The 54,772-nt window shown below is 64.9% G+C and carries 57 protein-coding genes and 1 pseudogene (2 of these 58 cut by a window edge); 51 read left to right on the forward strand and 7 right to left on the reverse strand.

Going from position 1 to position 54,772, the window contains the following annotated elements; all coding sequences use genetic code 11:
- The 33 genes and pseudogenes from uvrB to flhB all read left to right on the forward strand — a co-directional run.
- Positions 1-1,891: the 3' portion of an excinuclease ABC subunit UvrB gene (uvrB, locus tag PVZ72_RS06220; protein WP_187979897.1), read on the forward strand. Its footprint begins 119 nt before the window's first position; the window shows 1,891 of its 2,010 coding nt (coding positions 120-2,010); the start codon falls outside the window, past its left edge; the stop codon is at positions 1,889-1,891.
- A 221-nt stretch (positions 1,892-2,112) separates the two neighbouring features.
- Entirely contained in the window at positions 2,113-3,594 is a 1,482-nt protein-coding gene (gene gltX, locus PVZ72_RS06225) for a glutamate--tRNA ligase (protein WP_273861462.1), read from the forward strand.
- 59 nt (positions 3,595-3,653) lie between these two features.
- Complete coding sequence (locus tag PVZ72_RS06230) at positions 3,654-4,265, forward strand: YitT family protein (RefSeq protein WP_273861463.1); 612 nt, start codon at positions 3,654-3,656, stop codon at positions 4,263-4,265.
- 113 nt (positions 4,266-4,378) lie between these two features.
- Positions 4,379-5,491, forward strand: coding sequence for a histidinol-phosphate transaminase (gene hisC, locus PVZ72_RS06235; RefSeq protein ID WP_273861464.1), 1,113 nt, complete (start codon positions 4,379-4,381; stop codon positions 5,489-5,491).
- Positions 5,484-6,407, forward strand: a pseudogene (locus tag PVZ72_RS06240) (prephenate dehydrogenase/arogenate dehydrogenase family protein); the annotation flags it as partial. The gene hisC and the pseudogene PVZ72_RS06240, both read left to right, overlap by 8 nt.
- A 20-nt stretch (positions 6,408-6,427) precedes the next feature.
- Positions 6,428-7,114: a (d)CMP kinase gene (gene cmk, locus PVZ72_RS06245; RefSeq protein ID WP_007160398.1), complete on the forward strand. Its 687-nt coding sequence runs from the start codon at positions 6,428-6,430 to the stop codon at positions 7,112-7,114.
- Positions 7,115-7,254: 140 nt separating this feature from the next.
- Positions 7,255-8,934, forward strand: a complete 1,680-nt coding sequence (gene rpsA / locus PVZ72_RS06250; RefSeq protein ID WP_007160397.1) for a 30S ribosomal protein S1 — start codon at positions 7,255-7,257, stop codon at positions 8,932-8,934.
- Positions 8,935-9,122: 188 nt separating this feature from the next.
- Positions 9,123-9,410, forward strand: a complete 288-nt coding sequence (gene ihfB / locus PVZ72_RS06255) for an integration host factor subunit beta (protein WP_133862410.1) — start codon at positions 9,123-9,125, stop codon at positions 9,408-9,410.
- A gap of 245 nt (positions 9,411-9,655) precedes the next feature.
- Positions 9,656-9,877, forward strand: coding sequence for a hypothetical protein (locus PVZ72_RS06260; protein WP_273861465.1), 222 nt, complete (start codon positions 9,656-9,658; stop codon positions 9,875-9,877).
- Between the two features lie 139 nt (positions 9,878-10,016).
- Positions 10,017-10,991, forward strand: a complete 975-nt coding sequence (locus PVZ72_RS06265; protein ID WP_273861466.1) for an NAD-dependent epimerase/dehydratase family protein — start codon at positions 10,017-10,019, stop codon at positions 10,989-10,991.
- Positions 10,991-12,037, forward strand: a complete 1,047-nt coding sequence (locus PVZ72_RS06270; RefSeq protein ID WP_443218236.1) for an MraY family glycosyltransferase — start codon at positions 10,991-10,993, stop codon at positions 12,035-12,037. Before PVZ72_RS06265 ends, PVZ72_RS06270 begins: the two co-directional genes overlap by 1 nt.
- 10 nt (positions 12,038-12,047) lie before the next feature.
- The gene (locus PVZ72_RS06275) at positions 12,048-14,030 is read left to right on the forward strand and encodes a polysaccharide biosynthesis protein (protein ID WP_187979891.1); all 1,983 of its coding nucleotides are present in this window, start codon (positions 12,048-12,050) and stop codon (positions 14,028-14,030) included.
- Positions 14,031-14,251: 221 nt separating this feature from the next.
- A complete protein-coding gene (gene rfbB / locus PVZ72_RS06280) occupies positions 14,252-15,316 on the forward strand; it encodes a dTDP-glucose 4,6-dehydratase (protein ID WP_273861468.1) in 1,065 nt (354 codons plus the stop codon).
- A 72-nt stretch (positions 15,317-15,388) separates the two neighbouring features.
- Complete coding sequence (rfbA, locus tag PVZ72_RS06285) at positions 15,389-16,270, forward strand: glucose-1-phosphate thymidylyltransferase RfbA (protein WP_133862404.1); 882 nt, start codon at positions 15,389-15,391, stop codon at positions 16,268-16,270.
- The gene (rfbC, locus tag PVZ72_RS06290) at positions 16,270-16,806 is read left to right on the forward strand and encodes a dTDP-4-dehydrorhamnose 3,5-epimerase (protein WP_133862403.1); all 537 of its coding nucleotides are present in this window, start codon (positions 16,270-16,272) and stop codon (positions 16,804-16,806) included. The genes rfbA and rfbC overlap by 1 nt, the downstream gene beginning before the upstream one ends.
- Positions 16,803-17,717, forward strand: a complete 915-nt coding sequence (gene rfbD / locus PVZ72_RS06295; RefSeq protein ID WP_187979889.1) for a dTDP-4-dehydrorhamnose reductase — start codon at positions 16,803-16,805, stop codon at positions 17,715-17,717. Before rfbC ends, rfbD begins: the two co-directional genes overlap by 4 nt.
- Positions 17,718-17,776: 59 nt before the next feature.
- Positions 17,777-18,079 carry a ComEA family DNA-binding protein gene (locus tag PVZ72_RS06300; RefSeq protein WP_133862401.1) on the forward strand — a complete coding sequence of 101 codons (303 nt, stop codon included), beginning with the start codon at positions 17,777-17,779 and terminating at the stop codon, positions 18,077-18,079.
- Positions 18,080-18,223: 144 nt separating this feature from the next.
- Positions 18,224-18,565: a flagellar hook-basal body complex protein FliE gene (fliE, locus tag PVZ72_RS06305; RefSeq protein ID WP_132832054.1), complete on the forward strand. Its 342-nt coding sequence runs from the start codon at positions 18,224-18,226 to the stop codon at positions 18,563-18,565.
- 14 nt (positions 18,566-18,579) lie between these two features.
- Positions 18,580-20,388 carry a flagellar basal-body MS-ring/collar protein FliF gene (gene fliF, locus PVZ72_RS06310; protein WP_187979888.1) on the forward strand — a complete coding sequence of 603 codons (1,809 nt, stop codon included), beginning with the start codon at positions 18,580-18,582 and terminating at the stop codon, positions 20,386-20,388.
- Positions 20,375-21,385, forward strand: a complete 1,011-nt coding sequence (gene fliG, locus PVZ72_RS06315) for a flagellar motor switch protein FliG (RefSeq protein ID WP_133862399.1) — start codon at positions 20,375-20,377, stop codon at positions 21,383-21,385. Before fliF ends, fliG begins: the two co-directional genes overlap by 14 nt.
- A gap of 67 nt (positions 21,386-21,452) precedes the next feature.
- Positions 21,453-22,232 (forward strand): flagellar assembly protein FliH, encoded by a 780-nt coding sequence (gene fliH / locus PVZ72_RS06320; protein WP_273861469.1) that lies wholly within the window; start codon positions 21,453-21,455, stop codon positions 22,230-22,232.
- A complete protein-coding gene (gene fliI, locus PVZ72_RS06325) occupies positions 22,222-23,568 on the forward strand; it encodes a flagellar protein export ATPase FliI (protein ID WP_017642072.1) in 1,347 nt (448 codons plus the stop codon). The genes fliH and fliI overlap by 11 nt, the downstream gene beginning before the upstream one ends.
- 6 nt (positions 23,569-23,574) lie before the next feature.
- Complete coding sequence (gene fliJ, locus PVZ72_RS06330) at positions 23,575-24,018, forward strand: flagellar export protein FliJ (protein ID WP_133862397.1); 444 nt, start codon at positions 23,575-23,577, stop codon at positions 24,016-24,018.
- A gap of 44 nt (positions 24,019-24,062) precedes the next feature.
- Complete coding sequence (locus PVZ72_RS06335; RefSeq protein ID WP_158889348.1) at positions 24,063-24,419, forward strand: Hpt domain-containing protein; 357 nt, start codon at positions 24,063-24,065, stop codon at positions 24,417-24,419.
- A gap of 76 nt (positions 24,420-24,495) precedes the next feature.
- Positions 24,496-25,896 (forward strand): flagellar hook-length control protein FliK, encoded by a 1,401-nt coding sequence (locus tag PVZ72_RS06340; RefSeq protein WP_273861470.1) that lies wholly within the window; start codon positions 24,496-24,498, stop codon positions 25,894-25,896.
- A gap of 119 nt (positions 25,897-26,015) precedes the next feature.
- Positions 26,016-26,537: a flagellar basal body-associated protein FliL gene (gene fliL, locus PVZ72_RS06345; protein ID WP_027597975.1), complete on the forward strand. Its 522-nt coding sequence runs from the start codon at positions 26,016-26,018 to the stop codon at positions 26,535-26,537.
- Positions 26,538-26,545: 8 nt separating this feature from the next.
- Positions 26,546-27,517, forward strand: coding sequence for a flagellar motor switch protein FliM (fliM, locus tag PVZ72_RS06350; RefSeq protein ID WP_017642077.1), 972 nt, complete (start codon positions 26,546-26,548; stop codon positions 27,515-27,517).
- A gap of 56 nt (positions 27,518-27,573) precedes the next feature.
- On the forward strand, positions 27,574-28,029 hold the full coding sequence (gene fliN, locus PVZ72_RS06355; RefSeq protein ID WP_133862393.1) for a flagellar motor switch protein FliN: 456 nt from the start codon (positions 27,574-27,576) through the stop codon (positions 28,027-28,029).
- A gap of 3 nt (positions 28,030-28,032) precedes the next feature.
- Positions 28,033-28,446 carry a flagellar biosynthetic protein FliO gene (fliO, locus tag PVZ72_RS06360; RefSeq protein WP_133862392.1) on the forward strand — a complete coding sequence of 138 codons (414 nt, stop codon included), beginning with the start codon at positions 28,033-28,035 and terminating at the stop codon, positions 28,444-28,446.
- A complete protein-coding gene (gene fliP, locus PVZ72_RS06365) occupies positions 28,443-29,240 on the forward strand; it encodes a flagellar type III secretion system pore protein FliP (RefSeq protein ID WP_273861471.1) in 798 nt (265 codons plus the stop codon). Before fliO ends, fliP begins: the two co-directional genes overlap by 4 nt.
- 28 nt (positions 29,241-29,268) lie before the next feature.
- The gene (gene fliQ, locus PVZ72_RS06370) at positions 29,269-29,538 is read left to right on the forward strand and encodes a flagellar biosynthesis protein FliQ (protein ID WP_027597972.1); all 270 of its coding nucleotides are present in this window, start codon (positions 29,269-29,271) and stop codon (positions 29,536-29,538) included.
- 3 nt (positions 29,539-29,541) lie between these two features.
- On the forward strand, positions 29,542-30,318 hold the full coding sequence (fliR, locus tag PVZ72_RS06375) for a flagellar biosynthetic protein FliR (RefSeq protein ID WP_273861472.1): 777 nt from the start codon (positions 29,542-29,544) through the stop codon (positions 30,316-30,318).
- Between the two features lie 12 nt (positions 30,319-30,330).
- Positions 30,331-31,479: a flagellar biosynthesis protein FlhB gene (gene flhB, locus PVZ72_RS06380; RefSeq protein WP_273861473.1), complete on the forward strand. Its 1,149-nt coding sequence runs from the start codon at positions 30,331-30,333 to the stop codon at positions 31,477-31,479.
- Here flhB and sodC read toward each other — a convergent pair.
- Entirely contained in the window at positions 31,472-31,999 is a 528-nt protein-coding gene (gene sodC / locus PVZ72_RS06385; protein ID WP_133862388.1) for a superoxide dismutase family protein, read from the reverse strand. The genes flhB and sodC overlap by 8 nt on opposite strands.
- Before the next feature lie 225 nt (positions 32,000-32,224).
- On the opposite strand from sodC, the gene flhA reads away from it, so the two are divergent.
- The 14 genes from flhA to PVZ72_RS06455 all read left to right on the forward strand — a co-directional run bounded on the left by flhA (position 32,225) and on the right by PVZ72_RS06455 (position 46,497).
- Positions 32,225-34,351 carry a flagellar biosynthesis protein FlhA gene (flhA, locus tag PVZ72_RS06390; protein ID WP_133862387.1) on the forward strand — a complete coding sequence of 709 codons (2,127 nt, stop codon included), beginning with the start codon at positions 32,225-32,227 and terminating at the stop codon, positions 34,349-34,351.
- Positions 34,352-34,361: 10 nt separating this feature from the next.
- Complete coding sequence (flhF, locus tag PVZ72_RS06395; protein WP_273861474.1) at positions 34,362-35,690, forward strand: flagellar biosynthesis protein FlhF; 1,329 nt, start codon at positions 34,362-34,364, stop codon at positions 35,688-35,690.
- Positions 35,691-35,782: 92 nt separating this feature from the next.
- The gene (gene fleN / locus PVZ72_RS06400) at positions 35,783-36,613 is read left to right on the forward strand and encodes a flagellar synthesis regulator FleN (protein WP_133862385.1); all 831 of its coding nucleotides are present in this window, start codon (positions 35,783-35,785) and stop codon (positions 36,611-36,613) included.
- The gene (gene fliA, locus PVZ72_RS06405) at positions 36,610-37,350 is read left to right on the forward strand and encodes an RNA polymerase sigma factor FliA (RefSeq protein WP_027597968.1); all 741 of its coding nucleotides are present in this window, start codon (positions 36,610-36,612) and stop codon (positions 37,348-37,350) included. Before fleN ends, fliA begins: the two co-directional genes overlap by 4 nt.
- An 87-nt stretch (positions 37,351-37,437) precedes the next feature.
- Positions 37,438-37,812, forward strand: a complete 375-nt coding sequence (locus tag PVZ72_RS06410) for a chemotaxis response regulator CheY (protein WP_169853335.1) — start codon at positions 37,438-37,440, stop codon at positions 37,810-37,812.
- 19 nt (positions 37,813-37,831) lie between these two features.
- Positions 37,832-38,620, forward strand: coding sequence for a protein phosphatase CheZ (locus PVZ72_RS06415; protein ID WP_133862384.1), 789 nt, complete (start codon positions 37,832-37,834; stop codon positions 38,618-38,620).
- Positions 38,621-38,646: 26 nt separating this feature from the next.
- Positions 38,647-40,890 carry a chemotaxis protein CheA gene (locus PVZ72_RS06420; protein ID WP_273861475.1) on the forward strand — a complete coding sequence of 748 codons (2,244 nt, stop codon included), beginning with the start codon at positions 38,647-38,649 and terminating at the stop codon, positions 40,888-40,890.
- An 82-nt stretch (positions 40,891-40,972) separates the two neighbouring features.
- Positions 40,973-42,091, forward strand: a complete 1,119-nt coding sequence (locus PVZ72_RS06425) for a protein-glutamate methylesterase/protein-glutamine glutaminase (RefSeq protein WP_273861476.1) — start codon at positions 40,973-40,975, stop codon at positions 42,089-42,091.
- Positions 42,092-42,125: 34 nt separating this feature from the next.
- Positions 42,126-42,866, forward strand: a complete 741-nt coding sequence (locus tag PVZ72_RS06430) for a flagellar motor protein (protein WP_133862381.1) — start codon at positions 42,126-42,128, stop codon at positions 42,864-42,866.
- A gap of 11 nt (positions 42,867-42,877) precedes the next feature.
- Positions 42,878-43,741 (forward strand): flagellar motor protein MotD, encoded by an 864-nt coding sequence (motD, locus tag PVZ72_RS06435; RefSeq protein ID WP_273861477.1) that lies wholly within the window; start codon positions 42,878-42,880, stop codon positions 43,739-43,741.
- A 35-nt stretch (positions 43,742-43,776) separates the two neighbouring features.
- Positions 43,777-44,565: a ParA family protein gene (locus tag PVZ72_RS06440; RefSeq protein ID WP_208691981.1), complete on the forward strand. Its 789-nt coding sequence runs from the start codon at positions 43,777-43,779 to the stop codon at positions 44,563-44,565.
- Between the two features lie 57 nt (positions 44,566-44,622).
- Positions 44,623-45,528 carry a chemotaxis protein CheW gene (locus PVZ72_RS06445; RefSeq protein ID WP_273861478.1) on the forward strand — a complete coding sequence of 302 codons (906 nt, stop codon included), beginning with the start codon at positions 44,623-44,625 and terminating at the stop codon, positions 45,526-45,528.
- 73 nt (positions 45,529-45,601) lie between these two features.
- On the forward strand, positions 45,602-46,081 hold the full coding sequence (locus tag PVZ72_RS06450; RefSeq protein ID WP_007160357.1) for a chemotaxis protein CheW: 480 nt from the start codon (positions 45,602-45,604) through the stop codon (positions 46,079-46,081).
- On the forward strand, positions 46,081-46,497 hold the full coding sequence (locus tag PVZ72_RS06455; protein WP_133862377.1) for a DUF2802 domain-containing protein: 417 nt from the start codon (positions 46,081-46,083) through the stop codon (positions 46,495-46,497). The genes PVZ72_RS06450 and PVZ72_RS06455 overlap by 1 nt, the downstream gene beginning before the upstream one ends.
- Before the next feature lie 27 nt (positions 46,498-46,524).
- Here PVZ72_RS06455 and PVZ72_RS06460 read toward each other — a convergent pair whose 3' ends face one another.
- Positions 46,525-47,448, reverse strand: a complete 924-nt coding sequence (locus PVZ72_RS06460; RefSeq protein ID WP_133862376.1) for an aspartyl/asparaginyl beta-hydroxylase domain-containing protein — start codon at positions 47,446-47,448, stop codon at positions 46,525-46,527.
- Positions 47,449-47,618: 170 nt separating this feature from the next.
- Here PVZ72_RS06460 and PVZ72_RS06465 point away from each other — a divergent pair, with 170 nt between their 5' ends.
- The gene (locus PVZ72_RS06465; RefSeq protein WP_133862375.1) at positions 47,619-48,158 is read left to right on the forward strand and encodes a DUF2058 domain-containing protein; all 540 of its coding nucleotides are present in this window, start codon (positions 47,619-47,621) and stop codon (positions 48,156-48,158) included.
- 9 nt (positions 48,159-48,167) lie between these two features.
- Here PVZ72_RS06465 and PVZ72_RS06470 read toward each other — a convergent pair whose 3' ends face one another.
- On the reverse strand, positions 48,168-48,812 hold the full coding sequence (locus PVZ72_RS06470; RefSeq protein WP_273861479.1) for a YciC family protein: 645 nt from the start codon (positions 48,810-48,812) through the stop codon (positions 48,168-48,170).
- A gap of 30 nt (positions 48,813-48,842) precedes the next feature.
- Positions 48,843-49,409 carry a cysteine hydrolase family protein gene (locus PVZ72_RS06475; protein ID WP_273861480.1) on the reverse strand — a complete coding sequence of 189 codons (567 nt, stop codon included), beginning with the start codon at positions 49,407-49,409 and terminating at the stop codon, positions 48,843-48,845.
- A 277-nt stretch (positions 49,410-49,686) separates the two neighbouring features.
- On the opposite strand from PVZ72_RS06475, the gene PVZ72_RS06480 reads away from it, so the two are divergent.
- On the forward strand, positions 49,687-50,472 hold the full coding sequence (locus PVZ72_RS06480) for a DUF2076 domain-containing protein (protein WP_273861481.1): 786 nt from the start codon (positions 49,687-49,689) through the stop codon (positions 50,470-50,472).
- A 59-nt stretch (positions 50,473-50,531) separates the two neighbouring features.
- Here PVZ72_RS06480 and PVZ72_RS06485 read toward each other — a convergent pair whose 3' ends face one another.
- Complete coding sequence (locus PVZ72_RS06485; RefSeq protein ID WP_273861482.1) at positions 50,532-50,969, reverse strand: Lrp/AsnC family transcriptional regulator; 438 nt, start codon at positions 50,967-50,969, stop codon at positions 50,532-50,534.
- 149 nt (positions 50,970-51,118) lie between these two features.
- On the opposite strand from PVZ72_RS06485, the gene yedA reads away from it, so the two are divergent.
- The gene (gene yedA, locus PVZ72_RS06490; protein WP_133862370.1) at positions 51,119-52,027 is read left to right on the forward strand and encodes a drug/metabolite exporter YedA; all 909 of its coding nucleotides are present in this window, start codon (positions 51,119-51,121) and stop codon (positions 52,025-52,027) included.
- A 40-nt stretch (positions 52,028-52,067) separates the two neighbouring features.
- The gene (locus tag PVZ72_RS06495; protein ID WP_273861483.1) at positions 52,068-52,733 is read left to right on the forward strand and encodes a YceH family protein; all 666 of its coding nucleotides are present in this window, start codon (positions 52,068-52,070) and stop codon (positions 52,731-52,733) included.
- Here the strand turns inward: PVZ72_RS06495 and PVZ72_RS06500 are convergent.
- Entirely contained in the window at positions 52,721-54,301 is a 1,581-nt protein-coding gene (locus PVZ72_RS06500; protein ID WP_273861484.1) for a BatD family protein, read from the reverse strand. The genes PVZ72_RS06495 and PVZ72_RS06500 overlap by 13 nt on opposite strands.
- Positions 54,298-54,772 carry the 3' portion of a tetratricopeptide repeat protein gene (locus tag PVZ72_RS06505; RefSeq protein ID WP_273861485.1) on the reverse strand. It continues 1,199 nt past the right edge of the window, so the window shows 475 of its 1,674 coding nt (coding positions 1,200-1,674); its start codon lies off the right edge, out of view; the stop codon is at positions 54,298-54,300. The genes PVZ72_RS06500 and PVZ72_RS06505 overlap by 4 nt, the downstream gene beginning before the upstream one ends.

The raw sequence follows: 54,772 nt of genomic DNA on the forward strand, positions 1-54,772 counted from the left end.
CGGCTCGGGCAAGACCTTCAGCATCGCCAACGTCATCGCTCAGGTGCAGCGCCCGACCATGGTGCTGGCGCCGAACAAGACCCTGGCCGCCCAGCTCTATGGTGAATTCAAGGCCTTCTTCCCGAACAACTCGGTGGAGTACTTCGTCTCCTACTACGACTACTACCAGCCGGAAGCCTATGTCCCCTCGTCGGACACCTTCATCGAGAAGGACTCGTCCATCAACGACCATATCGAGCAGATGCGTCTGTCCGCCACCAAGGCGCTGCTGGAGCGCAAGGACGCCATCATCGTCGCCTCGGTGTCCTCGATCTACGGCCTGGGCAGTCCCGAGGCCTACCTGAAGATGGTCCTGCACCTGGATCGCGGCGACCGCATCGACCAGCGCACCATCCTGCGTCGCCTGGCCGAGTTGCAGTACAGCCGCAACGACATGGAATTCGCCCGCGCGACCTTCCGGGTGCGCGGCGACGTCATCGACATCTTCCCTGCGGAATCCGACCTGGAAGCGGTACGCATCGAGCTGTTCGACGATGAGGTGGAAAGCCTGTCGGCCTTCGATCCGTTGACTGGCGAGGTGATCCGCAAGCTGCCGCGCTTCACCTTCTATCCCAAGACCCACTACGCCACGCCACGCGAGACCCTGCTGGGCGCCATCGAGAACATCAAGCGGGAGCTCGCCGAACGCCTGGAATGGCTGCGCAGCCAGAATCGCCTGCTCGAAGCCCAGCGGCTGGAGCAGCGCACTCGCTTCGACCTGGAAATGATCCTCGAACTGGGCTATTGCAACGGTATCGAGAACTACAGTCGCTACCTGTCCGGGCGGGGTCCGGGCGAGCCGCCCCCCACCCTCTATGACTATTTGCCGAGCAACGCCCTGCTGGTGATCGACGAATCCCACGTCACCGTTCCGCAGATTGGCGCCATGTTCAAGGGCGACCGCTCGCGCAAGGAAACCTTGGTGGAATACGGTTTCCGCCTGCCCTCGGCGCTGGACAACCGGCCCCTGAAATTCGAGGAGTGGGAGGCCGGTGCGCCCCAGACCATCTTCGTCTCGGCTACCCCCGGTCCCTATGAGGAAGAGCACGCCGGCCGCGTGGTCGAGCAGGTGGTGCGCCCCACCGGCCTGGTCGACCCCATCATTGAGATCCGTCCGGCCACCACCCAGGTGGACGATCTGCTCTCCGAGATCCGCTTGCGGGTGGCCCAGGAGGAGCGGGTGCTGTGCACCACCCTGACCAAGCGCATGGCCGAGGACCTCACCGACTACCTGGCTGACCACGACGTACGGGTGCGCTACCTGCACTCGGACATCGACACCGTGGAACGAGTGGAGATCATCCGCGACCTGCGCCTGGGTACCTTCGACGTCCTGGTAGGCATCAACCTGCTGCGCGAAGGCCTGGACATGCCGGAAGTCTCCCTGGTGGCGGTGCTCGACGCCGACAAGGAAGGCTTCCTGCGTTCCGAGCGTTCGCTGATCCAGACCATCGGCCGGGCGGCGCGCAACCTCAACGGCAAGGCCATCCTCTATGCCGACAACATGACCGGCTCCATGCAGCGCGCCATCGACGAGACCGAACGGCGGCGCAACAGGCAGCTGGCCTTCAACGAAGAACACGGCATCGTGCCCCAGGGCATCAAGAAGGACATCCGCGACATCATGGAAGGCGCCGCGGCCCCGGGTGCCAAGGGCAAGCGCCGAGTGGCCAAGGCCGCCGAGGACCAGGGCGAATACGCCGCCGAACTGCGCTCGCCGAGCGAGATCGGCAAGCGCATCCGTCAGCTCGAAGAGAAGATGCTGCAACTGGCGCGCGACCTGCAATTCGAATCCGCCGCCCAGCTGCGCGATGAGATCCAGGCACTGCGCGAGCGCCTGGTCCAAGTCTAGGAGCCTGTACCTGTTCTGCTGCGCGTCGGCCAAGCTGCGTTGAAAATAGCTTCGGAATGCTCATTTACCCTTCGTAAACTCCGCTTCCTCAGCTATTTTCGCCTTGCTTGGTTCTAGCTCGCGAGAACATGAACAGGCTCGGGCTTTCCGCCAACTGGCAGCGCCAGGGCTGGCGCTGCTACCATTCCGCCTTTGTCCCTTCGCGTTTTTCGAGAAAGCCGATGACCACCGTTCGCACGCGCATCGCGCCGTCGCCCACCGGCGACCCGCATGTCGGTACCGCCTATATCGCCCTGTTCAACCTCTGCTTCGCCCGTCAGCACGGCGGTCAGTTCATCCTGCGCATCGAGGATACCGACCAGGTCCGCTCGACCCGCGAATCCGAACAGCAGATCTACGACGCCCTGCGCTGGCTGGGCATCGAATGGGACGAAGGCCCCGACGTCGGCGGCCCCCATGGCCCCTATCGGCAGAGCGAGCGCGGCGAGATCTACTGGAAGTACGCCCGGGAGCTGGTGGAGAAAGGGCATGCCTTCCTCTGCTTCGCCACCCCGGAAGAACTCGACCAGATGCGCGCCGAACAGCAGGCACGGGGCGAGACCCCGCGCTACGACGGTCGCGGCCTGCGGCTGACCCCGGAAGAGGTGCAGCAGCGCCTGGATGCCGGCCAGCCCTATGTGATCCGCATGAAGGTCCCGGAGGAGGGCGTCTGCGTCGTCCCCGACCTGCTGCGTGGCGAGGTCGAGATCCCCTGGGATCGGATGGACATGCAGGTGCTGATGAAGGCTGACGGCCTGCCCACCTACTTCCTCGCCAACGTGGTCGATGACCACCTGATGGGTATCACCCACGTCCTGCGCGGTGAAGAGTGGCTGCCCTCGGCGCCCAAGCTGATCAAGCTCTACGAATACTTCGGCTGGGAGCAGCCGCAGCTCTGCTACATGCCGCTGCTGCGCAATCCCGACAAGAGCAAGCTCTCCAAGCGCAAGAATCCCACCTCGGTGACCTTCTATCAGCGCATGGGCTATCTGCCCGAGGCCATGCTCAACTACCTCGGCCGCATGGGCTGGTCCATGCCCGACGAGCGCGAGAAATTTACCCTGGACGAGATGGTCGAGCATTTCGACCTCCAGCGCGTCTCCCTGGGCGGTCCGATCTTCGACGTCGAGAAGCTCTCCTGGCTCAACGGCCAGTGGCTGCGCGAGCTGAGCCCCGAGCGCTTCGCCGCCGAGGTGCAGCAGTGGGCGCTCAATCCCGAGTACCTGCTCAAGATCGCCCCGCTGGTGCAACAGCGGGTCGAGACCTTCAGCCAGATCGCCCCGCTGGCTGGCTTCTTCTTCAGCGGCGCCCTGAATCTGGATCCGGCGCTGTTCCAGCACAAGAAGCTGTCCGCCGACCAGGTCCGCCTGGTCATGCAGCTGCTGCTGTGGAAGCTCGAAGCCCTGCGCCAGTGGGACAAGGAGCGCATCACCGCGGTGATCCAGGCGGTCGCCGAACACCAGCAGCTCAAGCTGCGCGACGTCATGCCGCTGCTGTTCGCCGCCATCACCGGTCAGGCCAGTTCGGTCTCGGTGCTGGACGCCATGGAAATCCTCGGGCCGGACCTCACCCGCTTCCGCCTTCGCCAGGCGGTCGAGTTGCTGGGTGCGCCCTCCAAGAAGGAAACCAAGGAGTGGGAGAAGCTGTTGGCCGAACTCGGCTGATCGCCTCCCGGCCGGCCCCGACGTCGGGGTCGGCTTCCGCCTCGCGCCAGGACGGCCCCATGACCTCCGTGACTCCCCAGCGGCACAATCTGCTCGAAGACGTGCTGGCCTTGCTCAGCGCGACCCTGATGATCGCCCTGGCGGTCAATCTCTATCGCCACGCGGGTCTGCTCACCGGCGGTACCGCGGGGCTGGCCTTTCTCGCCCAGTACGGCACGCGCCTCTCCTTCGGGCAGGCGTTCTTTCTCATCAACCTGCCGTTCTACTGGCTGGCCGTGCGGCGCATGGGCTGGGCCTTTACCCTGCGGACCCTGGCGGCCGTGACCCTGGTATCGCTGCTCACCGAGCTGACCCCGCATTTCGTGGCCTTCAGTGCCCTGCAACCCCTCTATGCCGCCGTGATGGGCGGCGTCCTAATGGGCGTGGGGCTGCTGATTCTCTTCCGTCACCAGGCCAGCCTCGGCGGCATCAATATCGCCGTGCTCTATCTGCAGCAGCGCTATGGCTGGCGGGCGGGCAAGGTGCAGATGGGCATCGACTGCCTGATCGTCCTGCTGGCGCTGTGGGTCGTCGAGCCCAGCGCCATCCTCGTCTCCATCCTGGGCGCCGTGATCCTCAATCTGACCCTGGCGATCAACCATCGGCCGGGGCGTTACAGCGCCATCAGCTAGTGGCTTTCCGTCGCGCAGGCGCAACTTCGATTGGTCCGCGACCCGCCTTGGCTTTAAGATGGCGCCCATTTTCGGCGGCCCAGCCGTCGTCATCGCAAGTTGAAGAGGTCTCCATGAGCTGCGATTTCCTGGCACAAGCCCTTCCCGGCGTACAGAAACTCTCGCCCTACGTGCCCGGCAAGCCCGTCGATGAACTGGCCCGCGAACTGGGCCTGGCGCCCGCCAGCATCGTCAAGCTCGCCAGCAACGAGAACCCGCTCGGCCCCAGTGCCAAGGCGCTCGAGGCCATCCGCGCCGAACTGGCCGAGCTGACCCGCTATCCCGATGGCGGCGGCTTCGACCTCAAGCAGGCTCTGAGCCAGAGGTTCGGCGTGGCCGCCAGCGGCATCACCCTGGGCAACGGCTCCAACGACATCCTCGAACTGGTCGCTCGGGCCTACCTGGCGCCCGGTTACAACGCCGTGTTCAGCGAGCATGCCTTCGCCGTCTATCCGCTGGTGACCCTGGCGATCGGCGCCGAAGGCCGCAGCGTCCCGGCCAAGGACTATGGGCATGACCTCGAGGCCATGCTCGCCGCCATTGATGCCGACACCCGGGTGGTCTTTGTCGCCAACCCCAACAACCCCACGGGTACCTGGTTCGACAGCGAGGCGCTGGCGCTCTTCCTCGCCCGCGTCCCCGAGCATGTCCTGGTGGTGCTGGACGAGGCCTACATCGAATACGCCGAAGGCGACGAGTTGCCGGACGGTCTGGCGTTCCTGGCTCAGTACCCCAACCTCATCGTCTCGCGGACCTTTTCCAAGGCCTATGGCCTGGCTGCCCTGCGCGTTGGCTATGCCTTCTCCTCGCCGACCGTAGCCGATGTCCTCAACCGGGTGCGCCAGCCGTTCAATGTCAACAGCCTGGCCCAGGCTGCGGCCTGTGCGGCCCTGGCCGACAGCGACTACCTGGCCCGCAGCCGCGCGCTCAACGATGCCGGCATGGCCCAGCTGGAAGCCGGTTTCCGCGAACTGGACCTCACGTGGATTCCTTCCCGTGGCAATTTCATCGCCGTGGACCTGGGGCGCGACGCCGCGCCGATCAATCAGGGGCTGCTGCAGGAGGGCGTCATCGTGCGGCCCGTCGCCGGCTATGGCATGCCCACCTTCCTGCGCGTCTCCATCGGCACCGAAGCGGAAAATGCCCGTTTCCTGGCGGCGCTGAGTAAGGTCCTGGGTCGTGGCTGAAGTGGCCACCCCCCTGATCGAACGTCTCGTCGTTGTCGGCCTGGGCCTGATCGGCGGCTCCTTCGCCAAGGGCGCCCGCGCCAGTGGCCTCTGCCGTGAGGTGGTCGGGATCGATCGCGATCCGGAGACCCGCCGGCTGGCGGTCGAGCTGGGCGTCGTCGACCGCTGCGTCGCCGAGTTGGCCGAGGCCTGCCCGGGTGCCGACGTCATCCAGCTCGCCGTGCCGATTCTCGCCATGGAGCGGGTGCTGGCCGAGCTTGCGGCCCTGCCGCTGCAGGGCGCCATCCTCACCGACGTCGGCAGCGCCAAGGGCAACGTGGTGCGCGCCGCGCGTCAGGCCTTCGCCGGCCAGTCCCTGCGCTTCGTGCCCGGTCATCCTATCGCCGGCTCCGAACGCAGCGGCGTGACGGCGGCCAACGCGGCGCTGTTCAATCGTCACAAGGTCATCCTCACACCGCTGGAAGAGACCCTGCCGGCCGATCTGGACAAGGTCGATCGACTCTGGCGCGCCATAGGGGCCGATGTCGAGCACATGACCGTCGAGCACCACGACCAGGTCCTCGCCGCCACCAGCCATTTGCCGCATCTGCTGGCCTTCAATCTGGTGGACTCCCTGGCCAAGCGCAGCGAGAACCGCGAGATCTTCCACTATGCCGCCGGCGGCTTCCGCGACTTCACCCGCATCGCCGGCAGCGATCCGACCATGTGGCACGACATCTTCATCGCCAATCGCGAAGCCGTGCTGCAGGCCCTGGACACCTATCGCGCCGATCTCGACGAACTGCGTGGCGCCATCCAGGCCGGCGATGGTCAGTTCCTCATGGAGGTGCTGACCCATGCGCGCGGCGCGCGCGAATATTTCGGGCGCATCCTCGCCAGTCGTACCCAGGCCGGCGCCCAGGTCGCCGCCCATCATTCTCTTACGGAGGGGCACTCATGAGCAGTACCGCACCCGTCATCACCCTCGATGGTCCCGGCGGTTCGGGGAAGGGTACCCTTGCGGCGCTGGTCGCCCGTCAGCTGGGCTGGAATCTGCTGGATTCCGGCGCGCTCTACCGCCTGCTGGCCTTCGCCGCCCGCAACCATGGCGTTGACTACACCAACGAGGAGTCGCTCAAGCTGCTGGCGGCCCATCTGGACGTCCAGTTCCTCGCCGGGCATGAGCACGGCCAGCGCATCATTCTCGAAGGCGAGGACGTCACCGACGTCATCCGGACCGAGGAAGTCGGCGCCGGTGCCTCCCAGGTCGCCACCCTGCCAGCCGTGCGCGATGCCCTGTTGCAGCGCCAGCAGGCCTTCCGCGAGGCGCCCGGTCTGGTCGCCGACGGTCGCGACATGGGCACCGTGGTGTTCCCGGACGCCGAGCTGAAGATCTTTCTGACCGCCGGTGCCGAGGAACGGGCACAGAGGCGTTATCTTCAGTTGAAGCAGAAGGGCGAAAATGTTAGCTTGCCTGCCCTCCTGGAAGAGATCCGTGAGCGGGACGCCCGCGATAGTCAGCGTAGCGTTGCTCCGCTCAAGCCGGCCGACGATGCCGTCGAGCTGGATTCCACGCATCTCTCCATACAACAGGTATTGGAACGCATCCTGACCCTGGCCGCCGAACGCGACCTGGCGGGATGAAGGCCGAGACTCATCCGAGTCGTCGGTGAAAGCTGCCGGGAACCAGTCGCATCCCGGCAGCCGGATGGTAACCACTCACCCCGCATGGGCTGGTCATGCGGTAGCCGGATACATCGGGTATCCATACAACAGGTATGAACATGAGCGAAAGCTTCGCAGAACTCTTTGAAGAAAGTCTGAAATCCCTCGACATGCAGCCGGGCGCCATCATCGTCGGCACCGTGGTGTCGATCGATGGCGACTGGGTTGTGGTCGATACCGGCCTGAAATCCGAAGGCCTGGTTCCGCTCGAGCAGTTCTACAACGAACAAGGCGAGCTGACCATCAACGTGGGTGACGAAGTCCACGTAGCCCTGGATGCCGTCGAAGACGGTTTCGGCGAAACCAAAGTGTCTCGCGAAAAGGCCAAGCGCGCCGAGTCCTGGCTGGTCCTGGAAGCCGCGTTCAGCGCCGACGAAGTGGTCAAGGGTGTCATCAACGGCAAGGTCAAGGGCGGTTTCACCGTCGACGTCAGCGGCATCCGCGCGTTCCTGCCGGGCTCCCTGGTCGATGTCCGTCCGGTGCGTGACACCACCCATCTGGAAGGCAAGGAACTCGAGTTCAAGGTCATCAAGCTGGACCAGAAGCGCAACAACGTTGTCGTTTCCCGTCGTAGCGTCCTGGAAGCCGAGAACAGCGCCGAGCGTGAAGCTCTGCTGGAATCCCTGCAGGAAGGCCAGCAAGTCAAGGGTATCGTCAAGAACCTCACCGACTACGGTGCGTTCGTCGACCTGGGCGGCGTAGACGGCCTGCTGCACATCACCGACATGGCCTGGAAGCGCATCAAGCATCCGTCGGAAATCGTCAACGTCGGCGACGAGATCGACGTCAAGGTGCTGAAGTTCGACCGCGAGCGCAACCGCGTCTCCCTGGGTCTGAAGCAGTTGGGCGAAGATCCGTGGGTCGCCATCAAGGCCCGTTACCCGGAAGGCACCCGCGTTCAGGCTCGCGTCACCAACCTCACCGACTACGGCTGCTTCGCCGAGCTGGAAGAGGGCGTGGAAGGCCTGGTGCACGTGTCCGAAATGGACTGGACCAACAAGAACATCCACCCGTCCAAGGTCGTTCAGGTCGGCGACGAAGTGGAAGTCATGGTCCTGGATATCGACGAAGAGCGTCGTCGTATCTCCCTGGGCATCAAGCAGTGCCGCGCCAACCCGTGGGAAGAGTTCTCGGGTCAGTTCAACAAGGGCGACCGCATCTCCGGCACCATCAAGTCGATCACCGATTTCGGTATCTTCATTGGTCTGGAAGGCGGCATCGACGGCCTGGTACACCTGTCCGACATTTCCTGGAACGAAACCGGCGAAGAAGCCGTGCGTCGCTTCAAGAAGGGTGACGAGCTGGACACCGTGATCCTGTCCGTTGACCCGGAGCGCGAGCGCATCTCCCTGGGTATCAAGCAGCTGGAAGACGATCCGTTCTCCAACTACGCCTCCCTGAACGAGAAAGGCACTATCGTGCGCGGTACCGTCAAGGAAGTCGATGCCAAGGGCGCTGTCATCACCCTGGCCAACGAGATCGAAGGCGTCCTGAAGGCGTCCGAAATCAGCCGTGACCGCGTCGAAGACGCCCGTAACGTGCTGAAGGAAGGCGACGAAGTCGAAGCCAAGATCATCAGCATCGATCGCAAGAGCCGCGTGATCAGCCTCTCCGTCAAGTCCAAGGACGTCGACGACGAGAAGGAGGCCATGAGCTCCCTGCGTAGCAAGCAAGAGCCTGCTGCTGGCCCCACCACCATCGGCGACCTGATCAAGGCGCAGATGGAAAGCCAGAACTAAGTTCGAGCTTGAATAAAAGGCGACCCTTCGGGGTCGCTTTTTTTTGGCTGGAGAAAAGTGGGCAGGGTGGTCATGACCCGTAAAAAGTTGCCGGGACCAAAGTCGTCCGCTTGACTTTTCAAAAATCCGTCGGCGTGCTAAAAGTCCTTGGAGGTGATCTAGCCGCTTGATAACGAAGGAAAAAATCCATGACCAAGTCGGAGTTGATCGAGCGCATCGTTTCCTATCAGGGGCAGTTGTCGTCCAGGGATGTCGAACTGGCGATCAAGACCATGCTGGAGCAGATGGCCCAGGCACTTTCCACTGGAGACCGTATCGAGATCCGCGGCTTCGGCAGCTTTTCGCTGCACTATCGCGAACCCCGTACGGGGCGCAATCCCAAGACCGGCGAGTCGGTGCTGCTGGACGGCAAGTTCGTTCCGCACTTCAAGCCAGGTAAGGAGCTGCGGGACAGGGTCAACGAGCTGGAGCCATAAAGCCGTCGCCCACTGCCGGTCTTTTCTCTGTCTGCCCGACAAGAGTTTGATTTTCCTTGTTTTTTTGGCTAGCTCGGAGCCGTCAAAAAAGCGTTATTCATAAGGCTGGTATCGGTATTTTGACGTTTACAAAAAAAGTCAAGCCGTTTTGATATTTTTGTAGACGGGTTCCGATTTTTGTATGAGACTTCCTTCACATAAGGTCTTGGGTGACCTCGTAGTCCACGCCGAGTGAGGAAGTTGTCATGCGCCACTATCTTTTCATCTGGATCGGTATCGCCGCCTGCTTCACCAGCATGCACCTCGGTCATCCCTTCCTCGCTGTAGTCGCTCTGGCCGGTAGCTGGATGGTTGCCCTGTTCCTGCAGCCCGTTCAGCGCGTCGAGAGCTTCTCGCGCCACTACGTTGGCCAGCCGAGCGCTCGCTTCCAGGCCGTCGAAGTCCAGGCTTCCGCCAAGACCTTCTAAGGTTCTCAAGTTTTTCGGCCCGCCGAGCTCAGGTTCGGCGGGCTTTTTTATGCCTGCGTTCTGCGTGGCTAGGCCCTCGCGGGGCAATGTCTTACCATAAGCGCCCTTTCCTGGCTGACTGGCACGGCGCAACGCATTGATGGAACGCAAGATTCTGGTGACTGGGGCGGGGGGCTTCGTCGGCGCAGCCCTGGTTCGGCAGCTACAGGCCAAGGGGTATCCGGTGGTCGCCGCGCAGCGCCAGCCGGCAGCTGCCTCGATCGCGGGCGAGGTGATTCCGGTGATCCGTGAGTTGTCCGCCGATACCGACTGGTCCGCGCCCCTGGCAGGGGTGGATGCCGTCATCCATCTCGCCGCCCGGGTCCATCAGCTGGGCGAGCAGCCAGGCGTGGTCAGCGAGGCTCGCTACGATGAGGTGAATCGGGCGGCAACCCTCAAGCTGGCCCGGGATGCCCAGGCTGCCGGCGTCCGTCGCTTCATCTTTGTCAGCAGCATCAAGGTCAATGGTGACTGGACCCTTCCCGGCAAGCCCTTTCGCGCTGACGATCCTCCCGCACCCACCGATGCCTACGCGCGTTCCAAGGCCGCTGCCGAACAGCAGCTGCTGGCGCTGATGGCCGAGACCGGGTTGGAAGTGGTCATCGTGCGTCCACCACTGATCTACGGGCCTGGGGTAAAGGCCAATGTGGCCCGTCTGCTGGACACCCTGGCGCGGGGCGTACCGCTGCCCCTGGGGGGCGTTCGGCACAACAGGCGCAGTCTGCTCGCGCTGGAGAATCTGCTCGATCTGTTGATCCTGTGCATCGCGGCGCCCAAGGCGGCCGGGGCCATCCTGCTGGTCAGCGACGATGAAGATCTTTCCACCGCCGAGCTGCTCGAATCGCTGGCCGAAGGCCTGGGTCAGAAACCCCGGCTGATCGCCGTTCCGTCCGCCTGGCTCGAATGGGGCGCCAGATTGCTGGGGCGGGGTGAGGTGGCGCAACGTCTCTGTGGGTCGCTGCAGGTCGACATCCAGCCCACCAAGACCTTGCTGGGCTGGCAGCCCCCGCTGTCGGCGCGGGCCGCCTTGCGTGCGCTGGGCGCGCAACGGGCCGGTGCGGAGGGTCGGAAATGATGCTGCTCCTGTTGCTCCTGGCTGGCGGCTGCAGCTGGCTCGGCACGGCGGCGCTGCGCCGCTATGCCCTGTCCGGAGGCCTGCTCGACGAACCCAACGCGCGCAGTTCGCACCAGGTGGCGACGCCTCGAGGCGGCGGCCTGGCGATCGTCGTGGTGTTCGTGCTCGGCTGTGTGGTGCTGGAGCTGCTGGGGCAGCTTGATCCGGCTTCCTGCGGCGTCCTGATAGGAGCGGGGCTGCTGGTGGCAGTGCTCGGCTTCGTCGACGATCATCGGCACGTGGGCGCCGGCTGGCGTCTGCTGGGTCACTTCCTGGCGGCGGTCGCTGCCCTGCTGTGGCTGGGCGGCTATGGCGCGCTTCCTGCGCAGCTGTCCGCTGTTCTGGTGCTGCCCGGCTGGCTGGTGATGACCCTTGGCGTCCTCTATCTGGTCTGGCTGCTGAATCTCTACAATTTCATGGATGGCATCGATGGGATCGCCGGCGTCGAGGCTCTCGTCGTCTGTCTGGGCATGGCGCTGATCTATGCCGTGACCGAGCATGGCGCCTTGCTGGGCGCACCCCTGCTCCTGGCGGCGGCCGTGGGTGGCTTCCTATGCTGGAATTTTCCGCCAGCGCGCATCTTCATGGGTGATGTCGGCAGTGGCTTTCTCGGTCTGATTCTCGGCATGCTGTCGTTGCAGGCGGCACTGGTGGAGCTGTCGCTGTTCTGGGCCTGGCTGATCCTGCTCGGCGTCTTCGTGGTCGATGCGACCTGGACCCTGTTGCGGCGGCTGAGCCGGGGCAAGAAGCCCTACGAGGCTCATCGCACCCACGCCTATCAGTGGGCCTCCCGTCAGCATGGCGCCCATCGCCCGGTGACCCTGACGGTACTCGCCATCAACCTGTTCTGGTTGCTGCCTATCGCTTTGCTGGTGGGGCTGGGGCTTTTAAGTGCCATACTGGGGCTCTTGCTTGCCTATGGGCCTTTGCTTTGCCTGGCCCTTCGATACCATGCTGGGACCGATGAGGTAGCCATGGCTGCGCAGTCCACCGGATTCAGGGATTAGGGACACTGACATGTTGCGTGACCATCTGGTCAAGCTGAACCGGCGTACCAAGAGAGTCATCCAGGTCGCGGTCGACCTGTTGCTGATCTGGCTCTCGCTATGGTTGGCCTTCTATCTGCGCCTGGGTTCCGTGCAGATGATCGAGCCCTTCAGCGGGCACGCCTGGCTGTTCATCACTGCGCCGGCCATCGCCATTCCCCTGTTCATCCGCTTCGGGATGTATCGCGCGGTCATGCGCTACCTGGGCAACGACGCCCTGATCGCCATCGCCAAGGCGGTGACGCTGTCGACGCTGCTGCTGTCGGTAGTCATCTACTGGTATCGCGACCTGCCGGAGATCGTTCCGCGTTCGATGATCTTCAACTACTGGATCGTCAGCCTGATCCTGATCGGCGGCCTGCGTCTCGCGCTGCGCCAGTATTTCCTGGGCGACTGGTATCGCGCCATTACCGTGCCCTTCATCAAACAGCCGGACGAACTGCCACGGGTCGCCATCTACGGCGCCGGCTCGGCGGGCAATCAGCTGGTCGCGGCGCTGCGCATGGGCCGGGCCATGCGTCCGGTGGCCTTCATCGACGATGACAAGAGCATCGCCAATCGCATCATTGCCGGTCTCAAGGTCTACACCCCCAAACACATCCAGCAGATGATCGATGAAACGGGCGCCGAGGAGATCCTTCTGGCGATCCCGTCCGCTACTCGCGCACGGCGGCGTGAGGTTCTCGGTCTGCTGGAACCCTATCCGCTGCACGTCAGAACCGTGCCGCGGATCAGCGACCTGGCCTGCGGCAAGGTACAGGTGGACGACCTCCAGGAGGTCGATATCGCGGATCTGCTAGGACGGGATCCGGTGACGCCCCGGCCCGAGCTGTTCGCCCGTTGCATCACCGCCCAGGTGGTGATGGTGACCGGGGCGGGGGGGTCCATCGGCGCCGAGCTGTGCCGGCAGATCATTGGCCAGAAACCGCGCACCCTGATCCTGCTCGACCACGCCGAATTCAACCTCTACAGCATCCACCGTGAGCTGGAGACCTATATCCAGCGCGAAGCCCTGCCGGTCACCCTGGTGCCGGTGCTGGGCTCCATTCGCAACGCGCCGCTGCTCCTGCAGGTGATGCGGCACTGGAAGGTGGCCACCCTCTACCATGCGGCAGCCTACAAGCACGTGCCCATGGTCGAGCACAACATTGCCGAGGGTTTCGGCAACAACGTTTTGGGCACCCTCAATGCCGCCCAGGCGGCCATCCAGGCTGGCGTGACCAGTTTCGTGCTGATCTCCACCGACAAGGCGGTACGGCCCACCAACATCATGGGCAGTACCAAGCGCCTGGCCGAGATGATCCTGCAGGCCCTGAGTCGCGAGGCGGCGCCCGTGCTGCATGGGCAAACGGATGGTATCCATCAGGTCAATCGCACCCGCTTCACCATGGTGAGATTCGGCAACGTGCTGGGCTCGTCCGGTTCGGTCATCCCGTTGTTCAGGACCCAGATCCGCAAGGGTGGGCCGGTCACCGTCACCCATCCCAAGATCACGCGTTTCTTCATGACCATCACCGAGGCCGCCCAACTGGTCATCCAGGCGGGCGCCATGGGCGAAGGCGGAGACGTCTTCGTGCTCGACATGGGCGAGCCGGTACGCATCGTCGAACTGGCCGAGCAGATGATCAAGCTATCGGGCCTGAGCGTCCGCTCGCCGGCCAATCCCCATGGCGATGTCGCCATCGAGTTCACCGGGCTGCGACCCGGTGAAAAACTCTATGAAGAGTTGCTCATCGGTGACGACGTGAGTCCGACTTCCCATCCGAAGATCATGCGTGCCAGCGAAGACTTCCTGGCCTGGGATGCCTTCCGGGCAGCCCTCGTCGAGCTGAGTCGCGCGATCGATGCGGGTGATTATCTCCGCGTCCGGCAACTGTTGCGCGACACCGTCGCCGGCTATTCGCCAGAGGGCGACATCGTCGACTGGCTGCACGGCAAGAGATCCATCGAGTGATCCCGTCCACGCTTTCTTTCAGCCTGGATTTGAAGCCGAGCACAGAAGCGGCAGCCGCCCAGCGCTAGGCTGAACTTTCTTTTCCTGCCACTGTTTAACTCAGGTCTTTGGGTACATAGCCGTGGCTGTGACCCAAGCCAGGGATGGCTGCGCCGTCCTCCGATGTCTCGTCCGCAGCGCCGGGCGCGATGATGTACAAATCGATATAGGCAGGATTCAGGATGAAGGTACTGGTAACAGGTGGCGCGGGTTTCATTGGTTCCGCCGTGGTACGTTTTCTTATCAACGAGACCCAATGCAAGGTTGCCAACGTCGACAAGCTGACGTACGCCGGTAACGTGGATTCCCTGGCCGAAGTCGCCGACTCCGACCGCTATGAATTCCACCAGGTGGACATCTGCGACTTCGCCGCCCTGCAGCAGGTCTTCGCGTCCTTCCAGCCCGACGTGGTCATGCACCTGGCTGCCGAGTCCCACGTGGACCGCTCCATCGAGGGCCCTGCCGCCTTCATCCAGACCAACGTGGTCGGCACCGGCGTCATCCTCGAGGTGACCCGTGCGTACTGGAACGACCTGGCGCCGGAGGCCAAGGTAGCCTTCCGTTTCCACCACATCTCCACCGACGAGGTCTACGGCGACCTGCACGGTACCGACGACCTCTTCACCGAGACCACGCCCTATTCCCCGAGCTCGCCCTATTCGGCTAGCAAGGCCGGCAGCGACCATCTGGTACGTGCCTGGGGTCGGACCTACGGGCTGCCGGTACTGGTGACCAACTGCTCGAACAACTATGGCCCCTATCACTTCCCCGAGAAGCTGATCCCCCACGTCATTCTCAATGCCATCCATGGCAAGCCGCTGCCGATCTATGGCGACGGCTCCCAGGTGCGTGACTGGCTGTTCGTCGAAGATCATGCCCGCGCCCTCTATACCGTGGTGACCCAGGGCGAGGTCGGCGAGACCTACAACATCGGTGGCCACAACGAGAAGCGCAACCTGCAGGTCGTCGAGACCATCTGTGACCTGCTCGAAGAACTGGCTCCGCAGAAGCCCGAGGGTGTCGAGCGCTATCGCGACCTGATCACCTTCGTCAAGGATCGTCCGGGTCACGACATGAGATACGCGATCGACGCCAGCAAGATCGGCCGCGAGCTGGGCTGGACGCCGGCAGAGACCTTCGAGACCGGCATGCGCAAGACCGTAACCTGGTACCTGAACAATCGTGAGTGGTGGCAGCGGGTACTGTCCGGCGCCTACCGCCTCGAGCGTCTCGGCGAAGCCGTTTAACGATCCTATCGCGGACACGCCCGCGGGCGTGTTCGACCGACAGCAACAGTCAATTTTCAGAGGACGATTGCCATGAGCAAATACAAGGGAATTCTGCTGGCCGGTGGCTCCGGTACCCGTTTGCACCCCATTACCCTGGGCGTGTCCAAGCAGTCGCTGCCGATCTACGACAAGCCCATGATCTACTATCCGCTGTCCGTGCTGATGCTGGCCGGTATCCAGGAAGTCCTGATCATCTCGACGCCGGCCGACCTGCCCGGCTTCCAGCGCATGCTCGGCGACGGCAGCCACTTCGGCATGCAGCTGAGCTACGCCGAGCAGCCGAGCCCGGACGGCCTGGCCCAGGCCTTCATCATCGGTCGCGAATTCGTCGGCGATGACAACGTCTGCCTGGTCCTCGGCGACAACATCTTCTACGGTCAGCACTTCAGCGAGACGCTGCTCAAGGCTGCCAGCGTGGACAAGGGCGCCACCGTCTTCGGCTACTACGTCGCCGACCCCGAGCGTTTCGGTGTGGTCGAGTTCGACGAGCAGGGCAAGGCCCTGAGCATCGAAGAAAAGCCCAAGAAGCCGAAGTCCAACTATGCCGTCACCGGTCTGTATTTCTACGACAACGACGTGCTGGACATCGCCGCCAACATCAAGCCGTCGCCCCGGGGCGAGCTGGAAATCACCGACGTCAACAACGAGTACCTGCGCCGTGGCTCGCTGAACGTTTCCCTGCTGGGCCGCGGTTTCGCCTGGCTGGACACCGGTACCCACGACGCCCTGCTGGAAGCCGGCCACTTCGTCCAGACCATCGAGAAGCGCCAGGGTCTGAAGGTCGCCTGCCTCGAAGAGATCGCCTTCCAGAAGGGCTGGATCACCTGCGAGCAGATGGCCATGCAGGCCGAAGCCCTGAGCAAGACCGGTTACGGCCAGTACCTGGCGCGGCTGTGCAAGGAGCAGGACTGATGCAGGTCTTCGACACCGCGATCCCGGACGTCAAGCTGATCGAACCCAAGGTCTTCGGTGACGACCGCGGCTTCTTCCTGGAGTCCTTCCAGGCGGAGCGCTATGCCCAGCAGGCGGGGATCACACTGCCGTTCGTGCAGGACAACCATTCGCGCTCCGCCCGGAACGTGCTGCGTGGCCTGCATTTCCAGCGCAGCAAGCCGCAAGGCAAGCTGGTGCGCGTGGTGCGCGGCGAGGTGCTGGACGTGGCCGTCGACATCCGTCGCGGTTCGCCCACCTTCGGCAACGTGGTCGCCGAGATCCTCTCGGAAGACAACAAGCGCCAGCTCTGGATACCGCCGGGCCTGGCCCACGGCTTCGTGGTGCTGTCGGAAACCGCTGATTTTGAATACAAGTGCACAGATTATTACGATCCCTCTGATGAAGGGTCTTTGATCTGGAATGATCCGGATCTGAATATCGATTGGCGGGTAACGGATCCCATCCTGTCCGCCAAAGATGCACAAGGCCTTCGATTGGCGGAGCTGTATAGATGAAGATACTGGTTACCGGAGCTAACGGTCAGGTCGGACGCTGTCTGACCGATCGTCTTCAGCGTTCAGAACTGGCATGGGAGGCCCATGGACGTGCCACTCTGGATATCGCTGACGAAGGCTCGGTAACCAGCCATCTCGAGCGGTTCGCTCCGGACGTCGTGATCAATGCGGCCGCCTATACGGCGGTCGACAAGGCCGAGCAGGAACCCGAGATCGCCGCCCGCGGCAATATCGAAGGTCCTGCGGTGCTTGCCCAGGCCTGCGGCGCCGCCGGCATCGCCCTGCTGCACCTGTCCACCGACTATGTGTTCGACGGTACCGCCACCGAACCCTATCAGGTCGAGGATCCGGTCAGTCCGTCCGGGGTCTACGGCATGACCAAGCTGGAAGGGGAGAACCGCGTGCTCTCCGCCTGCCCGCGCTCGGTGGTGCTGAGAACCGCCTGGGTGTTCAGCGAACATTGCAACAACTTCCTCAAGACCATGCTGCGGCTCGCTGCCGATCGTGACGAACTGCGGGTGGTGAGCGACCAGGTGGGTTGCCCGACCTACGCCGGCCACATCGCCGATGCGCTGTTGCAGATCGCCGTCCAGGCCGAAGCCCGGCCTGAGCAGACGGCCTATGGCCTCTATCACTTCGGCGGCGACAGCGGCCTGAGCTGGTGCGACTTCGCGCGCTACATCATCGATGCCGGCGAGGAGCTGGGCATGCTGGAACGGGCGCCGCTCATCACCGGCATCGCCACGTCCGAATTTCCCACCCTGGCCAAGCGCCCGGCCTATTCCATGCTGGATTCCAGCGCGCTGGAGCAGCACTTCGGCATCCCGCCGAGCGACTGGCGCCAGGGCGTTCGCCAGACCCTGCTGGCGCTCCAGACCGAGCGTGCCCAGGCAGGGTCTCTGGTGAGTTGACCGTCTGACCCTTTGCGTTAAGCTCTCCGGATCAAACAGCGGAACAGGGAGGTTCCTCTATGAGATTCGTCTGGATAGTGACGTTGCTGGCCCTGTTCGGTCCCTGGGCCAATGCCTGTGAGCCTGGCACGGGTGCTGCACCCAAACCTGCCGCGAATGCCAGCCTGGCACCCCTGAACATCAATGTCGCCGACGTCACCGCGCTGCAACGGCTGCGGGGAATAGGGGCCGTCAAGGCACAGGCGATCGTCGACCATCGCCAAGCCCATGGCGCCTTTGCCTCGGTGGACGAGCTGCTCGAGGTGAAGGGCATCGGCAAGGCCCTGCTGCAGCGCAACCGCGAACTGCTCAGCGTCGACTGATTTTCGGCAAACTTTAACCGTCTCTTTGCACCTTTTTTCCAAACCATTGTTTTGGCTGGATTTTTAGGATCTGGCACAGGCATTGCTCTATCTCTGACACGAGTGGGTACGGCGTCAATTTCCCGTGCCAGAGGAGCAGAGCAAATGGTTCAAGGTGTCGAGTTCAATCGGTTGATGCTGGAAATGCGCTCCATGCAGACCGAAGCCATGGCCCGGTCGAAAGCCGTGGTAGCTCCGGCTGCCGGCGCGGAACAGGTCCAGGGTCCGAGCTTCGCCGACATGCTCAGCAAGGCCGTGGGCTCCGTCAACGAGACCCAGCAGACCGCTGGCGAGATGGCCAAGGCCTTCGAGCTGGGGCAGGGCGGCGTCGACCTCACTCAAGTCATGATCGCTTCGCAGAAGGCCAGCGTCTCCGTGCAGGCCTTGACCCAGGTGCGCAACAAGTTTGTTCAGGCGTACCAAGACATCATGCAAATGTCGATTTGAGGACGGTCTAGAAAATGGCTGAAGCTCTCACCAACGCACCCGTCCCGACGACCAAGCCCGAGGCTGAAGACAAGCCCAAGAAGTCGCTGCTGGGGCTCAGCTTTCTCGACAACCTGTCCGACATGCCGCTGCTGCGGCAGATGGGGCTGCTGATCGGCCTGGCCGCCAGCGTCGCCCTGGGCTTTGCCGTGGTGCTCTGGACCCAGCAGCCGGACTATCGGCCGCTGTACACCAGCATGAATGGTCTCGACGCCAATCAGGTGCTGCAGGCCCTGGGCGCGGCCGACATCGGCTACAAGGTCGATCCGAATTCCGGCGCCCTGCTGGTCAAGTCCGACGACCTCGGCCGGGCGCGCATGAAGATGGCCGCAGCCGGCATCACCCCCTCCGATGGCAATGTTGGCTTCGAGCTGCTGGACAAGGAGCAGCCGCTGGGCACCAGCCAGTTCATGGAGGCGGCCAACTATCGGCGCAGCCTGGAAGGCGAACTGGCCCGGACCATCTCCAGCCTCAACGGCATCAAGGGCGCCCGGGTGCACCTGGCGATCCCGAAGAGTTCGGTGTTCGTCCGTGACGAGCGCAAGCCGAGCGCCTCGGTACTGGTCGAGATGTATCCCGGCCGTACCCTGGATGCCGGTCAGGTCATGGCCATCATCAATCTGGTCGCCACCAGCGTGCCGGAACTGGACAAGTCCCAGGTCACCATCGTCGACCAGAAGGGGCAGCTGCTGTCCGACCAGCAGAACATGTCCGAGCTGTCGATCGCCGGCAAGCAACTGGACTACACCCACAAGATGGAAAGCTCCCTGACCCAGCGTGTGCAGAACATCATGCAGCCGGTGGTGGGCAACGGTCGTTTCAAGGCCGAAGTGGCCGCGGATGTGGATTTCAACGCCGTGGAATCGACTGCCGAGCAATTCAATCCCGATCAACCGGCACTGCGCAGCGAGCAGCAGAACAGCGAGCAGCGCCAGACGTCCGGCGGCGGCGCCCAGGGCGTGCCCGGTGCCCTGTCCAACCAGCCGCCCGGTCCGTCTTCGACCCCGGAGAAGGCCGGTGCCCAGGGTGGCGGCGCCAACTACATCGCTCCCGGCCAGCCGCTGCGGGACGCCAACGACCAGTACATCTACGACAGCAAGACCAGCCTGCCGGCAACCCTGCCGTACCCGACCGACAAGCGTGAGCAGAACACCCGTAACTACGAGCTGGACCGCAGCATCAGCTACACCCGTCAGCAGCAGGGCCGTCTGCGTCGACTTTCCGTCGCGGTGGTGCTGGACGATCAGGTCAAGGTCGATGCGGCCGGCAAGGTCAGCCACCAGCCCTGGACCCCCGAAGACCTGGCTCGCTTCACCCGTCTGGTGCAGGATGCCGTGGGCTTCGACGCCAGCCGTGGCGACAGCGTGAGCGTGATCAACGCGCCCTTCGCCCCGGTGCAGCAGGAAGAGATCGAGAGCATTCCCTTCTACCAGCAGCCCTGGTTCTGGGGCGTGGTCAAGCAGGCCCTCGGCGTCCTCTTCATCCTGGTGCTAGTCTTTGGGGTGCTGCGTCCGGTGCTGAAGAATCTGTCCGGTGGCAACACCAAGGACGCCGCTGCCCTGGCCGCTGCCGGTGGTGCCGGTGCCCTGGGTGCCGGTGGTCTGGATGGCCTGTCGGACGATCTGGCCGACGACAAGGTGAGCCTGGCCGGTCCGGCGCCGCTGTTGCTGCCGAGCCCGAGCGAGGGCTATGACGCTCAACTGACCGCCATCAAGCAGCTGGTCAACGATGATCCGGGCCGTGTCGCCCAGGTAGTGAAGGATTGGATCAATGGCGACGAATGAAGCGCAACTTTCCAAGGTAGAGAAGGCCGCGATCTTCCTCCTGTCGCTGGGCGAAGCCGACGCCGCGCAGATCCTGCGCCACATGGGGCCCAAGGAGGTGCAGAAGGTCGGTACCGCCATGGCCCAGATGCGCAACGTCAACCGCGAACAGGTCGAGCGGGTGCTGGGCGACTTCATCGAGGTGGTGGGCGACCAGACCAGTCTGGGCGTGGGCGCCGACGGCTACATCCGCAAGATGCTCACCCAGGCCCTGGGCGAGGACAAGGCCAGCGGCCTGATCGACCGCATCCTGCTGGGTGGCAACACCAGCGGTCTGGACAGCCTGAAGTGGATGGAGCCGCGGGCGGTGGCGGATGTGATTCGCTACGAGCACCCGCAGATCCAGGCCATCGTGGTGGCCTACCTGGATCCCGACCAGGCGGCCGAAGTCCTTGGCCACTTCGATCACAAGGTGCGCCTGGACATCGTCCTGCGCGTCTCCTCGCTGAACACCGTGCAGCCGGCGGCGCTCAAGGAGCTGAACCTGATCCTCGAGAAGCAGTTCTCCGGCAGCGCCAGCACCACCCGTACCGCCCTGGGCGGCGTCAAACGTGCCGCCGACATCATGAACTACCTGGACAGTTCGGTCGAAGGCCCGCTGATGGACGCGATCCGCGACGCGGATCAGGATCTGTCGGGGCAGATCGAGGACCTGATGTTCGTCTTCGACAACCTGTCCGATGTCGACGATCGCGGCATCCAGGCGCTCCTGCGCGAGGTGTCCTCGGATGTGCTGGTGCTGGCGCTCAAGGGCGCCGACGATGGCATCAAGGAGAAATTCTTCCGCAATATGTCCAAGCGCGCGGCCGAGCTGCTGCGCGACGACTTGGAAGCCAAGGGGCCGGTGCGACTGTCCGAGGTGGAGGGGGCGCAGAAAGAGGTGCTCGCCGTGGCCCGCCGCATGGCCGACGCCGGCGAGATCGTCCTCGGCGGCAAGGGTGGCGAGGAAATGGTCTGACGGCTTGCCGGGATTGGCCTGTGCTTTGCTAAGGTCTGGTCAGTAGCGGTTTTCTGACGGACAGGTAATGAGCAAAGAAGCGGCGAGCGAACTGATCAGGGCGCGGGATCTGGAAGCCTTCGACGTCTGGCGACTGCCAGCCTTCGACAGCTTCGATGCGCCTGCAGAAATCCCTGTGCCCGCGGCAGCCGAGCCCGAGCCCCAGCCGGAGCCCCAGATCGAAGAGGTCCCGGTCGAAGAGGTCCAGCCGATCACTCTCGAAGAGCTGGAGGCGATCCGCCAGGAGGCTTACAACGAGGGCTTCGGCACCGGCGAGCGCGACGGCTACCACGCCGGCCAGCTCAAGGCGCGCCAGGAAGCCGAGGCGGCGCTGATCGCTCGCCTCGCCAGCCTGGAAACTCTGATGAGCCATCTGCTCGATCCCATCGGCGAGCAGGACCAGGCCCTGGAGGCCGGCATGGTGCAGCTGGTCCGGCATATCACCCGCGAAGTCATCCAGCGCGAACTCACGCTAGACTCCAGTCAGTTGGTTCAGGTGGTGCGCACGGCGCTGAAGCTGCTGCCCATGGGTGCCGAGAACATCCGCATCCAGGTCAGCCCCCAGGACTTCGAGCTGATGAAGGCCTTGCGTGACCGCCACGAAGAAAAATGGCGCATCCTCGAGGACGAGACCCTGATGCCTGGCGGTTGCCGGATCGAGACCGAGAGCAGCGTCATCGACGCCAGCATCGAGACCCGTCTGACCCAGGCGCTGACCCAGCTGGCCGAACAGCAGCGCCACCAGGCGACCCAGCCCCAGGAAGCCGATCTGCACATCGACATCGAGGATGCCTCCCATGCGTCTTGAGCGTCTGAGTTTCGAACGCCGCCTCAGCGGCTACGATGAAGCCATCCGGGTGGAGCAGCAGCCGGTGATCGAAGGCCGTCTGCTGCGCATGGTCGGTCTGACCCTGGAGGCCGAAGGCCTGCGCGCCGCCGTCGGCAGTCGCTGCCGGCTGATCAATGGCGGTGGCTATCAGCCGGTGGAGGTCGAGGCCGAGGTGATGGGCTTCAACGGCAACAAGACCTTTCTCATGCCGGTGGGTAGCCTGGCCGGCATCGCGCCCGGCGCCCGGGTGGTGCCGGTGCCGGATACCGGTCGCCTGCCGATGGGCATGTCGATGTTGGGGCGCGTCCTGGATGGCCTGGGCAATGCCCTGGACGGCAAGGGCCGCATGCGCGCCGAAGACTGGGTGCCGATGGACGGCCCCACCATCAACCCGCTCAAGCGCGAACCCATCAGCGAGCCCCTGGACGTTGGCATCCGCAGCATCAACGGTTTGTTGACGGTAGGTCGCGGCCAGCGTCTCGGCCTGTTCGCCGGTACCGGCGTGGGCAAGAGCGTGCTGCTCGGCATGATGACCCGGCTGACCAAGGCCGAGATCATCGTGGTCGGGCTGATCGGCGAGCGGGGCCGCGAGGTGAAGGAATTCATCGAGCACATCTTGGGCGAGGAGGGGATCAAGCGGGCGGTGGTCGTGGCCTCGCCGGCGGACGATGCGCCCCTGCTGCGCCTGCGCGCGGCCATGTACTGCACCCGCATCGCCGAATACTTTCGCGACAAGGGCAAGAACGTGCTCCTGCTGATGGATTCCCTGACCCGCTATGCCCAGGCGCAGCGGGAGATCGCCCTGGCCATCGGCGAGCCGCCGGCGACCAAGGGCTACCCGCCGTCGGTGTTCGCCAAGCTGCCGCGCCTGGTGGAACGGGCCGGCAACGCAGAAAAAGGTGGGGGTTCGATCACGGCGTTTTATACTGTGCTCTCGGAAGGCGACGACCAGCAGGATCCCATCGCCGACTCGGCGCGTGGCGTGCTGGATGGTCACTTCGTGCTGTCGCGGCGGCTGGCCGAGGAAGGGCACTATCCGGCGATCGACATCGAGGCGTCCATCAGCCGGGTCATGCCCCAGGTGGTCAGCCCGGAGCATCTGCGCAACGCCCAGCGCGTCAAGCAGCTCTGGTCGCTCTATCAGCAGGCCAAGGACCTGCTCAGCGTCGGTGCCTATGTGCCCGGCGGGAATGCCGAAACCGATCTGGCGATCGCCCGCTATGCGCCCATGCAGCAGTTCCTGCGCCAGGGCCTGCGCGAAAGCGAATCGCTGGAGCAGAGTTCCGCCAATCTCCAAGCCGTATTGGGAGGCTGATAGATCATGAAAGGCAGAGCCGAGCGTCTGGGTCCGGTGGTGGAGATGAGCGAGCGCGACGAGCGCGACGCCGCCCAGCGCCTGGGGCAATGCCAGCAGCAACTGGCCCAGGCCGAGTTCAAGCTGGGTGAATTGCAGCGCTATCGCGAGGATTACCAGCAGCGCCTGGTGGTCAACGGCAGCCGTGGGGTCACCGGGCAGTGGCTGATCGGCTATCAGCGCTTTCTCAGCCAGCTGGAAGAGGCGATCGGCCAGCAGGAGCGCAACGCCCAGTGGCACCGCGACGTGGTGGCCAAGGCGCGTACCCAGTGGCAGGAGCGCTATGCCCGCCTCGAAGGCCTGCGCAAACTGGTCGAGCGCTATCGCCAGGAGCAGCGCCAGGTCGAGGACAAGCGCGAACAGAAACAGATGGACGAATACGCCCAGCGGGCGCGCTCGACCTATATCTAGGCCGGGCCCCGCCTTCGTTCCTTTTCTTGTCAGTGAGAATGCCGATGTTTTCCTCCCATCTCGATCCGGAAACGCTCGCCGCCCTGCGCGACTGCATGGAGGAGGAGTACGTCGATCTCATCGAAACCTTTCTGCTCGATTGCGAAGAACGCATCGCCGAACTCAAGCGCAGCGTGATCGGTGGCGATGCCGAACAGGTCCGCCAGCTGGCGCACAGCTTCAAGGGTAGCGCCGGCAACATGGGCGCCGCGCCCCTGGCGCAGCTGTGTCGGGACGTGGAGGAGGGCGCGCGGCGCCGGGCGACCACCGCCGAACTGGCCATGGGCGTTTCCGCCATGGAGCGCGAATTCGCCATCGTCCGCATCCTGTTCAAGGTCGAGCGGCAACGCTACGCGGGCTGACCTCGTCAAAGCGCTGGCGTTTCCAGCTGGCGCGCAACTTGCTAGATACCCGGAAACCCGTCGTTCGGAGCTCTCCATGGCCGTCGTGCCCGATTTCCTTTTGAATACTGCCACCTCTCCAGCCGGCACCGGCCGGGCGGCGGCCAAGACCCCTTCCCAGGATCGCCCGGCAGCCCAGGAGCGGTTCGCCGATGTCTTCGCCCAGGAGCAGCCGCGTGAGCCGGTGCGCAGCGAAAAGCCGCGCGACACCAGCGACAGCAAGGCCCCGACCCAGGCGCGCAAGAACGAACCCGGGCGAGCCCGGGATGGCGATGACCGGGTGAAGCGCTCCAGCGATGACGACCGCACGGCGGACGCCAAGCCCGAGGTCGACAGCACCGCCAAGAGCGACGCGCCGTCGGCAGCCGCTACCGACGACAGCGGCAAGACCTTGCCGGTGGCCCAGGGCGAAGACGCCAAGGCGCCGGTGGACGCGGTCTTGGATCCGCTGTTCATGTTCGGCATGACCGGTCAGTTCCCGCAGCCGGTAGCTACACCTGTGGCAACGCCTCAGCTTCCGACCGGGACGGCCGCGGACGCCGCAGCCACCGCCACTGCCCAGGCCCTGGATCCGGCGGCGCTGCTGGGCGCTGCCGTGGCAACCGTAGCCCAGACGACCACCCTGGGTGTCGGCACGGGCACGACGGCCACTCCGGCCAAGCCCGGCGAGCAGCAGGCCGCGGACGATGGTCTGGCGCAACTGCTGGGCCAGGTACCCCAGACCCAGGGTGACGTCGCCAAGGCCGCCACCAACGCCAACAACCTGGCGGCCACTCAGCTGCAAGGCTTGCTGCCGGCTGATGGCGCTCCCGCTCAGGTGGCGGATCAGGCGGCCAGCGCGGCCCTGGCTGCGACCCTGGACAAGGGCGATGGGCAGGACGCGGCGGTACCGAGCAAGAGCGATGCCTTCGCCGACAAACTCACCGCCCTGTCCCAAGCCCTCAGCACGCCCGCTGCGACAGCTCGCCCGGTCACGGCCACGGTGCCTGGCCAGCCGCTCAGCCCGCAGGCAGGCAACTTCAGCGAGGCGGTGGTCGACAAGGTCATGTGGATGTCCAGCCAGAATCTCAAGACCGCCGACATCCAGATGGAGCCGGCGCAACTAGGCAAGCTGGAGGTGCACATCGACATGACCCAGGACCAGACCCAGGTCACCTTCGCCAGTCCCCACGCCGACGTGCGCGAAGCGCTGGATAACGGCAGCCAGCGCCTGCGCGAACTCTTCGCCCAACAGGGCATGAACCTCGCCAACGTCAACGTTTCCGATCAGTCGTCCGGTCAGGCCTGGCAGCAGTCGCAGCAGGGTGGCCAGAGCGATAATTCGCGTCGCGGCAGCCGCGGCGCGGGCGGGGGCGAGGACGAAGCGGTGGCGAATGTCGCCGAAACCCGTGGCGCGGCGACGCTCGCGGCGCGCAGTCTGGTCGACTACTACGCGTGACGGGCCGCCGGCTGCCAGGTGACAGCTTCGGCCGCACCTGCTATATCCCCTTCGTATCAATAGGTTAGCTGCGTCACCCAGCAGGGGTGACGCGCAGCACAGGATTCGGTCGAGCACTTATGGCGAAGAAGCAGGCCCCTGCGGCAGAGGGTGCAGCCGCGGAAGGCAAGGGCAAGGGCAAGCTCAAACTCATCATCATCATCGTCGTGGCCCTGCTGCTGGTCATTGGCGCCTCGGTGGGCGCGACCTGGTTCCTGCTCGGCAAGAAGAGCGCCGAGCCCGAGCACGCCGCGCCGGCCGCTCCGGCGGCACCCGTGCACCTGGCGGCGGTCTACCAGGCGCTGGTGCCGGCCTTCGTGGTCAACTACAACGCCGACGGTCGCCAGCGCTACATGCAGGTCACGGTGACCCTGATGGGGCGTGACCAGGCGCAGATGGATGCGCTCAAGGCGCAATTGCCGCAGGTCCGCAACCAGCTGGTGATGCTGTTTTCCGGCCAGGACTTCAACAGCCTCCTGACGCCGGTGGGCAAGGAGATGCTGCGCCAGCAGGCCACCAGCAAGGTTCAGGAGCTGGCGAAGAAACTGACCGGCCAGACTGCCATCGAACAGGTATTGTTCACCAATCTCGTCCTGCAATAGGTAACGCCATGGCCGTGCAAGATCTGCTCTCTCAGGATGAAATCGATGCCCTGCTGCACGGGGTCGACGATGGCATCGTCGAGACCGAGACCGATGCCGAGCCGGGTACCATCAAGGGCTATGACCTCACCAGCCAGGATCGCATCGTCCGCGGACGCATGCCGACCCTGGAGATGATCAACGAACGCTTCGCCCGCTATACCCGGGTCAGCATGTTCAACCTGCTGCGGCGTTCGGCTGACGTCTCCGTGGGCGGGGTGCAGGTCACCAAGTTCGGTGAATACATCCATTCGTTGTACGTCCCCACCAGCCTCAACATGGTCAAGATGAAGCCGCTGCGTGGTACCGCGCTGTTCATCCTCGATGCCCGGCTGGTGTTCAAGCTGGTGGACAACTTCTTTGGCGGTGACGGCCGCCACGCCAAGATCGAGGGCCGGGAATTCACCCCCACCGAACTGCGCGTGGTGCGCATGGTGCTCGACCAGTGCTTCGTCGATCTCAAGGAAGCCTGGGGCGCCATGCTCGACTGCCAGTTCGAATACATGAACTCCGAGGTCAACCCGGCGCTGGCCAATATCGTCAGTCCCAGCGAAGTGGTGGTGGTGAGCACCTTCAACATCGAGCTGGATGGCGGTGGCGGCGAACTGCACGTGACCATGCCCTATTCGATGATCGAGCCGATCCGCGAAATGCTCGATGCCGGTTTCCAGTCGGACGTGGATGACCAGGATGAACGCTGGGTCAAGGCCCTGCGCGAGGACCTGCTCGATGTGCGCGTGCCGCTGGAGGCGACGGTTGTCCGGCGCCAACTCAAACTCCGCGATATCCTCAACATGCAGCCAGGCGACGTGATTCCGGTGGAAATGCCGGAGGAGATGCTCATGCGAGCCAACGGCATGCCCACCTTCAAGGTCAAGATGGGCGCACGCAAGGGTAACCTGGCCCTGCAGATTCTCGAACCGGTCAGCCGCGGCCGCTGAGCGAAAACCGTTTTTTCCGTCCGGGCCGCGGCCCGGCGTAGCACGAGACCCACACGATGGCAGACAACCCCGAAGAACAAGCCCTGGCGGACGAGTGGGCCGCAGCCCTGGCCGAAGCCGGCGATGCCAGTCAGGACGATATCGATGCCCTGATGGCTCAGGGTACCCAGGTCGAAGCCCCCAAGCCGCCCAAGGCGCCGGTGGAAGAATTTGGTCAGAGCAGTGGGGGTTTGGCAGTGACTGGCATGGAAGGGCCCAACCTGGATGTGATCCTGGACATCCCGGTGACCATCTCCATGGAGGTCGGCCACACCGACATCTCCATTCGCAACCTGCTGCAACTCAACCAGGGCTCGGTCATCGAGCTCGACCGTCTGGCTGGCGAGCCGCTGGACGTGCTGGTGAATGGTACGCTGATCGCCCACGGTGAAGTGGTGGTGGTGAACGAGAAGTTCGGGATCCGCCTGACCGACGTCATCAGCCCCACGGAACGTATCAAGAAGCTGCGGTGATCCATGAAGAGTCTGCTCCTGCCGCTGGGTCTCCTGCCCCTGACCGCGCGTGCCGCCGAAGCCACCTCGCCGGGGCTGGATGTGGGGGCGCAGGTCGGTCAGCTGCTGCTCGGCCTGCTGCTGGTGATCGCGCTGATCCTCGGTCTGGCCTGGCTGGTGCGTCGGGTGCAGCAGCAGGGGCCGCGTGGCCAGCAGGTGATCAAGGTGATCTCCACCCAGCACCTGGGGCCGCGCGAGCGGCTGGTGCTGGTGCAGGTCGGCCAGGAGCAGCTGCTGATCGGCGTCGCTGGCGGACGGATCACGCCGCTGCACAGCCTGCGCGAGCCGGTGCGACTCGGCGAGACCGAGGCGCCGGCGCCGGAATTCGCCCAGCGCCTGCTGGAACTTATCAGCCGCGATCCCAAGGCGAAACCATGATTCCTTCGCGTCTACCGGCCGGTCTGGGGCGCACCCTGGGCTGGCTGCTGGGCCTGGCCGTGCTGCTGTTCGCGCCCCTGGCGCTGGCGCAGCAGGCCGGGCAGGCCAATCCACTGTCGATTCCGGCCATTACCCTGAGTACCAACGGCCAGGGTCAGCAGGAGTACTCGGTCAGCCTGCAGATCCTGCTGATCATGACGGCGCTGAGCTTCATTCCAGCATTCGTCATGTTGATGACCAGCTTCACCCGCATCGTCATCGTCTTCGCCATTCTGCGTCAGGCGCTGGGTCTGCAGACCACGCCGTCCAACCAGGTACTGGTGGGCATGGCGCTGTTTCTCTCGCTGTTCATCATGGCGCCGGTGTTCGACCGCATCAACACCACCGCCGTGCAGCCCTACCTGAACGAACAACTCAGTGCCCAGGACGCCATCGCCCGCGCCCAGGTGCCGATGAAGGACTTCATGCTGGGGCAGACCCGGCAATCGGACCTGGACCTGTTCATGCGGCTGTCCAAGCGCACCGACATTGCCAGTGCCGATCAGGCGCCCTTGTCGATCCTGGTGCCGGCCTTCGTCACCTCCGAACTCAAGACCGCCTTCCAGATCGGCTTCATGATCTTCATTCCCTTCCTGGTCATCGACCTGGTGATCGCCAGCGTGCTCATGGCCATGGGCATGATGATGCTGTCGCCGATGATCATCTCGCTGCCGTTCAAGCTGATGCTGTTCGTGCTGGTGGATGGCTGGGCGCTGATCATGGGTACCCTGGCCAGCAGCTTCGGTACCGTCTAGCGGTGCCCCCTTTGCGTGGAGAAGCGAAATGACCCCTGAAGTCGCCGTCGATCTGTTTCGCCAGGGCCTCTGGCTAACCGCGCTGCTGGTGGCCGTGCTCGTGGTACCCAGCCTGATCGTTGGCCTGATCGTGGCGGTGTTCCAGGCGGCGACCCAGATCAACGAACAGACCCTGAGCTTTCTGCCGCGGCTGATCGTCACCCTGTTGACGCTGATCGTGCTGGGACCCTGGATGGTCAGACAGCTGATGGAGTTCATCCAGACCTCGGTCGCCAACATCCCGCGGCTGATCGGCTAGCCCATGCTCGCCCTCAGCGACGCCCAGATCGGCGGCTGGGTCGGCAGCTTCCTGTTTCCGCTGTTTCGCATCGCCGCGCTGCTGATGACCATGCCGATCATCGGCACCACGCTGGTCCCGGTGCGGGTGCGCATGTATCTGGCCCTGGCCTTGAGTCTGGTGCTGGTACCGACCCTGCCGCCGATGCCGCAGGTGGATACCATCAGCCCCCAGGCTCTGCCGCTGATCGTCGAGCAGATCCTCATCGGCGCGGTGATGGGCTTCAGCCTGCAGCTGTTCTTCCACGTCTTCGTGGTGGCGGGGCAGATCATCTCGACCCAGGCGGGCCTGAGCTTCGCGTCCATGATCGACCCGGTCAACGGCGCCTCGGCGCCGGTGATGGGCCAGTTCTTCACCATGCTGGTGACGCTGCTGTTCCTGGCCATGAACGGCCACCTGGTGGTGTTCGAGATCCTTGCCGAAAGCTTCGTCACCCTGCCGGTGGGGGATACCCTGAGCGTCGAGCACTTCTGGCAGGTCGCCGGGCGGCTGGGCTGGGTATTGGGCGCCGGTATCCTGCTGGTGCTGCCGGCCATCACCGCGCTGCTGGTGGTCAACATCGCCTTCGGCATCATGACCCGCGCAGCACCGCAGCTGAACATCTTTTCCGTCGGCATGCCGCTGATCGTGGTGCTGGGCATGGTCATCGTCTGGCTCGGCACCGCCGACATCCTCTCCCACTATGAAAGTCTCGCCAGCGAGGCGCTGCAATGGCTGCGCGAACTCGCCCGAGCCCGCTAGGAGATATGCCACATGGCTGAATCCGATGGCGAAGACCGCACAGAAGACCCCACAGAGAAACGCAAGCGTGATTCCCGGGAGGAGGGGCAGCTCCCGCGATCACGCGAACTCGGTACGGTGGCGGTCATGCTCTCGGGGGTCGGCGGCCTGCTGATGTATGGCGCCTTTCTCGGCGGCAAGCTGCTGGAGGTGATGCGCAGCAACTTCTCCCTGCGTCGGGAAGAGGTCATGGACGAGCGCTTCATGGGCACCTTTCTGCTGGCCTCGGGCAAGGCGGCGATGATCGGCATGCTGCCGATGATCGCCCTGGTGGTGATCGCCGCCATCATTGGTCATATCGCCCTGGGTGGCTTCCTGTTTTCCGGCAAGGTACTGGCGCCCAAGCCGAGCCGGATGAATCCGCTGTCCGGCATCACACGCATGTTCTCCAAGAACTCTCTGGTGGAGCTGCTCAAAGCGCTGGGCAAGTTCTTCATCATCCTGGGCGTGTCGGTGATGGTGCTGATGAGCGAACGCACGGCGCTGCTGCAGATCGCCAAGCTGCCGACCGAGCAGGCGCTGCTGCACAGCATGCAGGTGGTGGGGCATGCCACCCTGCTGCTGGCCCTGGGGCTGCTGATCATCGCTGCGGTGGACGTGCCCTTCCAGATCCTCAGCAATCGCAAGAAGCTGATGATGACCAAGCAGGAGATCAAGGACGAGTACAAGGACAGCGAGGGCAAGCCCGAGGTCAAGGGCAAGATTCGCCAGATGCAGCGGCAGATGGCGCAGCGGCGGATGATGGCCGAGGTGCCCAACGCCGATGTGGTCATCACCAACCCGACCCACTTCGCCGTGGCGCTCAAGTATGATGCGGCCAAGGGAGGGGCGCCGGTGCTGGTGGCCAAGGGCAGCGATTTCACCGCGTTGAAGATCCGCGAGATCGCCCAGCAGCATCAGGTCTCGCTGCTGGAGTCGCCGGGGCTGGCGCGGGCGGTGTACTTCTCCACCGAAGTGGACCAGGAGATTCCGGCCGGTCTCTACGTCGCCGTGGCCCAGGTCCTGGCCTATGTCTATCAGCTCAGGCAATTCCGCGCCGGACGCGGGCGCAAGCCCAAGCTGTCCGATCTGCCCATCCCGCCGGATCTGCGGCGGGATGAGGAGGGGAAGGCGCCTACTTGATGACGCCGCAGGCGACACGCGCGCCGCCACCGCCCAGCGGCTTGGGCTGGTCGGCATAGTTGTCGCCACCGGCATGCACCATCAGTGCATGGCCCTTGAGCTCTTCGAGGCGCTTCAGGCGCGGTGCCAGCACCGGCTGGGTGGCCTGGCCGTCGGCGGTCACATAGAGCGCCGGCAATTCGCCCAGGTGGCCGTCGTCCGACCAGGGCGCGCTGTGCTTGCCGGTGTTGCGCGGATCCAGATGGCCGCCCGCAGCGCCACCCGCGGTCAGGGTGCCATTCACCTCGGCCGCGCCGCAGTTGGGCTTGGTATGGACATGGAAGCCATGGATGCCAGGCTCCAGGCCCTTGAGATCCGGCGTGAAGACCAGACCGTACTTGGAGCGGGTCACCTGCACGCTGCCGACGCTTTCGCCCACACCGTCGGTCGTGACCTTGTTCAGCGGGATCGTCAGGGATTCGGCCGCCTGGGCGGTTCCGACCAGGCAGGTAGCCAACAGCGTCGCGGTCCAGATTCTCATGATGATGTTCCTCGGATAGGCGCGCTAGCGCGGGTCCCTAGACAGACTCATGGCCACCGCCCGCGGTTCAGCCGACCATTCCGGCGATCCGTAACCAGTCCTGTATCACCCCCGGAAAAACCTCGCTGATTCAAGGTCTTGTGCAGTTGGCCCGGAGCTTGCTCAAGCCCCTGCGAACAGTGCGCTGCGTCAACTTTCCGTGACGCCGGCACCGGCAAGCGAGGAATGGGTGTGAAAGTCGACAAATCCATGATGATGGGCAACATGCGCGGTCTGGCTCGCGGCAACCTGGGCGTGCCGCTGGCCGTCCTGGCGATGCTCGCCATGATGACGCTGCCGATGCCGCCGTTCCTGCTGGACGTGCTGTTCACCTTCAACATCGCCCTGTCGATCGTGGTCCTGCTGGTCAGCGTCTACGCCCTGCGGCCGCTGGACTTCGCGGTCTTCCCGACCATCCTGCTGGTGTCGACCCTGCTGCGCCTGGCGCTGAACGTGGCCTCGAGCCGCGTCGTGCTGCTGCACGGCCAGGACGGCCACGACGCTGCGGGCAAGGTCATCCAGGCCTTCGGCGAGGTGGTGGTCGGCGGCAACTACGTGGTCGGTGCGGTGGTGTTCGCCATCCTCATGATCATCAACTTCGTGGTGGTGACCAAGGGTGCCGGCCGTATCTCCGAGGTGTCGGCGCGTTTCACCCTGGACGCCATGCCCGGCAAGCAGATGGCCATCGACGCCGACCTCAATGCCGGCATCATCGACCAGGTCGAAGCCAAGAAGCGTCGGACCGAAGTGGGCCAGGAAGCCGACTTCTACGGTTCGATGGACGGTGCCAGCAAATTCGTCCGCGGTGACGCCGTCGCCGGTCTGCTGATCCTCTTCATCAACCTCATCGGCGGCATGGCCATCGGCATGGCCCAGCACGGTCTGCCGTTCGGCGAAGCGGCGCGCATCTACGCCCTGCTGACCATCGGTGACGGCCTGGTCGCCCAGGTCCCTTCGCTGCTGCTGTCGGTCGCCGCTGCCATCATGGTGACCCGGGTGTCCTCGGCCGAAGACATGGGCCAGCAGGTCAATCGTCAGATGTTCGCCTCGCCCAAGGCGCTGGCAGTCTCGGCCTTCATCATCATCGCCATGGGCCTGGTCCCGGGCATGCCGCACCTGCCGTTCCTCGGCCTGGGCGGTGGCGCCGCCGCCGGTGCCTGGCTGATCTACAAGCGCCAGCGCCAGGCCAAGCAGACCGCCGAGGTGGAAGCCAAGAAGCAGCAGGACCTGGCCCCCGTACAGCGTCCGGCCGAGGCCAAGGAGCTGGGCTGGGATGACGTGACCCCGGTGGACATGGTCGGTCTGGAAGTCGGCTACCGGCTGATCCCCATGGTCGATCGCAACCAGGGTGGCCAGCTGCTGGCGCGGATCAAGGGCGTGCGCAAGAAGCTGTCCCAGGACCTCGGCTTCCTCATGCCGTCGGTGCACATCCGCGATAACCTTGATCTGCTGCCCAACGCCTATCGTCTGACTTTGATGGGCGTCAGTGTGGCCGAGGCCGAGATCTATCCGGATCGCGAACTGGCCATCAACCCCGGTCAGGTCTACGGCTCCCTCAACGGCGTCGCCGCCAAGGATCCGGCATTCGGTCTGGAGGCCGTCTGGATCGACGTCACCCAGCGCGACCAGGCCCAATCCCTCGGCTACACCGTGGTCGATGCCAGCACGGTGGTCGCCACGCACCTCAACCAGGTGCTCTTCAAGCACGCCCACGAGCTGATCGGTCACGAGGAAGTCCAGCAATTGCTGCAGGTGCTGGCCAAGAGTTCGCCCAAGCTGGCCGAGGAACTGGTGCCCGGCATCGTCTCCCTCTCGACCCTGCTCAAGATCCTCCAGCAGTTGCTGCAGGAGCAGGTGCCGGTCCGTGACATCCGTACCATTGCCGAAGCCATCGCCAACGTCGGGCCGCGGAGTCAAGATCCCGCCGCCATCGCGGGTGCCGTGCGGGTCGCCCTGTCCCGCGCGATCGTCCAGAACATCGTGGGAATGGAGCCTGAGCTGCCTGTTATCACCCTTGAGCCAAGGTTGGAACAGATGTTGCTAAGTAGTATGCAGAAGGCCGGTCAAGGCGCCGAGGACGGCATGTTCCTCGAGCCTGGCATGGCTGAAAAACTGCAGCGTTCCCTTATCGAGGCAGCGCAGCGTCAGGAAATGATGGGTAAGCCAGTGGTGCTGCTGGTGGCCGGTGCGATCCGCGGGATGATGTCCCGCTTCGCCCGGATGGCGGCACCGAACATGAGTGTACTGGCCTACCAGGAAATTCCGGACAACAAGCAGGTCACCATCGTCGCTACCGTTGGCCAGAATGGCTGAGGTCTAGATCATGCAAGTCAAACGTTTCTTCGCTGCCGATATGCGTCAAGCCATGAAGCTGGTACGCGACGAGCTGGGCCCGGATGCCGCCATCCTCAGCAACCGCCGGGTCGCCGGCGGGGTCGAGCTGACCGCGGCGCTGGACTACCAGGCTCCGGCACCGGCCGCGCCCAACGCGGAGCTGCAGGCGGAGTTGCGCAAGACCCATGCGAAGATCGCCCAGGCCCATGCCGACCTCAGCATCCGCGCGCCGGGCGTGCCCTCGGCCGCGCCGAAGGACAAGCAGCTGCTGGGCGCCATCAGCGCCGCCGACAGCCGTCGCGAGCCGGTAATCGCCCCGCCACGTGCCCCTCAGCCGGCCGCCGCCGCCCCTGCCGCCAGCGCCGCGCCGGAAGACCGCCGCGCCCTGGAAGCCATGCGCAGCGAACTCAGCGGCCTGCGTGAACTGCTGGAAGTCCAGCTCGGCTCCATGGCCTGGACCCAGGTGCAGTCCACCCGTCCGCAACAGGCTGGCCTCTGGCGCCGTCTGCAGCGCATGGGCCTGCCCGCCGATCTGGCTCGCCACCTGCTCGACAGCGTCGCCAAGATCCAGGACCCGCGGCATGCCTGGCGCATGCTGCTGGCCAATTTCGCCCAGCTGGCCAAGACCACCGACGCCAAGATCCTGGAGGAGGGCGGTGTCGTCGCCTTCGTCGGTCCGGCCGGCATGGGCAAGACCACCACCCTGGCCAAGCTCGCCGCCAACTACGTGCTCAAGTACGGCCCCCAGAGTCTGGCGCTGGTCAGCATGGACAGCTTCCGCATCGGTGCCCAGGAGCAGATCAAGACCCTCGGCCGCATCCTCGACGTGCCGGTCACCCTGGTCGATCCCGGCCAGTCCCTGGCCCAGGCGCTGGCACCCCTGGCGCGCAAGCGCCTGGTACTGATCGACACCGCGGGCATGCCCGCCAATGATCCGGCGCTCAAGGTGCAGCTCGAAGCCCTGGCCAACCGCCAGTTGAAGATTCGCAATTATCTGGTACTGGGTGTCACCAGCCAGAGCCAGGTGCTCAAGGCGGCCTACCACAGCTATCGGCGCTGCGGCCTGAGTGGCTGCGTGCTGACCAAGCTGGACGAAGCCGCCAGCCTCGGCGAAGCCCTGGGCCTGGCCATCAGCCAGCGTCTGCCGGTGGCCTATATCGCCGACGGCCCGCGTATCCCGGACGACCTGCATCCGGCCCGCAGCCACCAGCTGGTGAGCCGTGCGGTGAGCCTGCAGGCCTCCGAGGAGCCGAGCGAAGAAACCATGGCCGGCATGCTTGCCGGCCTGTATCAAGGCAATGCCCGCCGCGCCGGTTAGCGCAGACGAACGGTAGTGGTGCATTGCATGCCTGGGCACGCCAAATGCACTTAGTCTAAAGTGTGACGGATTTCAATCAAAGGTATCAGGCAATGGGTAGCATGCATCCCGTCCAAGTCATAGCGGTCACGGGCGGTAAAGGCGGTGTCGGCAAGACCAATGTGTCGGTCAACCTGGCCTTGGCCCTGGCCGATATCGGGCGGCGCGTCATGCTGCTCGACGCCGACCTGGGCCTCGCCAACATCGACGTTCTGCTCGGCCTGTCGCCCAAGCGCACCCTGGCCGACGTCATCTCCGGCGAGTGCGAGCTGCGCGACGTGCTGCTGCACGGCCCGGGCGGCATCCGCATCGTTCCGGCGGCCTCGGGCACCCAGGCGATGGTCAATCTGACGCCGGCCCAGCACGCCGGTCTGATCCAGGCCTTCAGCGACATCAGCGAGAACCTCGATGTGCTCATCGTCGATACCGCTGCCGGCATCGGCGACCAGGTGGTCAGCTTCGTTCGCGCCGCCCAGGAAGTCCTGGTGGTGGTGTGCGACGAGCCCACCTCCATCACCGATGCCTACGCCCTGATCAAGCTGCTCAATCGCGACCATGGCGTCACCCGTTTCCGGGTTCTGGCGAACATGGCGCTGACGCCCCAGGAAGGTCGCAATCTCTTTGCTAAGCTGACCAAGGTGACCGACAGATTCCTGGATGTCGCCCTGCAGTATGTGGGCGCCATTCCGTTTGACGAGGCGGTGCGCAAAGCCGTACAGAAACAGCGCCCCGTGTTCGAAGCCTTTCCGCGTGCCAAGGCCTCGCTGGCCTTCCGTGCGGTAGCTCAGAGAGTCGATGGCTGGCCGTTGCCCGCCAATCCGCGCGGCCATCTCGAGTTCTTTGTCGAGCGCCTTGTGCAACCAGCCATCGGTACCCACGCATGACAGCATCCAGCGGGCTTCGCATGTACAGCAAAACCTCGGAACGTACCCAGCAGGAGCAACTCATCAACCGCTACGCGCCGTTGGTGAAACGCATCGCCTACCACCTCTTGGCGCGTCTGCCGGCCAGCGTGCAGGTCGAGGACCTGATGCAGGCCGGCATGATCGGTCTGCTGGAGGCCTCGCGCAAATATGACGCCGGCAAGGGCGCCAGCTTCGAGACCTACGCCGGCATTCGCATCCGCGGCGCCATGCTCGACGAGGTCCGCAAGGGCGACTGGGCGCCGCGCTCGGTGCACCGCAACACGCGCATGGTCACCGACGCCATTCGCGCCGTGGAAGCGCGCACGGGTCGCGACGCTAAAGATTCCGAAGTCGCGGCCGAACTTAAATTGAGTCTGGATGAGTACTACGGCATCCTTGGCGACACCATGGGGAGTCGCCTGTTCAGTTTCGACGACCTCATGGAGGGTGGTGAGCATGGGCTCGAGGAGAGCGGTTCGCATGAACTCGAACCCGGTCGCGGTCTGGAAGACGAGCGCTTCCGCAAGGCCCTGGCCGACGCCATCGCCAATCTTCCGGAGCGTGAACGTCTGGTGCTCTCGCTGTATTACGACGAGGAACTCAACCTCAAGGAAATCGGCGAGGTGCTGGGCGTGAGCGAGTCACGCGTCTGCCAACTTCACAGTCAATGCGCGGCACGCCTGCGGGCGCGGCTGGCGGAATGGCGTTCGCGTTAACCGGCTGGTACTCAGGCTACTACGATTGCTTAGGCGCGCCTCGCGGCGTGTGTGCGGATTAGGACGGAGGTCGACTTGGACAAGAACATGAAAATCCTCATCGTGGATGATTTTTCCACGATGAGACGCATCATCAAGAATTTGCTGCGCGATCTGGGATTCACCAATACCGCCGAAGCAGACGACGGCAACACCGCCCTGCCAATGTTGCAGAGCGGCAACTTCGATTTTCTCGTCACCGACTGGAACATGCCCGGCATGACCGGCATCGACCTGCTGCGCCAGGTACGCGCCGACGCGCGCCTGAAGACCCTGCCGGTGCTGATGGTGACCGCCGAGGCCAAGCGTGAGCAGATCATCGAAGCCGCTCAGGCCGGCGTGAACGGCTATGTGGTCAAGCCTTTCACCGCCCAGGTGCTGAAAGAAAAGATCGACAAGATCTTCGAGCGGGTGAACGGCTGAAGAAAGCCGCGGGGACGTTATGGATCAGCTTGGCACCAACAGCTTCAGCGACTTCGAGTCGAATCTAAAACAGCACGCCCAGGAGCTGGTGAAATGCCTGGAAAGTGGCGACTTCACCCAGGCGGTGCATGTCATCAATGAACTCAACCAGTTGCGTGACCGGGGGCTCTACCAGGAAGTCGGCAAGCTGACCCGCGAGTTGCACAACGCCATCGTCAACTTCGAGATCGATCCGCGCGGCATGGCCGGCGAAGAGGTCTCCCAGATCAGCGATGCCACCGATCGTCTCTCCTACGTGGTGAAGATGACCGAGAACGCCGCCAATCGGACCATGGATCTGGTGGAGGAGAGCGCGCCCCTGGTGGGCAACTTCGGCGACGAAGCCCGTGCCGTGCATGCCGACTGGAAGAAGTTCATGCGCCGGGAAATGGGTGCGGACGAATTCCGCGAGCTGGCCAAGCGCGTCGATGCCTTCCTCAGCCACAGCGAGAGCAGCGCCGAACAACTGTCGGCCAAGCTCAACGACATCCTCCTGGCGCAGGACTACCAGGACCTTACCGGTCAGGTGATCAAGCGCGTGGTCAATCTCGTCGGGCAGATCGAGAAAGACCTCGTCAAGCTGGTGATGATGGCCAGCCAGGTCGATCGCTATACCGGCTTCAGTCACGATCACAGCGCGCTGATCGAACAGAATCGAAAAGAAAAGACGATGAAGGGTGAAGGTCCGCAGATTCATGCCGATAAGCGTGAAGACGTCGTGGCCGCTCAGGTCGACGTCGACGATCTTCTATCCAGTCTGGGCTTCTGACCCAGACCCTCTTGGGGAGTGCAGGAATGAGCTTCGACGCCGATGAAGAGATCCTCCAGGATTTCCTGGTAGAGGCCGGCGAGATTCTCGAACAGTTGTCGGAACAATTGGTCGAGCTGGAAAGCCGTCCGGATGACATGGATCTGCTGAACGCCATTTTTCGTGGCTTCCATACCGTAAAGGGCGGTGCCGGTTTCCTGCAGCTCCATACCCTGGTCGAGTGCTGTCATATCGCGGAAAACGTTTTCGACATCCTGCGCAAGGGCGAACGCCGCGTGGATGCCGAACTGATGGATGTGGTGCTGCAGGCACTGGATTCGGTCAACGAGATGTTTGGTCAGGTTCGGGAACGCGAAGAGCCGACCCCGGCCTCGCCCGAGTTGCTGGCAGCGTTGGCCCGCCTGGCCGATCCGGCCGGCAGCGAACCGGCGCCGGTAGCGGCTGCGCCCGTAGCTGCCACTCCGGTGGTCGCGGCACCGGCGCCCGCCGCTGCTGCTGCAGCTGCCGAGCCGGAATTGAGCGATGCCGATTTCCAGAATCTGCTCGATGCCCTGGGTACCGAGCCGAGTGCGGCAGGGGAAGCGCCTGCGACCGCCGGTGGTGACGACATCACCGATGACGAATTCGAAGCCCTGCTTGATCAGTTGCATGGCAAGGGCAAGTTCCATGACGCGCCGGCCGCTGCGCCGGTTGCTGCCGCAGCGCCTGCTGCCGTTGCCGCAAGCGGTGATGACATCACCGACGACGAATTCGAGGCCCTGCTGGACGAATTGCACGGCAAGGGCAAGTTCGTCGCGAACGAGGCCGCGGCCCCGGCCGCAGCAGCCCCGGCTGCAGCGGCTCCGGCGGCGGCGGGTGGTGACGAGATCACCGACGACGAATTCGAATCCCTGCTCGACGAATTGCACGGCAAGGGCAGATTCAGTGGTCCCGCGGCAGCTGCCGACACTGTAGCCGCACCTGCTGCTGCTGCTGCTGCGCCGGCACCGGTAGCGGCGCCTCAGCCTGCACCTGCACCCGCGCCGAAATCGGCTCCGGTTGCCGAGGCCGCGTTGCCCAAGCCGGCAGCGGCAGCGCCCGCCGAACGTCCCACCAGCGAGGCGGAGACCACCGTGCGGGTCGATACCGCACGGCTGGACGAGATCATGAATATGGTCGGCGAGCTGGTACTGGTGCGTAACCGCCTGGTGCGTCTGGGCCTGAACAGCGGCGACGAGGCCATGGCCAAGGCCGTGTCCAATCTCGACGTAGTCACCGCCGATCTGCAGACCTCGGTCATGAAGACGCGGATGCAGCCGATCAAGAAGGTCTTCGGCCGCTTCCCGCGCCTGGTCCGCGATCTGGCGCGCAGCCTGAAGAAAGAGATCAATCTGGAGCTGGTCGGCGAAGAAACCGACCTGGACAAGAACCTGGTCGAGGCCCTGGCCGATCCGCTGGTGCACTTGGTGCGCAACGCGGTCGACCACGGCATCGAAGGGCCAGCCGAGCGTGAAGAGAACGGCAAGTCCCGCGCGGGGCGTGTAGTGCTCTCCGCCGAACAGGAAGGCGACCATATCCTCCTGTCGATCTCTGATGACGGCAAGGGCATGGACGCGGATCTGCTGCGCAACAAGGCCGTGGAAAAAGGCCTGCTCGACCGCGACGCGGCCGATCGCCTGACCGAGACCGAGTGCTTCAACCTGATCTTCGCCCCGGGTTTCTCCACCAAGGCCGAGATCTCCGACATCTCCGGTCGTGGCGTGGGCATGGACGTGGTCAAGACCAAGATCAGCCAGCTCAACGGTACCCTGAACGTCTACTCGACCAAGGGCCAGGGCTCCAAGATCGTCATCAAGGTGCCCCTGACCCTGGCGATCATGCCGACGTTGATGGTGATGCTGGGCAACCAGGCCTTCGCCTTCCCGCTGGTCAACGTCAACGAGATCTTCCACCTCGACCTGTCCCGCACCAACGTGGTGGACGGCCAGGAAGTGGTGGTGGTGCGCGACAAGGCGCTGCCGCTGTTCTACCTCAAGCGCTGGCTGGTGCCCAATGCGGCCCATGTGGAGCAGGGGGAAGGGCATGTGGTGATCCTCTCGGTGGGCACCCAGCGCATCGGCTTCGTGGTCGATCAACTGGTGGGCCAGGAAGAGGTGGTCATCAAGCCACTCGGCAAGATGCTGCAGGGAACGCCCGGCATGTCCGGAGCGACCATCACCGGCGACGGGCGCATCGCGCTCATCCTCGATGTGCCCAGCATGCTCAAGCGCTACGCCCGTCGCGGACTCTGAGTCGGCCCGATACGAGCGGCGTCGGGCCCTGGGCCTGGCGCCATCGGGCGGCCTGCGCCGCCCCAGTTAGGAGTTTCAACGTATGCCGGTAAAAGTACTGGTGGTGGACGATTCCGGCTTCTTCCGGCGTCGGCTCAAGGAAATCCTGGCGGCCGATCCCAACATCTCGGTGGTGGGCACGGCCAGCAACGGGCGCGAAGGGGTCGACCAGGCCCTGGCGCTGCGACCCGATGTCATCACCATGGACTACGAGATGCCGATGATGGACGGCATTACCGCGGTCCGCCACATCATGCAGAAGTGCCCGACTCCGGTGCTGATGTTCTCCTCGCTCACCCATGAAGGCGCCCGGGTCACCCTGGATGCCCTGGATGCTGGCGCGGTCGACTTCCTGCCGAAGAATTTTGAGGACATCTCGCGCAATCCCGCCAGTGTGCAAAAGCTGCTGTGCGAGAAGATCCACCATATCGCTCGTTCCAACCGGCGCTTCGCCGTGGCCCCCAGCGTCGCGCCGGCTACGCCCGCGAGTGCCGCGACCGCGCCGGCCACCGTTCGCCCGGCGGCGCGTCCGGTGGCGCCCAGCAGCGCTCCTGCCAGTCATGTAGCCACGGCTCCGGCTTCGCCGCCGCCCAAGCGCAAGCACTATCGCCTGGTGGCCATCGGCACCTCCACCGGCGGCCCGGTCGCTCTGCAGCGGGTGCTTACCCAGCTGCCAGCCAATTTCCCGGCACCATTGGTGCTGATCCAGCACATGCCGGCGGCCTTCACCAAGGCCTTCGCCGAGCGCCTGGACAAGCTCTGTCGCATCAGCGTCAAGGAAGCCGAGGACGGCGACCAGTTGCGTCCGGGACTGGCTCTGCTGGCACCCGGTGGCAAGCAAATGATGGTGGACGGCCGCGGCACAGTAAAGATCCTGCCCGGCGACGAGCGCCTCAACTACAAACCCTGCGTCGACGTGACCTTTGGCTCCGCGGCCAAGGCCTATGCCGACAAGGTGCTGGCGGTGGTCCTGACCGGCATGGGCGCCGACGGCCGCGAAGGCGCGCGGATGCTCAAGCAGGTCGGCAGCCAGGTGTGGGCCCAGGACGAAGCCAGCTGCGTCATCTACGGCATGCCCATGGCCATCGCCAAGGCCAATCTGGCCGACGCCATCTATGGCCTGGACGACATCGGCAGACACCTGACCGAGGCCTGTTCGTGACGGCAGGCGTTCTCTGGCCAGAAGGGCATTGAGCGTGGACGTTCTCAGTCTCATCGGCATCCTGCTGGCCTTTACCGCCATCATGGGTGGCAACCTGCTGGAGGGCGGTTCCTTTACCGCCCTGGCCAACGCTCCGGCGGCGCTGATCGTGGTCGGCGGCACTCTCGGTGCCGTCCTGTTGCAGACCCGCCTGCCGGTACTGCGCCGGGCCCTCACCATGCTGGCCTGGGTGTTCGTACCGCCACGGCTGGACCTCGTTGGCGGCATCCGCAAGGTGGTCAACTGGAGCAACGTTGCGCGCAAGGAAGGCTTGCTGGGTCTCGAACCCCTGGTCGCCCGCGAAGCCGATCCCTATGCCGCCAAGGGCCTGCAGCTGCTGGTGGACGGCACCGAGCCCGAGGCCCTGCGCAGCATCCTCGAGGTGGATCTCTACGGCCAGGAAGATCGCGACATCGCCGCTGCCAAGGTCTATGAAGCCATGGGTGGCTATGCACCCACGGTCGGGATCATCGGCGCGGTGATGGGCCTGATCCATGTCATGCAGAATCTCGCCGATCCCTCCCAGCTGGGCAGCGGCATCGCCGTGGCCTTCGTCGCCACCATCTATGGTGTCGGCTTCGCCAACCTGCTGTTGCTGCCGGTCGGCAACAAGCTCAAGGCGCTGGCCCAGCAACAGTCCCGCTACCGGGAAATGCTGCTGGAAGGGCTGATGTCCATCGGCGAGGGTGAGAATCCCCGCTCCATCGAAATGAAGCTGCAAGGTTTTCTGGACTAGGAGGACGCCGCATGCCTCGTCGCCGCCGCCGTCCCGAAGAACACGAGAACCACGAACGCTGGCTGGTCTCCTACGCGGACTTCATCACCCTGCTGTTCGCCTTCTTCGTGGTGATGTATTCCATCTCTTCCTTGAACGAAAGCAAGTACAAGGTGCTTTCGGACAGCCTGTCGGGCATCTTCAGTCAGCCGGAGCGCTCGCTCAAACCCATTCCCCTCGGCGATCAGCGTCCCGCGGGCGTGACACCCACGGTGATGGACGCCAGTGCCGCTCAGCCGGCCAGGGGCACCCCCAGCGACCCGCTGCAGCAGATCGCCGACAGCGTGCGCGCCACCTTCGGCGATCTCATCGCCGGCGACCAGTTGAACATCAAGGCCAGTGAGATGTGGCTGGAGATCGAACTCAGCTCCAATCTGCTGTTCGCCAGCGGCGACTCCCTGCCGAGCAATCCCGCCTTCGGCCTCATGGAGAAGGTGGCCAAGATTCTGGCGCCGTTCAAGAATCCGATCCAGGTACAGGGCTATACGGACGACCGCCCCATCAGCACGGCGCTGTATCCCACCAACTGGGAACTGTCCGCGGCGCGGGCGGCCAGTATCGTGCGGCTGCTGATCGGTAACGGCATCGCGCCGCAGCGCCTGGCTGTAGTGGGCTATGGCGCCTATCAGCCGGTGGTCGACAACACCAGCGACGTCAATCGCGCCCGCAATCGGCGCGTGGTTCTGCTGATCTCGCGCAATCTCGACCTGTTTCGGCCACAGAGCACCTTGCAAAATTCGTCGACTGGCACACAATCTGCAGCATCGCCTGGAGAACCGGCGCCCGGGGTGGCGCCTGTCAAATCTTCGTCGCCGGCCACCAAGCCGGCACCTTGACCCGGCTGGTCGTGTCGTCGGGAGGAAGTCTGCACATGAGAGTCTGGGCTGTCGCCAATCAGAAGGGTGGGGTGGGCAAGACCACCACCACCGTTGCCCTCGCCGGGTTGCTCGGCGATGAAGGCAAGCGCGTCCTGCTGGTGGACCTTGATCCCCACGGCTCCCTGACGAGCTATTTCGGTCAGGATCCGGACAGCCTCGAACACAGCGCGTTCGACCTGTTCCAGCACGGTGGTCAGGTTCCGGAGGGCCTGCCGAAGCGGCTGCTGCTGCCCACCAGTCATCCGCAGCTGTCGATGCTGCCGTCCAGCACGGCGCTGGCTACCCTGGAACGTCAGTCGCCCGGCCAGAGCGGCCTGGGCCTGGTGATCTCCAAAAGCCTGGCACAGCTGTGGAACGACTTCGATCATGTGCTGATCGACAGTCCGCCGTTGCTCGGCGTGCTGATGGTCAATGCCCTGGCGGCCAGTCAGCATCTGGTGATTCCGACCCAGACCGAGTTCCTCGCGCTCAAGGGGCTCGAGCGCATGGTCAACACCCTGACCATGATCAACCGCTCGCGCAAGCAGGCGCTGCCCTACACCATAGTGCCGACCCTGTTCGACCGCCGTACCCAGGCCTCCATCGGTACGCTCAAGGTGCTGCGCAGCACCTATCCGGCGCAGCTGTGGCAGGCCTTCATTCCCATCGATACGCGGCTGCGCGACGCCAGTCGTTCCGGGCAGGTGCCGTCGCGCCACGAGGTGAACAGCCGCGGCGTCATTGCCTACCGGGCGCTGCTGCGGCATCTGCTCGACGGCGCGCCCAGCAGCCAGGTCGCCTGATTCAAGTTTTCCACCCTGCCGGCCGATAGGCTGGACAACTCACCCACGTAGATCGCCATGAGCCAACCGACGTCTCTCGACAATCGTCCTCAGCGTGTCCTCCAGGGCTATCTCGATGCCCTGTTGCTGGACGCGTTCCTGGAACTGCCGACCGCCGAATCCACGCCGGTCGTGGCTTCCGTGGTGGCACCGGCGGCGCCGATCGCCAGCGTGAGCGAAGACGAATTCGCCGCCGCGGTGCGCGAGGAGCTCGAACGGGATGCCGCGTGGCAACCCCAGGTCGTGCCGCTGGCAGCCCGCCGTGCCGGCGTCGCCCTGCCCGAGGTGCTGCAGCCTGCAACCCAGGTGCCGTTGCCGCCGGAAACCGACATCGAGCTGGACTGGCGTGTCCCCGAACTGGCCCCCGCCGCCGAGCCGGCGCGTCCGATGGTGGAGGGCATTGCTCTCGGTACCCCGGCGGTGCAGCCCGCCGCCGCGGCTGGCGTACCGCCCGGCGCCGTGCACCTGGAAGGTCGCCCCGAGTGGGGCGAAGAACCCTTCGAATGCCTGCTGTTCGACGTGGCCGGCCTGACCCTGGCCGCGCCCCTGGTGTGCCTGGGCTCCATCTACCCGCTGACCGACGAAGAGTTGACGCCGCTGTTTGGTCAGCCAGACTGGTTCCTGGGCCTGCTACCCTGCCAGGCAGGCAACCTGCGCGTGCTCGACGCGGCGCGTTGGGTAATGCCCGAGCGCTACCGCGACGACTATCGCGAAGGCCTGAAATTCGTTATATCGCTGCAAGGCCTGGACTGGGGCCTGGCCGTGCATGGCGTCAGCCATTCGGTACGGCTGGATCCCGCCGAGGTCAAATGGCGGAATCAGCGCGCTACCCGGCCGTGGCTGGCCGGTACGGTGATCGATCAGATGTGTGCGCTGCTGGATGTGGCGGCGCTCGCTGAACAGGTGGTGGGTGGCCGTCGCTAGGGCTGCCCGCTGCAACTAACCGGCGGGTTCGCCCGCTTCGCCGCACGTGCGGTATTTGACGAGGCTAGGGAACATGAAAAAAACGTCCGCACAGGGTTCCGAAGATCCGGTCCTGCAATGGGTCACCTTCCGCCTGGATAACGAGACCTACGGCATCAACGTGATGCAGGTCCAGGAAGTCCTGCGCTACACCGAAATCGCTCCGGTCCCGGGTGCGCCGAGCTACGTGCTGGGCATCATCAACCTGCGCGGCAACGTGGTGACGGTGATCGACACCCGTCAACGCTTCGGTCTGCTGCCCACCGAGGTCACCGACAACACCCGTATCGTCATCATCGAGGCCGACAAGCAGGTCGTCGGCATCCTGGTCGACAGCGTGGCCGAGGTGGTCTATCTGCGGCAGTCGGAGATCGAAACCGCACCGAACGTCGGCAATGACGAGTCCGCCAAGTTCATCCAGGGCGTGTGCAACAAGAACGGCGAGCTGCTGATCCTGGTCGAGCTTGACAAGCTGATGACCGAAGAAGAGTGGTCGGAGCTGGAAAGCATCTGATGCTCGTCGGGCTGATCCTGCTCAGCGTTGCCCTAGGGCTGGCCTGTGCCGGCCTCGGTGGTTGCTGCTGGTTGCTCTGGCAGCGCCAGCAGCAACAGGCGGCCAAGCTGGCCGAGCGGGAGGCCCTGGTCGACAAGCGCATGCAGATCCTGCTCAAACGCCTGGAAACCTACCAGGCCGGGCAGGTACGCATGGGCGAACAGGTGCAGGGGCTGGCCCAGGTGGTGGCACCCTTGCCCGATCGCCTGACCCAGATCGAGCAGAGCGATCCTACCAGTCTGTCGTTTTCCCAGGCAGCGCGCCTGGTGGGGCTGGGCGCCAGCGCCGACGATCTCACTCAGGCCTGTGGTCTGTCCCAGGCCGAAGCCGAGCTGGTGGCGCGGCTGCATCGGCAGCGCCAGCAGCGTTCCGGCTGATCAGGCCGGTGGCGCAGGATCGCTGCCTCAGCTGACGATCCAGTGGTAGAGCGCAATCACTACCAGTACCGCCAGCACTGGCTTGGCGATGCGGTAGGCCTTGGGATGGCGCCGCTTGAACTTCTTCACGCCACCCCCGATGCGATCCCCAAACCTCTTGCTGAAGGCATAGGCCTGGTTGATGCCGCCGACGCGCTCCCCTTCGACGTTCTGCGGCGCCGTGGCGCTGCCGAGGAAACGGCTGACCGCCTGATTGACGCGGGTCAGCAGACGGTTGCGCAGCGGACGCTCGACGTCGCAGAAGAGGATGACCCGGGTCTGATCGGTCTCGTTCTTGACCCAGTGCACGTAGGTTTCGTCGAACATCACGTCTTCGCCGTCACGCCAGGCATAGGGCTGGCCGTCGACATAGATGCGACAGGCGTCCGAGTTCGGCGTGGCCAGGCCCAGGTGGTAGCGCAGCGAGCCGCCGAAGGGATCGCGATGGGGATTCAGATGGCTTCCACCCGGCAGCAGGGCGAACATGGCGCCCTTGACGTTGGGGATCTGCCGCACCAGTTCGACGGTCCGCGGGCAGAGCGTCTGGGCGGAAGGTAGCGGCTCGCCGTACCAGGTCAGGTAAAAACGCTTCCAGCCCTTCTTGAAGAAGGAACCGAAGCCGGCGTCATTGTCCTTTTCCGCGGCGCGGATATAGCCCTCGTCGAACAGCCGCAGGGCTTCGACGCGAATCTCCTGCCAGTTGTCCTTGAGCACGTCCAGCTCGGGAAAGCGGCTGCGATCCAGATAGGGCTTGGACGGCACGCTGGAGAACAGGTACATCAGGGCGTTGTAGGGGGCGAACACCGCGGAGTGGTTGACAAGCTGGCGCAGGAAAGGCAGCCGAGCGCGTCCGCGAAGGTGGACGAAGAGCACGCTGGCGACGAAGAGCAGGACGATCGCGAAGGTAATCATGGGCGAATTGTGATCGGCAGCGCCCGAACCAGGGGCGGATAGGTAATGACCGCATTATTTCACCCCAGAGAAAGGCTTGCACTCGCTTCGTCGGCTGCGCAGGATGGACACCCTGGCGCGCGGCCGCTTTCGAGTCGCGCCCCCTTGGATGATCTAGACGAGTCGTATCGATGAGCATGTCCCTACGCGACCAGCTGCTGAAAGCCGGATTGGTCAATGAAAAGCAGGCCAAGCAGGCCGTCAAGCAGAAGCAGAAGCAGACCCGCATGGAGCATCGCGGGCAGACGGAAAAGGACCGCTCCCAGGAGCTGGCTGTCCAGCAGGCCCAGGCGGAGAAGCTGGCCAAGGACCAGGAGCTCAATCGCGCTCAGGAAGACAAGAAGAAGCGCAAGGCCGAGCAGGCACAGATCAAGCAGTTGATCGAGACCAGCCGCCTGCCCAAGCTGAGCACCGAGGACTACTACAACTTCGTCGACGACAAGAAGGTCAAGCGCCTGTCGGTCAACGTCATGATGAGAGACAAGCTCAGCAAGGGCAGTCTGGCCATCGTGCGCTACGAAGGCCGCTACGAGGTGGTGCCCCGGGCTACCGCCGAGCGCATCCAGGAGCGCGATCCCAAGCGGGTGGTGCTGCTCAACGTGCAGAGCGGCGAGCCGGATCCGGACGATCCCTATGCCGCCTATCAGGTTCCGGATGACCTGATGTGGTAAGTGGCCAGGTCAGGCGTTCTGCCTGACCAGCATGTAGATGCGGTAGACGGCGATGCTGGGGATCAGCTGCAGGAAGCCCGAGAAGGTCTGCAGTGCGATCTCCGTTACCGCGGCCTCGGCGAAATGCCGGGTGATCCAGGCGTCGAGCAGCCAGGCCGGCAGGACCGTGGCCAGGATGCACGCCAGCAGGGTGAAGAAGTGCCCGCGGCTCAGCCGGAAGCTGCCACGCAGGGCGTCCAGCGGCGCCCGTCCCTCCAGCACCAGCAGATTCTCGGCGAAAGCCAGCTTGGCCATGATCAGAAAGCCCGGCACGATCAACAGCGAGAAGCCCAGCATCACCAGCCCCGAGGTCAAGGCCGCGAGGAGGGCGAAGCGTGGCCAGAGCAGCAGGGCGGCGCCCCAGACGCCGCTCAGGCGCGGGGTATTACCCTGGGTGCGTGCCTCCAGAAAGATCAGCAGGGCGGCGGTGTACAGCGGATAGCAGAGCAGGCTCACCAGCATGTCCCACAGGCCGCCACTGGCGCCGAAGCGTTCCAGCACCTGATAGCGCAGCAGGGCTTCGAGCAGCAGCGAGGGCAGGGTGAGGACGGCCAGGGGCCGCAGATTGCGGGCAAAGAAAGACAGCGAGTCGCGCAGAATATCGACAGGGTTCATGCAGCTCTTCCAGACGGGCAGGCGGGCAGTCTAGCAGGGCGACCCGTTCGTCCGCAGACGTTCGAGCATGGCCGCGCTGGAGGTGACGGTGGCGTATTCGCCGTGCAGATTGGCCATGGCCATCGCATGGACCTCCTCGGCGCTGCGCGTCCGACCGGCGAAGTCGGTCTTGGCGAAGGTGTAGCAGGCGTCTTCGGCGACCCAGGTGGTGAAATCGAGATTGCCGGCGCTGCGCGCGGTGGCCTCCACCGAGTTCTCGCTAGCCACGCCGCAGATCAGCAGTGAGCCTATGCCGCGCTGGTGCAGCCAGTGCTCCAGGCCACTGTTGGCGAAGGCGTCGGGGACCTGCTTGTCGAACACCGTCTCGCCGGGCAGCGGCGCCAGCGCCGGCTGGAATTGCACGCCGGGCTGTCCCGGCCAGAACACCGAAGTCGGACTGCGCGACAGGTGCCGGACGTGCAGCAAGGGCGCTCCGGCCTGGCGCCAGGCCGCCAGCAGGTCGCCCATGCGCAGCTCGGCGTCCGGGTGGTTGCGTGGGCCCAGATGGGGCGCGCGGATCCCCTGTTGCTGGTCGATGAGGATAAGCAGCGGCTGCATGGGCGAGTCTCGCGGGCAAAGCGGCAGACTCCCCCAGCACAGGCCGGTTGTCCAGTCACCGGCGCGGCGCTGGAACTCGTCACCCCGCTGTCCCTTCAGAAGAGTGATGCCAAGGCGGGGAGGGCTGGCTGAATCCGCGCTGAACATAGCGCGTGTCCTGCTTGAAAAGCTGCTACAACGCCTCTATCTGGCATAGCAGCGCAGGCTGCTGCGCCTTTCGATATCCAGGCCGTTCCCAGGGGAAGGCCGCCAGTAGACCGTCTGCGGGAGGGTCATCATGCAACGCGAAGAAAGCCAGCTGATCGAAGGTCTGTTCGACCGTCTCAAGACCACGGAAGCCCAGACCGCACCCCGTGACCGGGAAGCCGAGGCGCTGATCCAGCAGCGCCTGCGCGAGCAGCCCGCGGCTCCCTATTACATGGCCCAGGCGATGCTGATCCAGGAGGCCGCCATCAAGCGGCTGGATCAGCGCGTCAAGGAGCTGGAAAGCCAGATGGCCCAGGTCCAGCAGAATCGTCCAAGCAGCGGTGGCTTCCTCTCCAGCCTGTTCGGCGGTGGCAGCAGCCAGGCAACGGGCGGTCAGGCACCGGCCAACGCCGCGCCGTCGCGCGGCTGGAATGACCCGGGTCCGGCAGCGCCGCGTCCCGCCAATCCGGGTTATGCCCAGTCCAATCCCGGCTATGCCCAGCCCGCACCCGGCTATGGCGCGCCCCAGGCCGCGCCTTCCCGCATGGGCGGCTTCATGGGCGGTGCGCTGCAGACCGCGGCCGGGGTCGCCGGTGGCGTGCTGGCGGCCCAGGCTATCTCGGGCCTGTTCCATCACTCGCAACCCGAGGAGATCGTCAACGTCATCAACGAGACCCCGACCGCCGACCAGGGCCTGGCCGATGCCGGCTCCCAGGGAGGCTGGGCGGACAACGCCAGCTACGACAATGGCGGGGGTTTCCAGGATGCCGGTGGTTTCCAGGATAACGCCGGCTTCCAAGACGCCGCCGACTATGGCGATACCGGCGGTGGTAGCGGCTTCTTCGACGACAGTGGCGACGACGATTCCTTCATCTAGGTGGTCGTACTCCGCCAGCCCTGGTGCCGCGAGGCGCCGGGGCTTTTTTATGCGCGTCTTCAGCTGGGCATGAGCGGCAGCGGGCGCTCGAAGGGCGTCGACAGCACCACCACGGTCCGGCTCATGCCGAATCGGGTCAGCTGATCGATGAGGCTCTCCAGTTCGCCCATGTCGCGTACGGCGACCCGCAGCATCAGGCAGTCGTCGCCCGTGACCCGGTAGCAGGCGAGCAGCTGGGGGAGGGCCTCAAGTTTCTTCAATACCGGGCCCTGGCTGGTGCTGTGCAGGCGCAGCGAGATCAGGCATTCGGTGCCGTAGCCCAGGGCGCGGCGGTCGATACGGGCACCATAGCCGGTGATGATGCCGGCGTCTTCCAGCTTGGCGATGCGTTCGGCGATGGCCGGGGCGGAGAGGCCCAGCCGGCGACCCAGCTCCGCGTAGCTGGCGCGGCCGTCCACCAGCAGCAGGTCGATGAGCCGACGATCAATATGGTCCATGTCCGTTTCCCTGCCTTCGAATCGAAGGTCTCCATCCCTAAAGTATGCTGAATCAAAGGCTGGTCGGCCGTTTCTCTCTTGACTGTATCTTAGCCGGCGCATCACGCGCTTCTACAATGGCAGCCTGACCCCTCAGGAAGCTCTCGCGCATGGACACCTCCGCCTCGCCCTGCCTCGCGCCGCCACGCCTGCCCAGCTGGCTGCCCCTGCTGGCAGCCTTCTTCGCGCTCTATGTGGTCTGGGGTTCCACCTATCTGGTGATTCGCATCGGCGTGGCCCATTGGCCACCGCTGTTGATGGCGGGGCTGAGGTTTCTCATCGCCGGGAGTCTCCTGCTGGGCTGGTTGCGCTGGCGCGGGGCACCCTGGCCAACGGCGCGCGAGACCGCCGCGGCCGCGGTGATCGGCATCCTGCTCCTGGGCGTCGGCAACGGCGGGGTGACCCTGGCCGAGCATTGGGGCGTGACTTCCGGTATCGCCGCCTTGTCGATCGCCACGGTCCCCCTGTTCACCCTGCTGTTCGGTCTGCTCTGGGGGCAGCGCAATACCCTGCTGGAATGGGCCGGCATCGCCCTGGGCCTGGTGGGGATCGCCCTGCTCAATCTGGGCGATACCATGAGCGCCACGCCGCTCGGGGCCGCGGTGATCCTGCTCGCCGCGGCGGCCTGGGCCTTCGGCTCGATCTGGAGTCGCTACCTGCCGTTGCCGCGTGGCGCCATGGCCAGCGCGGTGGAGATGCTGGTGGCGGGCGCGGTGCTGCTCGGCGCCAGCTACCTCAGCGGCGAGCGCCTGCAGCACTGGCCGGCCCTGGGTGGCTGGCTGGCGCTGGGCTATCTGGTGGTGTTCGGCTCGCTGATCGCCTTCAGTGCCTATCTTTATCTGCTGGGGCGGGTACGGCCGGCGGCCGCCACCAGCTACGCCTACGTCAATCCGGTGGTGGCGGTGCTGCTGGGTACCCTGTTCGCCGGAGAACGGATCGGTGCGGCCGAAGCGCTGGCCATGCTGGTCATCGTGGGCGCGGTGGTGCTGATCGGGCTGCCGCAGTGGCGACGGCTTTGAGAGCAGGCTAGGCTGGCGAGTCATCCAAGCGGAGTCCGCCATGAGCCAAGCAGTCACCCCCGCCTTTGCCGAAGAGCCGCTGGAGGCTACCGAGATCCGCGTCCTCGGCAGTCTCATCGAGAAGCAGCTGACCACCCCGGAAAGCTATCCCCTGACCCTCAATGCTCTGGTGCTGGCCTGCAACCAGAAGACCAGCCGCGAGCCGGTGCTCAACCTCACCCCGGGCGAAGTGGGGCAGGGACTGCGACGTCTGGAGGAACGCGGCCTGGCCCGCCTGGTCATGGGTAGCCGGGCGGATCGCTGGGAACAGCGGCTGGACAGGGCCCTGGAACTCCCTCCACCCCAGTGGGCGCTCTGCGCCCTGCTGTTCCTGCGCGGGCCCCAGACCCTGGGCGAATTGCTGGCCCGCAGCGGCCGGATGCACGCCTTCGATGATATTGAGCAGGTGCGCCACCATCTGGAGCGGCTGATCGCCCGCGGCCTGGCCACCGGCCTGGGGCGACAGCCTGGCCAGCGCGAAGAGCGTTATCTGCATCTGTTCGGCAACGCGGCAGAGCGCGATGCCCAGGTCGCGCAGCTGGGTAGTGCCGCCGAGAGCGCTACCCCTGCCGGCGGACGCGAAGGCCGGCTGGAGGCGCTGGAAGCCCGCATCGCCGCCCTCGAAGAGCGGCTGGCGCAGTTGGAAGAAGCCGCTCAGCGCGGATAGAGCGGTGGCAGGGTGTCGTGCACGGCTGCCGGCGTCAGCGGCGGCAGGGCATTGATCGCCTGCCAGAGCGTTTCGCCCTGCCAGCGCTGACCGGCTTCGCTATAGAGCGCCCCATTGAGGTCGTCGAGCGCGGCGGCCAGGGGCTCGAAACGTGCCCCCATGGCCGCCAGGGTTTCCGGTTGCTGTCGGGCCCAGGCGTCCAGGGCGTGACGGGTGACGTGGGGATCGTTGCTCTGGCAGGCGCGGCGCAGCTCTTCGCGCTGCAGGCGGCTGTCGAGATCGGGCACGGTCGGCAACACCGCCGGCTGACGGCGGGCGCGCCACCAGAGGCCGAAGCCGAGCAGGGTGGTCAGGGCGAAGAAGGCTGTCGCCAGCTGCCAGCGCCAGAGTCCCCGGTCACTGCCGGTGATCTTGGCCGCCGCTGATGCCACCGGTTGCAGCGTCGGATCCTCGGCGACCACCAGGGGCTGGGCGGGCAGGGTGGTGCGTTCGAGGGTATCGGTCTCGGTGTTCCACCAGACCACCTCCACCGGCGGCAGGACCTTGTCACCCGTGGATGTGGGAATCAGGGCGACCCGTTCCTCGCGTTGCCCGACCAGCCCGCGCGCCTGGGTCTGCAGCGACAGCCGCGGTTGCTCGGCATAGCGCTTAACGCCCTCGATCTCGGGCAGCACCAGCGGGGGGAGCTGACCGGGTGCCAGGCCTTCGGCACGCAGCTGCAGCGTGCGGGTCAGGGCGCTGCCCTCGCGGGCGTCTTCCGGCGCGGGATTCCATTGTTGCGTCAGGGTTAGGCTGCGCGCCGGCACCCAGGGCGTCTGCGCCGGATAACTGGCCGGTTGTGGCAGAACCTCCAGGGTCAGCGCCGGGGTGCGCAGCTGGATCGGCTGGCCAGCGCGCGAGCTGTCGTCGAGGCCACCGGCGAGGGTGGCGCTGAAGGTCTGGGGCGGCAGCACCAGGGTACCGCTCTGCAGCGGATGGATGGCGTAGCGCCATTCGATCACGCCATGCCGTACCCCCTCGACGTCGCGCTCGTAGACCTGGGGGGTGCCGAGCAGATCCACCCGCGCATCGCTGGGATTGGGCGGGGTGAGCACATGGTCGTCATAGAGCGCCACCGCGTGGTAGAGGCGGATGGTCAGGATGGTCTCCGCCTGCACATAGAGCCGGGTGCGCTCCATCGCGGCTTCCAGATAGACAGGGTCGCGGGTCTGGCGCCTGGCGGCGGTGGCCTCCACGGTAACGGTCAGTGGCTGGCTGCGGGCGCCGTCCAGGGTCAGGGCGGGAATGGTCAGGGCGCCACTGGCTTTGGGTTGCAGGGTCACGTTCCAGCGCGTGGTCACCCGCTCACCGGGCGGCAGGCTGTTCTGCCGCACCCCGAGCACGCGGAAGTCCTGCTCGAGCGGGCCGAGATCGGGCTTGCCGAACTGGGCGGGGTCGGTGGTCTCGAGGATGAGCTCCAGCGTCTCGTTCTGACTGAGCTGGTTGCGCTCCAGACGGGCGCTGAGATCCGCCGCCTGAAGCAGGGGCGCGAGCAGCGCGAGGGGCAGCAGCAACGGATAGGACTTCATTGCAGCGCGTTCTCCTCGCGTTGTTGTTGCTGGTACCAGAACTTGCGGCGCAGCAGCTCGGCCGGGTTGTCGGGGATCTCCCGCAGCCACTGTTCGGCCGCCTGACGCTGTTCTTCCGCCAGGGGATCTTCGGCATAGGCGGGACTGACGAGCCAGTCCGCGCCGGCCTGGGCCTGCTGCTGCGGGCTGGCCGCGGCGGTTGCAGCGGACGGCGGGGTACCGCTATTGGCCGGTTCGTCCGCCTGGGTGCTGCTCTGGCTGGCGTTCTGCGCCTTGCGACTGCGGGCGGCGGCCTCGGCCTGGGCTGCGGCGCGTTGGGCGAGCAGACGTTCGAGGCGATTGCGATTGCGCAGGGCGGGGGTCAGATCCGGGCGCAGCACCAGTGCCGCCCGGTAGGCGCGCAGGGCCTCTTCCAGGCGTCCGGCCATGGCCAGGGCGTTGCCGCGATTGTAGTGGCCGTCCGCCGACGGA

The organism is Pseudomonas sp. LA5, assembly GCF_028640825.1.
GTDB lineage: Bacteria > Pseudomonadota > Gammaproteobacteria > Pseudomonadales > Pseudomonadaceae > Chryseomonas > Chryseomonas aestiva.

What these genes read in the sequence shown, in the direction of transcription:
- gltX (WP_273861462.1), top strand. Translation starts at nt 2,113, where the DNA reads ATGACCACCGTTCGCACGCGCATCGCGCCGTCGCCCACCGGCGACCCG.
- PVZ72_RS06230 (WP_273861463.1), top strand. Translation starts at nt 3,654, where the DNA reads ATGACCTCCGTGACTCCCCAGCGGCACAATCTGCTCGAAGACGTGCTG.
- hisC (WP_273861464.1), top strand. Translation starts at nt 4,379, where the DNA reads ATGAGCTGCGATTTCCTGGCACAAGCCCTTCCCGGCGTACAGAAACTC.
- cmk (WP_007160398.1), top strand. Translation starts at nt 6,428, where the DNA reads ATGAGCAGTACCGCACCCGTCATCACCCTCGATGGTCCCGGCGGTTCG.
- rpsA (WP_007160397.1), top strand. Translation starts at nt 7,255, where the DNA reads ATGAGCGAAAGCTTCGCAGAACTCTTTGAAGAAAGTCTGAAATCCCTC.
- ihfB (WP_133862410.1), top strand. Translation starts at nt 9,123, where the DNA reads ATGACCAAGTCGGAGTTGATCGAGCGCATCGTTTCCTATCAGGGGCAG.
- PVZ72_RS06260 (WP_273861465.1), top strand. Translation starts at nt 9,656, where the DNA reads ATGCGCCACTATCTTTTCATCTGGATCGGTATCGCCGCCTGCTTCACC.
- PVZ72_RS06265 (WP_273861466.1), top strand. Translation starts at nt 10,017, where the DNA reads ATGGAACGCAAGATTCTGGTGACTGGGGCGGGGGGCTTCGTCGGCGCA.
- PVZ72_RS06270 (WP_443218236.1), top strand. Translation starts at nt 10,991, where the DNA reads ATGCTGCTCCTGTTGCTCCTGGCTGGCGGCTGCAGCTGGCTCGGCACG.
- PVZ72_RS06275 (WP_187979891.1), top strand. Translation starts at nt 12,048, where the DNA reads ATGTTGCGTGACCATCTGGTCAAGCTGAACCGGCGTACCAAGAGAGTC.
- rfbB (WP_273861468.1), top strand. Translation starts at nt 14,252, where the DNA reads ATGAAGGTACTGGTAACAGGTGGCGCGGGTTTCATTGGTTCCGCCGTG.
- rfbA (WP_133862404.1), top strand. Translation starts at nt 15,389, where the DNA reads ATGAGCAAATACAAGGGAATTCTGCTGGCCGGTGGCTCCGGTACCCGT.
- rfbC (WP_133862403.1), top strand. Translation starts at nt 16,270, where the DNA reads ATGCAGGTCTTCGACACCGCGATCCCGGACGTCAAGCTGATCGAACCC.
- rfbD (WP_187979889.1), top strand. Translation starts at nt 16,803, where the DNA reads ATGAAGATACTGGTTACCGGAGCTAACGGTCAGGTCGGACGCTGTCTG.
- PVZ72_RS06300 (WP_133862401.1), top strand. Translation starts at nt 17,777, where the DNA reads ATGAGATTCGTCTGGATAGTGACGTTGCTGGCCCTGTTCGGTCCCTGG.
- fliE (WP_132832054.1), top strand. Translation starts at nt 18,224, where the DNA reads ATGGTTCAAGGTGTCGAGTTCAATCGGTTGATGCTGGAAATGCGCTCC.
- fliF (WP_187979888.1), top strand. Translation starts at nt 18,580, where the DNA reads ATGGCTGAAGCTCTCACCAACGCACCCGTCCCGACGACCAAGCCCGAG.
- fliG (WP_133862399.1), top strand. Translation starts at nt 20,375, where the DNA reads ATGGCGACGAATGAAGCGCAACTTTCCAAGGTAGAGAAGGCCGCGATC.
- fliH (WP_273861469.1), top strand. Translation starts at nt 21,453, where the DNA reads ATGAGCAAAGAAGCGGCGAGCGAACTGATCAGGGCGCGGGATCTGGAA.
- fliI (WP_017642072.1), top strand. Translation starts at nt 22,222, where the DNA reads ATGCGTCTTGAGCGTCTGAGTTTCGAACGCCGCCTCAGCGGCTACGAT.
- fliJ (WP_133862397.1), top strand. Translation starts at nt 23,575, where the DNA reads ATGAAAGGCAGAGCCGAGCGTCTGGGTCCGGTGGTGGAGATGAGCGAG.
- PVZ72_RS06335 (WP_158889348.1), top strand. Translation starts at nt 24,063, where the DNA reads ATGTTTTCCTCCCATCTCGATCCGGAAACGCTCGCCGCCCTGCGCGAC.
- PVZ72_RS06340 (WP_273861470.1), top strand. Translation starts at nt 24,496, where the DNA reads ATGGCCGTCGTGCCCGATTTCCTTTTGAATACTGCCACCTCTCCAGCC.
- fliL (WP_027597975.1), top strand. Translation starts at nt 26,016, where the DNA reads ATGGCGAAGAAGCAGGCCCCTGCGGCAGAGGGTGCAGCCGCGGAAGGC.
- fliM (WP_017642077.1), top strand. Translation starts at nt 26,546, where the DNA reads ATGGCCGTGCAAGATCTGCTCTCTCAGGATGAAATCGATGCCCTGCTG.
- fliN (WP_133862393.1), top strand. Translation starts at nt 27,574, where the DNA reads ATGGCAGACAACCCCGAAGAACAAGCCCTGGCGGACGAGTGGGCCGCA.
- fliO (WP_133862392.1), top strand. Translation starts at nt 28,033, where the DNA reads ATGAAGAGTCTGCTCCTGCCGCTGGGTCTCCTGCCCCTGACCGCGCGT.
- fliP (WP_273861471.1), top strand. Translation starts at nt 28,443, where the DNA reads ATGATTCCTTCGCGTCTACCGGCCGGTCTGGGGCGCACCCTGGGCTGG.
- fliQ (WP_027597972.1), top strand. Translation starts at nt 29,269, where the DNA reads ATGACCCCTGAAGTCGCCGTCGATCTGTTTCGCCAGGGCCTCTGGCTA.
- fliR (WP_273861472.1), top strand. Translation starts at nt 29,542, where the DNA reads ATGCTCGCCCTCAGCGACGCCCAGATCGGCGGCTGGGTCGGCAGCTTC.
- flhB (WP_273861473.1), top strand. Translation starts at nt 30,331, where the DNA reads ATGGCTGAATCCGATGGCGAAGACCGCACAGAAGACCCCACAGAGAAA.
- sodC (WP_133862388.1), bottom strand. Translation starts at nt 31,999, where the DNA reads ATGAGAATCTGGACCGCGACGCTGTTGGCTACCTGCCTGGTCGGAACC.
- flhA (WP_133862387.1), top strand. Translation starts at nt 32,225, where the DNA reads ATGGGTGTGAAAGTCGACAAATCCATGATGATGGGCAACATGCGCGGT.
- flhF (WP_273861474.1), top strand. Translation starts at nt 34,362, where the DNA reads ATGCAAGTCAAACGTTTCTTCGCTGCCGATATGCGTCAAGCCATGAAG.
- fleN (WP_133862385.1), top strand. Translation starts at nt 35,783, where the DNA reads ATGGGTAGCATGCATCCCGTCCAAGTCATAGCGGTCACGGGCGGTAAA.
- fliA (WP_027597968.1), top strand. Translation starts at nt 36,610, where the DNA reads ATGACAGCATCCAGCGGGCTTCGCATGTACAGCAAAACCTCGGAACGT.
- PVZ72_RS06410 (WP_169853335.1), top strand. Translation starts at nt 37,438, where the DNA reads ATGAAAATCCTCATCGTGGATGATTTTTCCACGATGAGACGCATCATC.
- PVZ72_RS06415 (WP_133862384.1), top strand. Translation starts at nt 37,832, where the DNA reads ATGGATCAGCTTGGCACCAACAGCTTCAGCGACTTCGAGTCGAATCTA.
- PVZ72_RS06420 (WP_273861475.1), top strand. Translation starts at nt 38,647, where the DNA reads ATGAGCTTCGACGCCGATGAAGAGATCCTCCAGGATTTCCTGGTAGAG.
- PVZ72_RS06425 (WP_273861476.1), top strand. Translation starts at nt 40,973, where the DNA reads ATGCCGGTAAAAGTACTGGTGGTGGACGATTCCGGCTTCTTCCGGCGT.
- motD (WP_273861477.1), top strand. Translation starts at nt 42,878, where the DNA reads ATGCCTCGTCGCCGCCGCCGTCCCGAAGAACACGAGAACCACGAACGC.
- PVZ72_RS06440 (WP_208691981.1), top strand. Translation starts at nt 43,777, where the DNA reads ATGAGAGTCTGGGCTGTCGCCAATCAGAAGGGTGGGGTGGGCAAGACC.
- PVZ72_RS06445 (WP_273861478.1), top strand. Translation starts at nt 44,623, where the DNA reads ATGAGCCAACCGACGTCTCTCGACAATCGTCCTCAGCGTGTCCTCCAG.
- PVZ72_RS06450 (WP_007160357.1), top strand. Translation starts at nt 45,602, where the DNA reads ATGAAAAAAACGTCCGCACAGGGTTCCGAAGATCCGGTCCTGCAATGG.
- PVZ72_RS06455 (WP_133862377.1), top strand. Translation starts at nt 46,081, where the DNA reads ATGCTCGTCGGGCTGATCCTGCTCAGCGTTGCCCTAGGGCTGGCCTGT.
- PVZ72_RS06460 (WP_133862376.1), bottom strand. Translation starts at nt 47,448, where the DNA reads ATGATTACCTTCGCGATCGTCCTGCTCTTCGTCGCCAGCGTGCTCTTC.
- PVZ72_RS06465 (WP_133862375.1), top strand. Translation starts at nt 47,619, where the DNA reads ATGAGCATGTCCCTACGCGACCAGCTGCTGAAAGCCGGATTGGTCAAT.
- PVZ72_RS06470 (WP_273861479.1), bottom strand. Translation starts at nt 48,812, where the DNA reads ATGAACCCTGTCGATATTCTGCGCGACTCGCTGTCTTTCTTTGCCCGC.
- PVZ72_RS06475 (WP_273861480.1), bottom strand. Translation starts at nt 49,409, where the DNA reads ATGCAGCCGCTGCTTATCCTCATCGACCAGCAACAGGGGATCCGCGCG.
- PVZ72_RS06480 (WP_273861481.1), top strand. Translation starts at nt 49,687, where the DNA reads ATGCAACGCGAAGAAAGCCAGCTGATCGAAGGTCTGTTCGACCGTCTC.
- PVZ72_RS06485 (WP_273861482.1), bottom strand. Translation starts at nt 50,969, where the DNA reads ATGGACCATATTGATCGTCGGCTCATCGACCTGCTGCTGGTGGACGGC.
- yedA (WP_133862370.1), top strand. Translation starts at nt 51,119, where the DNA reads ATGGACACCTCCGCCTCGCCCTGCCTCGCGCCGCCACGCCTGCCCAGC.
- PVZ72_RS06495 (WP_273861483.1), top strand. Translation starts at nt 52,068, where the DNA reads ATGAGCCAAGCAGTCACCCCCGCCTTTGCCGAAGAGCCGCTGGAGGCT.
- PVZ72_RS06500 (WP_273861484.1), bottom strand. Translation starts at nt 54,301, where the DNA reads ATGAAGTCCTATCCGTTGCTGCTGCCCCTCGCGCTGCTCGCGCCCCTG.